General features: G+C 68.2%; 48 protein-coding genes and 1 tRNA gene (2 of these 49 cut by a window edge). 30 read left to right on the forward strand and 19 right to left on the reverse strand.

Annotation, left to right across the window (positions count from 1 at the left end):
- The 4 genes in view from murI to rdgB are tightly spaced (at most 53 nt apart) and all read left to right on the forward strand, a layout consistent with a single transcriptional unit that may run on beyond the window.
- On the forward strand, positions 1–715 hold the 3' portion of the coding sequence (gene murI / locus AC1D1A_RS01005) for a glutamate racemase (RefSeq protein ID WP_476887893.1). It extends 302 nt beyond the left edge of the window; only the last 715 of its 1,017 coding nucleotides appear in the window; its start codon lies off the left edge, out of view; the stop codon is at positions 713–715.
- A complete protein-coding gene (locus AC1D1A_RS01010) occupies positions 712–1,509 on the forward strand; it encodes an MBL fold metallo-hydrolase (protein ID WP_223915988.1) in 798 nt (265 codons plus the stop codon). The genes murI and AC1D1A_RS01010 overlap by 4 nt, the downstream gene beginning before the upstream one ends.
- Before the next feature lie 53 nt (positions 1,510–1,562).
- Positions 1,563–2,321 carry a ribonuclease PH gene (gene rph / locus AC1D1A_RS01015; protein ID WP_028276043.1) on the forward strand — a complete coding sequence of 253 codons (759 nt, stop codon included), beginning with the start codon at positions 1,563–1,565 and terminating at the stop codon, positions 2,319–2,321.
- Entirely contained in the window at positions 2,318–2,995 is a 678-nt protein-coding gene (gene rdgB, locus AC1D1A_RS01020) for an RdgB/HAM1 family non-canonical purine NTP pyrophosphatase (RefSeq protein WP_476946932.1), read from the forward strand. Before rph ends, rdgB begins: the two co-directional genes overlap by 4 nt.
- A gap of 127 nt (positions 2,996–3,122) precedes the next feature.
- Here rdgB and AC1D1A_RS01025 read toward each other — a convergent pair whose 3' ends face one another.
- Positions 3,123–3,890, reverse strand: a complete 768-nt coding sequence (locus tag AC1D1A_RS01025) for a VTT domain-containing protein (RefSeq protein WP_476849009.1) — start codon at positions 3,888–3,890, stop codon at positions 3,123–3,125.
- A gap of 114 nt (positions 3,891–4,004) precedes the next feature.
- Here AC1D1A_RS01025 and AC1D1A_RS01030 point away from each other — a divergent pair, with 114 nt between their 5' ends.
- Entirely contained in the window at positions 4,005–5,021 is a 1,017-nt protein-coding gene (locus AC1D1A_RS01030) for a 3'-5' exonuclease (protein WP_476946933.1), read from the forward strand.
- Positions 5,022–5,207: 186 nt separating this feature from the next.
- Positions 5,208–5,750 (forward strand): DUF4395 domain-containing protein, encoded by a 543-nt coding sequence (locus tag AC1D1A_RS01035; protein WP_223916168.1) that lies wholly within the window; start codon positions 5,208–5,210, stop codon positions 5,748–5,750.
- Positions 5,751–6,184: 434 nt separating this feature from the next.
- On the opposite strand, the gene AC1D1A_RS01040 is transcribed toward AC1D1A_RS01035, so the two are convergent.
- Positions 6,185–7,357, reverse strand: coding sequence for an ADP-ribosylglycohydrolase family protein (locus AC1D1A_RS01040; protein WP_476946934.1), 1,173 nt, complete (start codon positions 7,355–7,357; stop codon positions 6,185–6,187).
- Between the two features lie 184 nt (positions 7,358–7,541).
- On the opposite strand from AC1D1A_RS01040, the gene AC1D1A_RS01045 reads away from it, so the two are divergent.
- From AC1D1A_RS01045 to AC1D1A_RS01070, 6 genes are all read left to right on the forward strand, one after another.
- Positions 7,542–7,898 carry a YidH family protein gene (locus AC1D1A_RS01045; RefSeq protein WP_018775740.1) on the forward strand — a complete coding sequence of 119 codons (357 nt, stop codon included), beginning with the start codon at positions 7,542–7,544 and terminating at the stop codon, positions 7,896–7,898.
- Complete coding sequence (locus AC1D1A_RS01050; protein ID WP_230012221.1) at positions 7,895–8,236, forward strand: DUF202 domain-containing protein; 342 nt, start codon at positions 7,895–7,897, stop codon at positions 8,234–8,236. The genes AC1D1A_RS01045 and AC1D1A_RS01050 overlap by 4 nt, the downstream gene beginning before the upstream one ends.
- 193 nt (positions 8,237–8,429) lie before the next feature.
- A complete protein-coding gene (locus tag AC1D1A_RS01055; protein WP_476946935.1) occupies positions 8,430–9,434 on the forward strand; it encodes an MIP/aquaporin family protein in 1,005 nt (334 codons plus the stop codon).
- 82 nt (positions 9,435–9,516) lie between these two features.
- A complete protein-coding gene (locus tag AC1D1A_RS01060) occupies positions 9,517–10,698 on the forward strand; it encodes an exonuclease SbcCD subunit D (protein WP_476857503.1) in 1,182 nt (393 codons plus the stop codon).
- The gene (locus tag AC1D1A_RS01065; protein WP_476946936.1) at positions 10,695–13,793 is read left to right on the forward strand and encodes an AAA family ATPase; all 3,099 of its coding nucleotides are present in this window, start codon (positions 10,695–10,697) and stop codon (positions 13,791–13,793) included. Before AC1D1A_RS01060 ends, AC1D1A_RS01065 begins: the two co-directional genes overlap by 4 nt.
- Before the next feature lie 166 nt (positions 13,794–13,959).
- Positions 13,960–15,405, forward strand: a complete 1,446-nt coding sequence (locus AC1D1A_RS01070) for an MFS transporter (RefSeq protein ID WP_476946937.1) — start codon at positions 13,960–13,962, stop codon at positions 15,403–15,405.
- Positions 15,406–15,445: 40 nt separating this feature from the next.
- Here AC1D1A_RS01070 and AC1D1A_RS01075 read toward each other — a convergent pair whose 3' ends face one another.
- Complete coding sequence (locus tag AC1D1A_RS01075) at positions 15,446–16,162, reverse strand: IclR family transcriptional regulator (protein WP_476871089.1); 717 nt, start codon at positions 16,160–16,162, stop codon at positions 15,446–15,448.
- Between the two features lie 199 nt (positions 16,163–16,361).
- Between AC1D1A_RS01075 and AC1D1A_RS01080 the strand changes: the two genes are divergently transcribed.
- From AC1D1A_RS01080 to AC1D1A_RS01090, 3 genes are all read left to right on the forward strand, one after another.
- On the forward strand, positions 16,362–16,898 hold the full coding sequence (locus AC1D1A_RS01080; RefSeq protein ID WP_476857500.1) for a flavin reductase family protein: 537 nt from the start codon (positions 16,362–16,364) through the stop codon (positions 16,896–16,898).
- A 51-nt stretch (positions 16,899–16,949) separates the two neighbouring features.
- The gene (gene hpaB / locus AC1D1A_RS01085; protein WP_476946938.1) at positions 16,950–18,404 is read left to right on the forward strand and encodes a 4-hydroxyphenylacetate 3-monooxygenase, oxygenase component; all 1,455 of its coding nucleotides are present in this window, start codon (positions 16,950–16,952) and stop codon (positions 18,402–18,404) included.
- A gap of 159 nt (positions 18,405–18,563) precedes the next feature.
- Positions 18,564–19,919 carry an MFS transporter gene (locus tag AC1D1A_RS01090; protein ID WP_476858811.1) on the forward strand — a complete coding sequence of 452 codons (1,356 nt, stop codon included), beginning with the start codon at positions 18,564–18,566 and terminating at the stop codon, positions 19,917–19,919.
- Between the two features lie 138 nt (positions 19,920–20,057).
- Here the strand turns inward: AC1D1A_RS01090 and AC1D1A_RS01095 are convergent, their stop codons facing one another.
- From AC1D1A_RS01095 to AC1D1A_RS01115, 5 genes are all read right to left on the reverse strand, one after another.
- Positions 20,058–20,885 (reverse strand): alpha/beta fold hydrolase, encoded by an 828-nt coding sequence (locus AC1D1A_RS01095; RefSeq protein ID WP_476848875.1) that lies wholly within the window; start codon positions 20,883–20,885, stop codon positions 20,058–20,060.
- Between the two features lie 4 nt (positions 20,886–20,889).
- A complete protein-coding gene (locus AC1D1A_RS01100) occupies positions 20,890–21,219 on the reverse strand; it encodes a biotin/lipoyl-containing protein (protein WP_018775751.1) in 330 nt (109 codons plus the stop codon).
- Entirely contained in the window at positions 21,212–22,318 is a 1,107-nt protein-coding gene (locus tag AC1D1A_RS01105) for an alpha-ketoacid dehydrogenase subunit beta (RefSeq protein ID WP_476946939.1), read from the reverse strand. The genes AC1D1A_RS01100 and AC1D1A_RS01105 overlap by 8 nt, the downstream gene beginning before the upstream one ends.
- Complete coding sequence (locus AC1D1A_RS01110) at positions 22,311–23,348, reverse strand: thiamine pyrophosphate-dependent enzyme (protein WP_476857496.1); 1,038 nt, start codon at positions 23,346–23,348, stop codon at positions 22,311–22,313. The genes AC1D1A_RS01105 and AC1D1A_RS01110 overlap by 8 nt, the downstream gene beginning before the upstream one ends.
- Before the next feature lie 106 nt (positions 23,349–23,454).
- Positions 23,455–24,885, reverse strand: a complete 1,431-nt coding sequence (locus tag AC1D1A_RS01115; RefSeq protein WP_476848877.1) for an amino acid permease — start codon at positions 24,883–24,885, stop codon at positions 23,455–23,457.
- A gap of 183 nt (positions 24,886–25,068) precedes the next feature.
- Here AC1D1A_RS01115 and AC1D1A_RS01120 point away from each other — a divergent pair, with 183 nt between their 5' ends.
- Positions 25,069–25,545: an Lrp/AsnC family transcriptional regulator gene (locus tag AC1D1A_RS01120; protein ID WP_028277521.1), complete on the forward strand. Its 477-nt coding sequence runs from the start codon at positions 25,069–25,071 to the stop codon at positions 25,543–25,545.
- Here the strand turns inward: AC1D1A_RS01120 and AC1D1A_RS01125 are convergent.
- Positions 25,542–26,171 carry a maleylpyruvate isomerase N-terminal domain-containing protein gene (locus AC1D1A_RS01125; protein ID WP_476858806.1) on the reverse strand — a complete coding sequence of 210 codons (630 nt, stop codon included), beginning with the start codon at positions 26,169–26,171 and terminating at the stop codon, positions 25,542–25,544. The two genes, AC1D1A_RS01120 and AC1D1A_RS01125, sit on opposite strands and share 4 nt — an antisense overlap.
- A gap of 233 nt (positions 26,172–26,404) precedes the next feature.
- On the opposite strand from AC1D1A_RS01125, the gene AC1D1A_RS01130 reads away from it, so the two are divergent.
- From AC1D1A_RS01130 to AC1D1A_RS01150, 5 genes are read left to right on the forward strand one after another with little or no spacing between them, the layout of a single operon-like run.
- A complete protein-coding gene (locus AC1D1A_RS01130) occupies positions 26,405–27,121 on the forward strand; it encodes an NUDIX hydrolase (protein WP_230012031.1) in 717 nt (238 codons plus the stop codon).
- A complete protein-coding gene (nadA, locus tag AC1D1A_RS01135) occupies positions 27,118–28,425 on the forward strand; it encodes a quinolinate synthase NadA (protein WP_476946940.1) in 1,308 nt (435 codons plus the stop codon). The genes AC1D1A_RS01130 and nadA overlap by 4 nt, the downstream gene beginning before the upstream one ends.
- On the forward strand, positions 28,422–30,263 hold the full coding sequence (locus tag AC1D1A_RS01140; protein WP_476946941.1) for an L-aspartate oxidase: 1,842 nt from the start codon (positions 28,422–28,424) through the stop codon (positions 30,261–30,263). The genes nadA and AC1D1A_RS01140 overlap by 4 nt, the downstream gene beginning before the upstream one ends.
- 35 nt (positions 30,264–30,298) lie before the next feature.
- Positions 30,299–31,225 carry a carboxylating nicotinate-nucleotide diphosphorylase gene (gene nadC / locus AC1D1A_RS01145; RefSeq protein ID WP_223916164.1) on the forward strand — a complete coding sequence of 309 codons (927 nt, stop codon included), beginning with the start codon at positions 30,299–30,301 and terminating at the stop codon, positions 31,223–31,225.
- Positions 31,226–31,233: 8 nt separating this feature from the next.
- Positions 31,234–32,388: a cysteine desulfurase family protein gene (locus AC1D1A_RS01150; RefSeq protein WP_476946942.1), complete on the forward strand. Its 1,155-nt coding sequence runs from the start codon at positions 31,234–31,236 to the stop codon at positions 32,386–32,388.
- An 80-nt stretch (positions 32,389–32,468) separates the two neighbouring features.
- Here AC1D1A_RS01150 and AC1D1A_RS01155 read toward each other — a convergent pair whose 3' ends face one another.
- Positions 32,469–32,954 carry a GtrA family protein gene (locus AC1D1A_RS01155; protein WP_476857822.1) on the reverse strand — a complete coding sequence of 162 codons (486 nt, stop codon included), beginning with the start codon at positions 32,952–32,954 and terminating at the stop codon, positions 32,469–32,471.
- Positions 32,955–32,958: 4 nt separating this feature from the next.
- Positions 32,959–33,633 (reverse strand): DUF1684 domain-containing protein, encoded by a 675-nt coding sequence (locus AC1D1A_RS01160; protein WP_028277528.1) that lies wholly within the window; start codon positions 33,631–33,633, stop codon positions 32,959–32,961.
- 126 nt (positions 33,634–33,759) lie between these two features.
- Between AC1D1A_RS01160 and AC1D1A_RS01165 the strand changes: the two genes are divergently transcribed.
- The 3 genes from AC1D1A_RS01165 to AC1D1A_RS01175 all read left to right on the forward strand — a co-directional run bounded on the left by AC1D1A_RS01165 (position 33,760) and on the right by AC1D1A_RS01175 (position 37,000).
- Entirely contained in the window at positions 33,760–35,232 is a 1,473-nt protein-coding gene (locus AC1D1A_RS01165; RefSeq protein ID WP_476946943.1) for a M20/M25/M40 family metallo-hydrolase, read from the forward strand.
- Between the two features lie 30 nt (positions 35,233–35,262).
- Complete coding sequence (locus tag AC1D1A_RS01170) at positions 35,263–36,111, forward strand: hypothetical protein (RefSeq protein WP_476946944.1); 849 nt, start codon at positions 35,263–35,265, stop codon at positions 36,109–36,111.
- 85 nt (positions 36,112–36,196) lie between these two features.
- Positions 36,197–37,000 (forward strand): transglutaminase-like domain-containing protein, encoded by an 804-nt coding sequence (locus AC1D1A_RS01175; protein ID WP_223915942.1) that lies wholly within the window; start codon positions 36,197–36,199, stop codon positions 36,998–37,000.
- A gap of 60 nt (positions 37,001–37,060) precedes the next feature.
- On the opposite strand, the gene AC1D1A_RS01180 is transcribed toward AC1D1A_RS01175, so the two are convergent.
- Positions 37,061–37,522 (reverse strand): MarR family winged helix-turn-helix transcriptional regulator, encoded by a 462-nt coding sequence (locus tag AC1D1A_RS01180; RefSeq protein WP_223916163.1) that lies wholly within the window; start codon positions 37,520–37,522, stop codon positions 37,061–37,063.
- On the reverse strand, positions 37,522–38,646 hold the full coding sequence (locus AC1D1A_RS01185; protein WP_476946945.1) for an LLM class flavin-dependent oxidoreductase: 1,125 nt from the start codon (positions 38,644–38,646) through the stop codon (positions 37,522–37,524). The genes AC1D1A_RS01180 and AC1D1A_RS01185 overlap by 1 nt, the downstream gene beginning before the upstream one ends.
- Before the next feature lie 277 nt (positions 38,647–38,923).
- Between AC1D1A_RS01185 and AC1D1A_RS01190 the strand changes: the two genes are divergently transcribed.
- From AC1D1A_RS01190 to AC1D1A_RS01210, 5 genes are all read left to right on the forward strand, one after another.
- Positions 38,924–40,351, forward strand: coding sequence for an MFS transporter (locus tag AC1D1A_RS01190; RefSeq protein WP_476858798.1), 1,428 nt, complete (start codon positions 38,924–38,926; stop codon positions 40,349–40,351).
- Positions 40,352–40,394: 43 nt separating this feature from the next.
- Complete coding sequence (locus AC1D1A_RS01195) at positions 40,395–41,426, forward strand: M20/M25/M40 family metallo-hydrolase (RefSeq protein WP_476946946.1); 1,032 nt, start codon at positions 40,395–40,397, stop codon at positions 41,424–41,426.
- Positions 41,427–41,899: 473 nt separating this feature from the next.
- Positions 41,900–43,171, forward strand: a complete 1,272-nt coding sequence (gene ectB, locus AC1D1A_RS01200; RefSeq protein WP_476848890.1) for a diaminobutyrate--2-oxoglutarate transaminase — start codon at positions 41,900–41,902, stop codon at positions 43,169–43,171.
- Positions 43,172–43,246: 75 nt separating this feature from the next.
- Positions 43,247–44,698, forward strand: coding sequence for an aspartate kinase (locus AC1D1A_RS01205; protein ID WP_476946947.1), 1,452 nt, complete (start codon positions 43,247–43,249; stop codon positions 44,696–44,698).
- 15 nt (positions 44,699–44,713) lie between these two features.
- Positions 44,714–49,048 (forward strand): Pls/PosA family non-ribosomal peptide synthetase, encoded by a 4,335-nt coding sequence (locus AC1D1A_RS01210; RefSeq protein ID WP_476946948.1) that lies wholly within the window; start codon positions 44,714–44,716, stop codon positions 49,046–49,048.
- Here the strand turns inward: AC1D1A_RS01210 and AC1D1A_RS01215 are convergent.
- From AC1D1A_RS01215 to bcp, 6 genes are all read right to left on the reverse strand, one after another.
- A complete protein-coding gene (locus AC1D1A_RS01215) occupies positions 49,045–52,224 on the reverse strand; it encodes an efflux RND transporter permease subunit (RefSeq protein WP_476946949.1) in 3,180 nt (1,059 codons plus the stop codon). The genes AC1D1A_RS01210 and AC1D1A_RS01215 overlap by 4 nt on opposite strands.
- Before the next feature lie 119 nt (positions 52,225–52,343).
- Positions 52,344–53,846, reverse strand: a complete 1,503-nt coding sequence (locus AC1D1A_RS01220; RefSeq protein ID WP_476857811.1) for a malate:quinone oxidoreductase — start codon at positions 53,844–53,846, stop codon at positions 52,344–52,346.
- A 78-nt stretch (positions 53,847–53,924) separates the two neighbouring features.
- Entirely contained in the window at positions 53,925–55,580 is a 1,656-nt protein-coding gene (locus AC1D1A_RS01225; RefSeq protein WP_476857825.1) for an ABC transporter substrate-binding protein, read from the reverse strand.
- 240 nt (positions 55,581–55,820) lie between these two features.
- Positions 55,821–56,498: a fasciclin domain-containing protein gene (locus AC1D1A_RS01230; RefSeq protein WP_476857810.1), complete on the reverse strand. Its 678-nt coding sequence runs from the start codon at positions 56,496–56,498 to the stop codon at positions 55,821–55,823.
- A gap of 237 nt (positions 56,499–56,735) precedes the next feature.
- Positions 56,736–56,817 (reverse strand) — tRNA-Leu (locus AC1D1A_RS01235).
- Positions 56,818–56,935: 118 nt separating this feature from the next.
- Positions 56,936–57,409, reverse strand: coding sequence for a thioredoxin-dependent thiol peroxidase (gene bcp / locus AC1D1A_RS01240; RefSeq protein ID WP_476857809.1), 474 nt, complete (start codon positions 57,407–57,409; stop codon positions 56,936–56,938).
- A 109-nt stretch (positions 57,410–57,518) separates the two neighbouring features.
- Between bcp and AC1D1A_RS01245 the strand changes: the two genes are divergently transcribed.
- Positions 57,519–57,671, forward strand: partial view of a MarR family winged helix-turn-helix transcriptional regulator gene (locus tag AC1D1A_RS01245; protein ID WP_043433894.1) — the 5' portion only. The gene runs 330 nt beyond the window's last position; only the first 153 of its 483 coding nucleotides appear in the window; it begins with the start codon at positions 57,519–57,521; its stop codon lies beyond the right edge, outside the window.

Genomic DNA, 57,671 nt, shown 5'->3' on the forward strand with positions numbered 1-57,671 from the left:
CGCGTCCGCCGCCGTGCTGCGTGACGCCCGCGAACGGTACACAGCCCGTTACGGGATCCCCGTGATCGAAGTGATCCAGCCGGCCGTGCGGCGTGCCGTCGCGGCGACCCGGACGGGCCGGGTGGGCGTGATCGGGACCTCGGCCACGGTGGGCTCGCGCGCCTACGAGGACACCTTCGCCGCGGCCCCGGACCTGGAGATCACGTCCGTGGCCTGCCCGGCGTTCGTGCCGTACGTGGAGGCCGGGATTACCACCGGACCGGAACTGCTCGCCGTCGCCCGCGACTACCTGGCACCGCTCATTGCCGCCGGGGTAGACACCGTGGTGCTCGGCTGCACCCACTACCCGCTGCTCACCGGCGTGATCTCCTTCGTTATGGGCGAGGACGTCACGCTGGTTTCCAGCGCCGAGGAGACGGCCAAGGACGTCTACCGGGCTTTGGCCTCCCGGGGCCTGGAGCGCACGGACACCGCGGCGCCGGAGCACAATTTCATCGCCACCGGCGACGCCGCCCAGTTTGAGCACCTCGCCCGGCGCTTCCTGGGCCCCGAAGTCCTCAGTGTCCGCCACGTGGACCACGTCGCGGCGCAGTACCCCACCGGCAGCCTCGCCCGGATCACCCCGGAAATGATCGCCGCCGCCCGGGCCGGCACGGGCGGGCCGCGGATCTCCAACTTTGTGGGCGGATCCGCGGGCGGAGGACCACGGCTGTGAAGCTGACCATCGTGGGCTGTACCGGCTCCTTCCCGGGGCCGGGCTCGCCGGCGTCGTGCTATCTGCTGACCGCCAACGACGGCGAGCGGAACTGGAAGATCGTCCTGGACCTCGGCAGCGGGGCGCTCGGCGCCATCCAGCGCTACACGGACCTGGAGGACATTGACGCGATCTTCCTCACCCACCTGCACCCGGACCATTGCATGGACCTGTGCGGGCTCCATGTTGCCGTGCGCTGGAAGCCGGGCGGCTGGGGACGGGGCAGGATTCCGGTGTGGGGGCCTGCCGCGACGGCCGACCGGATGGCCACGGCCTACGGGCTGGACCTGGATCCGGGCATGCACGAGGAATTCGATTTCAGCAACTGGTCCGAGCGCAAGCCAGTCAGCGTCGGCCCGTTCACGGTGACGCCCTACGCGGTGAACCACCCCGTTGAGGAGGCCTACGCCCTCCGCGTGGAGGTCACCGAGCCCGCCAAGGACGGCACGCCCGTGACCCGCGTCCTGAGCTACTCCGGGGACACGGATTCCTGCGCGGGCCTGGAGGACGCCGCTCGCGACGCCGACCTCTTCCTGTGCGAGGCGGCGTTCGAGGAAGGCCGTGACGACGGGATCAAGGACGTGCACCTGACGGGCAAGCGGGCGGGGGAGGCCGCCGTCGCCGCCGGCGCGCGCCGGCTGCTGCTGACGCACATTCCCGTCTGGACGTCGCCGACCACCGTCATGGCCGAGGCCAAGGAGATCTTCGGCAAGGACGTGGCCGTCGCCGTCGCGGGTGTGCACTACACCGTCTAGCGCGCGCTGGCCGCCCGCGCGGGCCGGGGCGGGTGAGTCGATAAGCTAAAGGCATGACTTCCCAAGCTCCCAGTGTCCCCGTCATCCGCGCCGACGGCCGTACCCCCGACCAGCTGCGCCCGATCAGCATCACGCGCGGCTGGTCCAAGCAGGCCGAGGGTTCGGCCCTGATCGAGTTCGGCAACACCCGGGTCCTGTGCACGGCTTCCCTGACCGAAGGCGTGCCGCGCTGGCTCAAGGGCGAGGGCCGCGGCTGGGTCACGGCCGAGTACGCCATGCTGCCCCGGGCCACGAACACCCGGTCCGACCGTGAGTCCGTCAAAGGCAAAATCGGCGGCCGCACCCACGAGATCTCCCGGCTGATCGGCCGCTCGCTGCGCTCCATCATCGACACCAAGGCCCTCGGCGAGATCACGATCGTGCTGGACTGCGATGTCCTGCAGGCTGACGGCGGCACTCGCACCGCGGCGATCACCGGCGCCTACGTGGCACTGGCCGACGCCATCCGGTTCGCCCGCGAGAAGAAGATGATCGCCCGCAACGCCCAGCCCCTGATCGACACGATCGCCGCGGTGTCCGTCGGCATCATCGACGGCGTCCCGATGCTCGACCTGCCCTACGTCGAAGACGTGCGCGCCGAGACCGACATGAACGTCGTGGTGACAGGCTCCGGCAAGTTCGTCGAAGTCCAGGGCACCGCCGAGGGCGCACCGTTCGACCGCGACGAGCTGAACAAGCTGCTGGACCTGGCGCTGCTGGGCACGGAGCAGCTCGCCGCGATCCAGCGCGACACCCTGGCGGAGGCCCCGTGACGGAGACGCCCCTCGCGGACCGGCCGGAAGCCGACGGCCCGGGCCCGCGGCTCGTCCTCGCCACCCACAACAAAGGCAAGCTCCGGGAACTGCGTGAGCTGCTCCGCGGCCAGGTTCCCGGGCTCGACGTCGACACGCAGGTGGTGGACGCCGGCGCCGTCGGTGCCCCCGACGTCGCCGAGACCGGCGTAACCTTCGCTGAAAACTCGCTGCTCAAGGCCCGGGCGGTGGCAGAGGCCACGGGGCTCGTGGCGATCGCCGACGACTCCGGGCTTTCTGTGGACGTCCTCGGCGGCGCGCCCGGGATTTTCTCGGCCCGCTGGTCCGGCCGGCACGGCGACGACGCCGCGAACCTGCAGTTGCTGCTCGCCCAGCTGGCCGACGTGCCGGACGAGTACCGCGGGGCCGCGTTCGTCTGCGCGGCAGCGCTGGCGGTGCCCGGATCCTCGCCCGACGGCGGCAGGGAAGTCGTGGAATACGGGCAGCTGGAAGGGACACTCCTGCGGGAGCCGCGCGGGGAGGCTGGCTTCGGCTATGACCCCGTCCTGCAGCCGAACGGGCTGGACCGCAGCTGCGCCGAGCTCAGTTCCGAGGAGAAGAACGCCATCAGCCACCGGGGCCATGCGTTCAGGGCGCTCCTGCCGGCCATCGTCGAGGCCCTGGCCGGGAAGTAGCCGGCCCGGCCAGGCTCAGGACTAAGGAAGGCGCCCCACTCGGTGGGGCGCCTTCCTTGTTAACTGCTGCGTTCACTGCGGCACTGCATTTACTGAGGCGCTGCGCTACATTTACTGCGGCACTGCGCTACGGGGTCCGGCGTTCTTCTTCCGGCTCGTGCTCTTCGATGAATTCGTCCACGACGTCGGTGCCGTACTTCTCGGCCTGGCGCTTGGCGATCGTGCCGCGGACAACCTCGATGGCGATCGGGATCACGGAGACCAGCACGATGGCGATGAAGATGATGTCCAGGTTGTCCTTGACCCACGGGACCTTGTCCCCGAGCAGGTAACCGAGGAGCGTGACGCCGCCGCCCCACAGCACCGCGCCGATCACGTTGTAGGTGAAGAATTTGCGTTTGCTCATCTGCGCGACGCCCACGATCACCGGGACGAAGGTGCGGATGATCGGAACGAACCGGGCCAGGATCAGGGCCTTGCCGCCGTGCTTTTCGAAGAACGCATGCGCACTATCCACGTTTTCACGCTTGAACAGCTTGGAGTTGGGCCTGTTGAACAGGGCGGGTCCCGCCTTGGACCCAATCAGGTAGCCCACCTGGTTGCCGATGATCGCGGCGACGATGATGAGCGCGGTCAGGACCCAGATGTTGACCTGGATGGTGCCGGTGGCCACGAGCAGCCCGGCCGTGAACAGCATGGAGTCGCCGGGCAGGAAGAATCCGATCAGCAGCCCGGTCTCGGCAAAGATGATGCCGCAGACAAGCAGGACCACCCACGGCGCGAAGGCCGGATTCGCCAGGAAAACCTGCGGGTTGAGCCAGTCCGGCAGGAAGGAGGCCAGGTGCGGCTGGACGGGGCCGGCGCCGCCAAGGGCGGACACGGCGAGGTCGCTCATTGCTAGTACGTTCACCTGTTAAGGGTACTTGACGGCAGACTGCAGGCCCGGGGGCCCAGCCCCGGGGGCCGGTCCGGTGCGGGAGGGTCCGTCCGCGGGCGGTAAAGTTGGGCCGTGACTTTGGACTTTACGGCGATCGACTTTGAGACCGCGAACGGCTTCCGCGGTTCACCGTGCGCTGTTGGCCTGAGCAAGGTCCGCGGCGGCGTCGTCGTAGAGGAAGCCTCCTGGCTCATGCGGCCACCGGAAAACCATGACACATTTGATCCCCATAACGTCCGGATCCACGGCATCCGGCCGGACCAGGTGGCGGGACTGCCCCGGTTCGGGGAGCTGTTCCCGGAGATCGGCGCGTTCATCGGCGGCGACGTGCTCGCGGCCCACAATGCAGGGTTCGATCTCGGTGTGATCCGCTCCGGCCTGGAGGTGTCCGGGCTGTCCGGACCGGCCTACGACTACGTCTGCACGGTGATATTGTCCCGGCGCTGCTACTCCCTGGTGTCCAATTCGCTGCCCTACGCCGCCGAGGAGGCCGGGGTCCCGCTGCTCAACCACCACGATGCCGCCGAGGACGCCCGCGCCTGTGCCGGCATCCTGATCGACATCGCGGCCCGCAACGGGGYAGCAAGCATCGCGGAACTGTACCTGTCCCTCGGCCTGACGGTGTCCCACCAGCCGGCGTTCGACCCCCGGCGCGACCCGCTGTCCAAGGCCACCCTGGCCGCCATGGAGGCGCTCGCGGGGGGAACCGCCGGCTCGCCCCCGGGCCGGCGCTTCGTGGCCGGGTGGCCGGAGGAAGGCCCCAACCCGACACCCAACGCCGCCGCCAGCCCCGACCACCCGCTGTTCGGCCAGACCGTCGTGTTCACCGGCGAACTGGCAATTCCCCGCCCCGTTGCCAAGGTCCGTTCCGCGGAGCTTGGCGCCAGGCCCGAAAGCCGGGTGACAGCCCGTACCACCGTTCTGGTGGTGGGCGACGGGTTTGTGGCCGCGGACCTGCGCTCCGGCCGGTTGACCGGCAAGGCGCGCCGTGTCCTGGAACTGCACGAACGCGGGCAACGGATCGAGGTCCTGTCCGAGGGCGAATTCCTCCAGATGGTCGGCGGACATCTGGCTGCCGCACCTGCCTGACCCGGTCCTGCCTGACCCGGTCCTGCCTGACCCGGTCCTGGCTGACCGGGTCCTGCCTGGCCCGGCAGTCACACGGCGCAACAATCATTCCTCCCACGGCGCGCCCGCTCGTAGCCTTGGCGGATGAGCAAACCCACGGATGCACAGGCCCCCACAGCGCCGGCCAAGTCGGCGCCGTCGGCGTCAATGCCGGCGGACTCGGCGTCGTCGGCGCCCGCGAAGTCAGCACCGGCGACGCGCGGAATTGACTGGCATCGGGTGTTCGCGTTTCCGAACCCGGTGAATGAGTACGCCGCCCGCATCACCGCAGCCCTGGTGGTGGCGCTGTCCGCCGTGACCCTGCTGACCGGTTTCGGCTGGGGGCTCGCCGTCATCGCGGCCGGTTTCTGGCTGCGCGTGCTGTTCGGTCCCCGGATCTCGCCCCTGGCCCAGCTCTCGGTCAAGGTCCTGACGCCCTGGCTTGGGCGGACCCGTCTTGTTCCCGGTCCGCCCAAGCGGTTCGCCCAGGGCATCGGCGCTGCCGTGTCGACGGCGTCGGCGGTGCTGCTGGCCGCCGGCCTCGCGCCGGCGGCGTGGGTGCTGCTCGCCGTGCTGATCGCCGCCGCGTCCCTTGAGGCGTTCGCCGGGTTCTGCCTCGGCTGCACCATTTTCGGCTTCCTGCAGCGCCGCGGGCTCATCCCCGAGGACGTCTGCGAAGCCTGCAACAACATCTCGCTCCGCGGCGCCTAGGACTCGGGGCGCTTAGGTCCGGAGCACCAGGGCTCCGCCGAAGCGGCCATCAGTGACGGACATGTCCTCCGGAGGCGCTGACGGGTGGACAAAGTGGGAATATGTCCAGTCCTAGCCGCCGGAGATGGGCATGTCCTGAGGATGCCGCGGCCGGGGATGGACATGTCCTTCGCAGCGGGGGCGACCGGACATGGCCTCCGGAGGCTCTGACGGGTGGACAAAGTGGGAATATGCCCAGTCCTAGCCGCCAGAAATGGGCATGTCCTGAGGATGCAGCGGCCGGGGATGGACATGTCCATCGCAGCGGGGAGGTACGGGGCATGTCCCGCGGACAGGCCGGGCCGCTGCTTCCAAGCGGAGCCGGCTGCACTGCGCAAATGCCGGAGACTCGACGCCTGGCGTGCAGGGGCCCGGCTGACAGTTGCCCGCCGAAGCTATGAGCCAGTGACGGCGGCCAGCTTCGAGGCCATGCCCCGGATGACCTCCGGCGCCTGAAGGGCCGCCAGCCAGTCTGCCGGCAGGCACCGCTCGCCGTAGAACGCGCCCAGGATGTTCCCGGCGATCGACGCCGTCGAATCGCTGTCCCCGCTGTGGTTCACCGCCACCGCGATCGCGGCACGGAAGTGGGCCTGGGCGGGATCGGCCTCGGCAGCGCCGGCGTCCGCCGTCCCCGTTCCTGTCCCGGTTCCCGGGGCTGTGGCCAGCACGGCGTACAGCGCGACGGCAAGGGCTTCCTCGGCCACCCACCCCTCGCCGAGTTCGCCGACCAGGCCCTCAGGGCTGAGCACGTCTCCGCCGGGCAGGTCTCCGGCCAACCGCAGGGCCGCCTCCAGCCGCGCCACCACCTCCGGATCCGGATTTTCGCCCTTGCGCAGGATGCCGCCGAGCAGCTGCCCGAGGGCCGATTCCGCCGCTTCGCGCAGCCCGTGGCCGGAGGACAGGGCATGGATGAGAAGGCTGAAAACTCCGGCGCTCTGCCGTGCCGCGGGGTGGCCGTGCGTCAGGGACGCGGCATCGGCGCTGAGCTTATAGACCGTTTCCGCTTCGAGGTGGGGGATCAGGCCGAAGGGCGCCGACCGCATCACGGTGCCGCAGCCCTTCGAATCCGGATTGACCGGCCGCTTCACGGTACCCATCTCGCCCGTGGCGAGTCCGCTCAGGCACGCGTTGCCGGGTGAGCGCCGGCTCTTCAGGACATCCTGGGCATCGATCCAGCGCGGCGGCTGGAACGGGGCCGACGCCGGCACGGCGACGCCCTGGGTGCCCAGCCAGCGCAGGTACGCGAGCCACAGGCACGCGTTGATGTCCGCCGCCACGCCGTCGTTGGCCCATTCCAGCGCCTCGAGGAGGCCGTCGGCGGTGTACAGCGTCATTTGCGTGTCGTCCGAAAACGGGCTGCCGGCGTCGAGCGCGGAAAAATCCTGCAGGCCCGAGGGGCCGAACCGGGCCCGGATGGCGGAAATGCTGTCGAACTCGACGGCGTAGCCCAGCGAATCTCCGAGCGCGCCGCCCAGCAGGCAGCCGTGGATGCGCGAGCCGTGGGCAGGGGAGTGCGGCTGGCCGGGTGTTGGGGCGGGTGCGGGGCTGGTCCCGGGCTCGGTGCTCATGCCCTCAAATTTACCCGGCGCTGCACCGCACCCCGCAATGCCGGCGCCCGCCGGGGACTTAGCGCCGCCGCCTGGGGGCCGGGCGGCGGCGGATGCGGAAGGCCGGTAGGGTGCTGGTAGGACCCGTCCAGCGGTCAGACGAGGCAACCGCCGGCGCCGTACCGCCGGGCAGCGGAGGAAACGAATGCGCGAACCAGCGTGGCGGAAGACCGGGACCACCCCCGACTACAGGTTCTCCCTGGCCAACGAGCGGACCTTCCTGGCCTGGATCCGCACGTCCCTGGCCCTGATTGCCGGAGCCCTTGCGATCGACCAGCTGGCCCCGGAGATCGCGCCCGGACCCGTGCGGATCGTGTTGTGCGTCATCCTCGCGTTCCTGGGCGCTGGCCTGGCCGCCCTGTCCTACCACCGGTGGGGTCTCATGGAGGCTGCCATGCGGAACAACAGGGAGCTGCCGTTCTCCGGAGTGATGCTGGTGATGACCATCGGCGTCGCGGCTGCGGCCCTGGTGTTCGCGGTCCTGATCCTGGTGGCGCGGTGAGGCCAGCTGCGGCCAGGGACCCCGGGCTGCAGCCCGAGCGGACCTCCCTGGCCTGGCGCCGGACGTTGCTGGCCCTCATCGTGGCGGACCTGCTGGTCTGGCGCAGCTGGGCGCTCGCAGGATCCCGGGGCGGCGTTGTAGGTCCCGTTGATTTCCTTGGCATCTGCGCGCTGGCCGCCATGGCCGCGACGCTGGTCCTGGGCGTGTGCGTGCTGGTCCGCGGGCGCGAGCTCCGGCGGTCCAACGCTGCGCCGCCGGCGACGCTGCTGCGCTGGGCCGCCGCCGCCGTCGTGGTCCTGGCCGCCAGCGCCGTAGCCGCGGTGGCCCTGGGGCACTGAACTGAGGCACTGAGCCGCGGCCCGGAACGGGCACCCAGCCGGAATCCAGCCAACATCCAGATTGCGCTGGCAGACTGCTGGCGGACCCATTCTCCCAGGCGGCCGAGGCCGCCCCGGACCACGAACCCGGCGGCGGTCCAGCGACGCCGCAACTGCAGCCCCTGGGCGCGCCGCCAGCAAAGGAATCCTGACCATGACCCTGCTTGTGCCAGCCCCAGACTCCGTTGACGTCCAGCCACCGGCCGCCAGCGACGTCCCGCCCCGGCCCGGGCTCGTGGCCCGGCTGTCCGCCGAGGCCCTGGGGACCCTGATCGTCGTGGTTGCGGGCCTGGGCGTGCCGCTCTTCACCATTCCGCAGTCGAGCCCGCTGCCCGCCGCCCTGGCCGCCGGCCTGGCCCTGACGGCGGCGATGCTCGCCGTCGGTTACGTCTCCGGCGGCCACTTCAACCCTGCCCTCACCGTGGGCAACGCCATCGCCGGCCGGATCCGGCTTGCCCACGCCGCCGCCTACATCGGCGCGCAGCTGGTGGGCGCCGTGCTCGGGGCCGTCGCCCTGTACGGCGTCCTGCGCACCGTGCCGACCATCAACGACTCCCAGGGCGCATTCGCCACCGTGGCCGCCGGATTCGGCGAGCACTCGATCATCCAGGTGCCCATGGCAGGCGTCCTGCTCGTGGAGGTCCTCGGCACGGCACTGCTCGTGGCCATCTTCCTTGCCACGACCGCCCGCCGGAATCCGGCCAGGGCGGCTGCGCCCGTCGCGGTCGGCCTGACGACGGCGATGCTCCTGCAGTTGGGCCAGGCCCTCGGCAATGTGCCGTTCAACCCGGCCCGGGCAACGGCGGCGGCCATCTTCAGCGGCCCGGACGCGCTCGGGCAGCTGTGGCTCTTCTGGGTGGCACCGGTGGTCGGTGCGGCCATCGCCGGGCTGGTTTTCCGCGGCTTCGTGCAGTCGGCCCGGACCAGTGGACAGGCCAGTGACGCTGCCACTGCCGCGGTCACCGCCCAGCCCGCCGCCCAGCCCGACGGAAAGCTCACCGCCCAGACCGACGGAAAGCTCACGGAAGCCGATGTGGATGGCGCCGATTTCGATGACGCCGGGCTGGCCGAGGTCACGGCCACCACCGCTTCTGCTTCGGCCGTCCCCGCCGGCAACGACGAGGCCCGCAGCTTCTTCGACCGCAAGGGCGGGAAGTAGCCACTGCTGACCACTTTTAACCTCCGTCACACCTCCGGGGTGGTGGCGCAAGAGTGTCGGTGGCAGCCGATACCGTAGGAATATGCGGTTATTGCACACCTCCGACTGGCACTTGGGCCGGTCCTTCCACGGCATCGGCATGCTGGATGCCCAGCGCGCCTTCATCGACCAGCTCGTGGCGTTTGTCCGGGAAGAGAGCGTCGACGTCGTCCTCATCGCCGGGGACGTCTATGACCGCGCACTGCCGGGCGTCGACGTCGTCGGCCTGCTGGATGACGCCCTGGTGCGCCTCACCGGGGCCGGCGCCGAAGTTGTGTTGACCAGCGGCAACCACGATTCCGCCATCAGGCTGGGGTTCGCGTCGCGGCTGCTCGAGCGCGGGGGAGTGCATTTGCGCACACGGCTGAATGAACTGGACGTTCCCGTGCTCTTTCCGCTCGGGGACGATGCCGGGAATGAGGCAGCGCCGGTGCTCGCCATCTACGGGATCCCCTGGCTGGAGCCCCGGCTCGTCGCCGAGCAGCTGGGCGTAGAGACCGCGAGCCACTTCGAGGTCACCCGCGCCGCCACCGAACGGATCCGTGCCGACGTGCGGCAGCGGAGTCAGACCCGGACCGTCCATTCGGTGGTCCTGGCGCACACCTTCGCCAGCGGCGGCATCAGCTCCGACAGCGAACGGGATCTGAGCATCGGCGGCGTCGGCGCGGTCCCGCTGGATCTCTTCGACGGCTTTGGCTACACCGCACTGGGCCACCTGCACGGCAGGCAGGAGCTCTCGCCGGCAGTGCGCTACTCCGGCTCGCCGCTCGCGTATTCGTTCTCGGAGGCGAAGCACAGGAAGGGCAGCTGGCTCGTGGAGGTCGACGCCGAGGGGATCGGCGGCGTGCGCGAAGTGCTCTGGGACGCGCCCCGGACCCTCGCCGTGCTCCGCGGGAAGCTGGATGACCTACTGGAGTCGGAGGACTTCGCGTGGGCCGAGACCGCCTACTGCCAGATCACGCTGACGGACGAGGCCCGCCCGGCCCAGGCGATGGACCGCCTGCGGGCACGGTTCCCCGACACCCTGGTGCTCGGCTTCGATCCCGATGGTCCCGGCGCGGCGCCCAAAGCCAGCTACAGCAGCCGGCTGGCCGAAGCCGGGGACGACCTCTCCGTCTGCTGCGGATTCCTCGAGCACGTCCGGGGCAGGCCGGCTTCCGACGCCGAAGCCGCAGTCCTCGCCGAGGCGCTCGACGCCGTACGCCTGGAAGGAGTGTCCCTGTGAGGATCCACCGCCTGGAGATTTCCGCGTTTGGCCCGTTTGCCGGCACGGAGCGGATCGACTTCGACCGCCTGAGCGCACACGGGCTCTTCCTGCTGAACGGCGCCACCGGCGCGGGCAAGACCAGCGTCCTGGATGCCATCTGTTTCGCCCTCTACGGATCGGTTCCCGGGGCCCGCCAGGACGGAAAGCGGCTGCGCAGCGACCACGCGGCGGCCGCCGCCGAACCGCGCGTCACCTGCGAATTCTCGGCCAAGGGCCGGCACTTCGAAGTCTCCCGCACGCCCGCGTGGGACAAGCCGAGTGCCCGGGGCCGGAACGGCTTCACGGTCCAGCAGGCCAACACGCTGCTGCGCGAACGCATCGACGGCGCGTGGGTGGAGAAATCGGGCCGGAATGATGAGGCCGGCGCCGAGATCACCGACGTCCTGGGCATGAACCGGGACCAGTTCACGCGCGTGGTCATGTTGCCGCAGGGGGACTTCGCGGCGTTCCTGCGCTCCAAGGCATCCGACCGTCTGGAGCTGCTGCAGAGCCTGTTCGGCACCCAGCGCTTTGAAGCCGTGGAACAGGAACTGTCCCGGCAGGCGCAGACCGCCAAGGCTGAGGTCGCCAACCTCAACGCGAAGCTGGACCTGCTGCTGGCACAGGCGGAGTCCGAAACAGCTGCGCTCGAACTCGACCCCGACGGCGCCCCCGGCCGGGACGAGCCCGATGCCCTGTTGGCCTGGCTCGACGCCGCCGCGGCAGCCGCCGCGGAGGGCCGGCGCAGCGCTGCCGCGGGAGCCGAGAAGCAGGCCGACGATCAGGCGTCCCTGTTGGAGGCGGCGAACGCGCGGGCCAACCGCCACGCCAAACTCGCCGCCGCGGAACAGCGGCGGATCGACGCCGACGCCGCCGCCCCCGTCCTGGCGGGCAAGGCCGTCACACTGGGCCTGCACCGCCAGGCCGAAATGCTCGGCGGCCAGTTGCAGGCGGTCGAAAGCGCCGCGGCAGCCGAGGACCTGGCAGGAACGGCCCTGCTGGAGGCCGCGCGGCAGCTGCGGTCCGCGGCCGCCACGGACCCGGAGCTCGCCGGGCAGGACGTCCTCGACGCCGGCGCCCCCACCGCCGACGACGACGCTGCCGACCCCGTCCGGGCGGGTAAATCCGTCATGTTGGACAGCGCGGCCGTCCGCGGAACCCTCGCCCGGCTGCGGTCCCTGCACGCAGTGCTCACCGAACGTCTGCCCGACGAAGCCCGGTTCCTCGGGCTGACCCAGCGCGGCAGTCGGCTGCGCCTGCAACTGCAGGAGCTGGAAAAAGGACGGCTTGCCGGCACCGCCGCACTGGACACCCTGCGCACTGAGTCGGCGGCCCTGTCCGCCGGCATCCGCCCCCTCGAGGAGCTGGCCGCGGAAGTCCAGTTGCGCACCAAGGAGGCCACGGCAGCGGACGAACTCGTGACCATCGTTGGCCGCTTCCTCGCCGCCGAGGCCGAGTGCGCGGCAATCTCCGGACAGTACGCCGCGGCCCTCAGCACGCACCAGGACCGGAGGCAGCACTGGCTGGACCTCCGTGAGCAACGGCTCACCAACGCCGCCGCCGAGCTCGCCACCCAGCTCCTGGCCGGGGTCCCATGTCCTGTCTGCGGCAGCCCTGAGCACCCGGCACCTGCCCCCGCGGCAGCCTCCGCCCTGGCCGTCGCCGAGGCCGAGAAAGCCGCGCAACTGGCCAGCGACACGGCAGAAGAAGCCGTCGCCGCCCTAGGTCGTGAGCTCGCCGGGGCCCAACAGAACGTCGCCGTCCTGGCCGCGCAGGGCGGCAACACACCTGCCGGGGAAGCCCGTGAGGAGGCAGCCTTGGCCCGGGAACGGGCTGATGACGCCGTCCGCGCTGCCACGGACCTTGCTGCGAGCCGGGCGCGGATGGCAGAACTCGAAGCGGTGATCGCCGACGCAGAGCGGGCGCAGGCCGACGCCGCCTCCGGCATCGTGCAGACGCAATCGACGATCGCCGAAATCGACGAACAGGCACAGGCCCTCGAAGCCACCCTGGACAAGCTGCGCGCCGGCCACGCGACCCTCGAACAGCGGATCGCCGCCCTGACGGCAACCACGGCGGTCCTGGAGCACGCCGACGCCGCACACTCAGCCCACGAACAGGCTGCCGCCCGCACCGCGGAGGCACGCCGGCACCTTGAAGTGGCCCTTCCCGGAGCCGGTTTCAGCACCGAAACCGCGGCGCGGGAAGCGCTGCTGGCAACGCCGGTGGCAACAAGCCTTGAAACGGCCATCCGGGTCGGACAGGACGAGGCCGCCAGGATCCAGGAACTGTTCGCCGGAGAGGACCTGGCCCTGGCGGCAGCCGAGCGGGCCGCCGGGGACATCGTCAGCGACGCCGCCCTCGAGGAGCTCAGGACGGAATCGGCGGCGGCTGAACGCAAAGCCCGGGAAGCCGTGCTTGCGGCCGGGCTGGCGGAAAACTCGCTCCGGATACTCGGGCGCATCGCCGGTGACTACGCGGACCTCGCTGCCGCCGGCAGGGAACCGCGGGACCGGGCCGCGATGCTCACCGCCGTCGCCGACGCGGCCAAGGGCGGCGGAGACAACACCTATCGCATGAGCCTGAACAGCTATGTCCTCGCCGCCCGGCTCGAGCAGGTGGCCGTCGCTGCCTCCGAACGCCTGATCGGTATGAGCGATGGCCGCTACACGCTGCAGCACACCGACGCCAAGGCAGCACGCGGCGCGAAGTCCGGCCTTGGCCTGGAGGTCGTGGACGAGTGGACCGGCCAGCGCCGGGACACCGCCACCCTCTCCGGCGGCGAGTCCTTCATGGCCTCACTGGCGCTGGCCCTTGGGCTGGCGGACGTCGTGCAGCATGAGTCCGGTGGCGTGGACATCGAGACCCTCTTCGTGGACGAGGGCTTCGGCAGCCTCGACGAACAGGCGCTGGAACAAGTCATGGACGCCCTGGAAAGCCTCCGCGACGGCGGCCGGGTGGTGGGGCTCGTGAGCCACGTCGCCGAAATGAAGCAGCGCATCGGCACCCAGCTCCAAGTGGTCAAGGGCCGCAGCGGCTCCACCCTGCACATCAGCGACGACACCCGGGCCTGAGCCGGTCCCAGAGTGGGCCCCGGGACCGGTCCCGAGGCCCACTCTGGTCCCGTCCCGAGGTCTGGTCCCAGGGCCGGCGTCCCGGGATCGGGTATCATTGGTCTGTTACCGGGTCGCGCGCATCGGGAGGAGGGACGATGCGCAGTATTTAGCGAACCCGGAAACCATGAACCCTTCACCGTCTTCTTTGGGGTCTACTCTTGACGCCCCAGTGCCGCAGACCTACGCGCTGCCGGCCACCGCAATTTCGACCGACGCTCTGCCTGCCCCGTCGCCCGCAAAGGGCGGCCGCTACGCGCAGCTGCCGTTGCTCGCCGGCCGCAGCTTCATCCCCCTCGGGCTCTTCGCCCGCCTGCCGCTTGCCATGCTGACAGTCGGCGCCCTGACACTCGTCACCGCCGTCACAGGCTCGTACGCCGTGGGCGGCGCCGCGGCCGGCGCCGTCGGCATCGGTTCAGCACTCGGTGCCCCCGTCCTCGGCGTCCTCGCAGACCGGCTCGGCCAGCGCCGCGTCCTGCTCGTATCCGCCATCGCCAACACCGTGGCCATCGTTGCCCTGATCCTCACGGCCTACCTCATCCCCGGGGTCCACGACCTTGCCGCCGCGGTGCCCGTGCTGGCCGCGGCCTTCGTGGCCGGGGTGAGCTGCCCGCAGGTCGGTCCGCTGGCCCGCGTCCGCTGGATGGCGCTGACCTCCCGGACGTCCGGCTCCGGAACCCGTGCGGCCGGAAACTCCGCGGACCTGGACACCGCCCTTTCCTATGAGAGCACCGCGGACGAGCTCACCTTCGTGCTCGGCCCCGCACTCGTCGGAATCCTCGCGAGCCTGCTCGCGCCGTGGCTGCCGCTGGCCCTCGCTGCAGCACTGACCGTGGTCCTCGTTCCCGCCTTCGCCGTCCACCCCACGCACCTCGCGGTCGTCCGCACAACGAAACGCCGGCCCGCCGGTCCGGCCGCAGGCCMCGCGGCCGGCCCGGCGCCCACGACGGCGGGGGACAACCACGGGGAAACCCGCACGGCAGCCCAGCGGGACAAAACCTTCGCCGCCGTCGCCCTCCCCATGCTGGCGATGGTGTGCATGGGCACGTTCTTCGGCTCCACCCAGACAGCCCTGAGCTCTTTCTCCGCCAGCTTCGCCACCTCCGAACTCGCGGGCCTGCTCTACGCAGTCATGGGACTGAGCTCTGCCGCGGCCGCCCTCTCGGTCGCGTACTGGCCCCGGCGCTTCACGGTGAACGCCCGCTGGATTGCCTGCGCGGCCCTGATGGCCGGCTTCGCATCGCTGCTGTTGCTGCCCTCGACGGCGCTGCCCATGGTCCTTGTACTGCTGGTCCTGGGCCTGCCCGTTGGTCCGCTCATGGTCACTGTCTTCGCGATCGGTGGCCTCGTGGCCCCGGCCGGAAAGCTCGGCACGGTCATGACAGCCCTGGCCAGCGGCATTGTGGCCGGCACCGCGCTCGGATCCTCCATCGCCGGACAGCTGGCGCAGAACTTCGGCTATTCGACGGCCTTCCTGGTTCCGGTGTGCGCCGCCACGGCGCTGTTCCTGCTCGGAACGGCAGCCGCCGTCGTACTCCGGCAAAGCGGGAAGAAGACGGCCGCGGCCGCATAGACCCCGACGGGACAGCGCTGCTGCGGGACGGGGCGCGGGCTTAGCCCAGCTGCGCCTCGATGCGACGCGCCGCGTCGGTCAGGGCCGCTGCGACCTCGTCCGGATCCTGCGCGGCGCGGATATAGACGACGGCGAGGGCGGCCGGACGCCCGCCAGGCACACGCAGCGGCACCGCAATCGAGGACACCCCGGGGATCACCTCGTCATGGCTGGCGGCATAGCCGCGGCGCCGGGCCTCGGCAGCCTCGGACCGGTACGGGATGCCCGGGACCAGGGCCCGCCACTCCTGCTCCGGGAAGGCTGACTGGATCGCAATGCCCGGCGCCCCTGCGCTGATGGGGTGCCGCGACCCCGGGTGCTGCACCACCGCGGCGCCGCTGTGCCGCGGATCCACGGTCACCAGCGTCACGCACTCCTCCCGGTCCCAGACCGCCACGAAGGCGCTCATGGTCAGGGTGTTGGCCAGCTGGGTCAGTTCCGGCAACGCCGCCGACTGCAGGTTCCGGGAGACCCCGCGGGCCAGGACCGCGAGGCCCGGGCCGGGCTGGACGCGGCCGCCATCGTCACGCACCAGCAGCGAGTGGTCCTCGAGCGTGCGCAGGATCCGGTAGGCCACGGAGCGGTGGACGCCCATGGCGTCGGCGAGTTCGGCAATGGTCAGCGGCTGCTGGGCCTCGGCGAGGATCTCCAGCGCCCTGATACCGCGGGACAGCGTCTGGGACGGGGAAGCCTGGGCGGTGCCGGCATTCGGGGTCATGGGGTCCATCCTAGGTGCGGGGTTACTGGACGCCGGGCTCGCCGGGCTACCCTTGTGTTCCGGCTCATGGTCAGCTAGCGTTCTATATGGGAACTGTTTGTTCGATTATAGAACACAATACAGAACTCGACTATAGAACACGGCTGATCCAAAGCACACCCACACCACGGTCGGGAAACGCAACGAACGCAAGGGATGAATGATGATTGCCACGCCGCGCGGCCACGCCGGGGGCGCCCAGGGCCCCCTGTCGGTACCGCGGGCCAACCACTTCCGGGGCAGCCTCGGCAGGTTTGCCACCGGCGTCGCGATCGTGACCTTCGACGGGGCCACGAAACGCCACGGCATCACCGTGAACTCCTTCACCTCGGTCTCGATGGACCCTCCGCTGGTGCTGGTGAGCATCGCCCGCACGGCCAGGGCCCACGACGAGCTCGCCGGCCGGCCCTTCACCGTGAATATCCTTGGCGCCGAGCAGCGGTACCTGGCCATGCACTTCGCCGGCAGGCCCGGCCCCGAGCCGCTGTGGGTGGAGGGGAAGACCGCGCCGCGGCTGTCCAATGTCCTCGCCTATTTCGAATGCAAGCCGTGGGCGGCGTACGACGGCGGCGACCACACCCTTTATATCGGCGAGGTGGTGGACTTCAACTACCGCAACGGCGATGCCTTGGCCTTCGCCAACAGCACCTTTACCACCATCCCCGAAAGCCAGCTGGGCATGGAGGATCTGCTCTAGCGCCACATTCCTTCCCGGCAATTCAGCTCAACGACGACTGGAGGACGACCAATGGGTATCCGTACCGGACGGCAGTACCTGGACAAGCTCAATGCCATGACGCCGCACGTGGTGATCGACGGCGAGGTGGTGAGCGAGAAGATCGCCGAGCACCCGGCCTTCCGCAATGTGGCCCGCTCCTACGCCAGGCTCTTCGACATGCAGCATGATCCGCAGTACCAGGAGGCGCTCACTTACGCCTCACCCAGCACCGGGGACCTGATCAGCGCCTCCTTCCTGGTGCCGAAGACCGTCGAGGACCTCCAGCGGCGGCGCCGCGCCATCTCCACCTGGGCCGAGTCCTCCAACGGCTTCCTTGGCCGCTCCGGGGACTATATGAACTCCGCGCTGACCGCGCTGGGCACGGCGGGGAAGTGGTTCGCGCAGGCGGATCCGAAGTTCGGCGAGAACATCCGCAACTACTACGAGTGGGCCCGGGAAAACGACGTGCTCGCCACCCACACACTCATCCCGCCGCAGGTCAACCGGTCCGTCTCCGGGTCGGAGCAGCTCGGCGGCCAGCTCTCGGCCCGGATCGTGGAGGAGCGCGGGGACGGGATCGTCATCCAGGGCGCGCGCATGCTCGCCACCATCGCCCCGATCGCCGACGAACTGCTCGTGTTTCCGTCCACGGTCCTGCGGGGCACCCCGGAGGACGCCCCCTACTCTTACGCGTTCGCCATCCCCAACGACGCCCCGGGCCTGCGCTACCTCTGCCGCACCTCGCTGTACAACGGCGGCAGCACCCACGACGAGCCGCTGGCCTCCCGCTATGAGGAAATGGACGCCGTCGCGGTTTTTGACCAAGTCTTCGTGCCCAACGAGCGCATCTTCATGCTGGGCCACCCGCAGCTGTGCAACAGTTTCTACACCGAGACCGGGGCCGGCGCGCTCATGACCCACCAGGTGGTCACCCGCACGATCGCCAAGAGCGAGTTCTACCTGGGCCTGGCATCGGAACTGGCCGAATCGATCGGCATCGACGGATTCCAGCACATCCAGGAGGACATCGCAGAGCTGATTATCGACGTCGAAATCGGCAAGGCCCTGGTCCGCGCGTCCGAGGCCGACGCCGGACTCAACGACGCCGGCGTCATGCTGCCGAAGTGGTCCACCCTGAACGCCGCCCGCAACTGGTACCCGAAGATCGCCCAGCGCTTCCCGCAGATCATCCGGAAGTTCTCGGCGTCGGGCCTCATGGCCCTGCCGGGGGAGGCGGACGTCAACAGCGAGGCCCGGGAGGATATCGAGCTGTACCTGCAGGGCAAGACCCTGACCGGCCCCGAGCGGGTCCGGCTGTTCAAACTGGCCTTCGACGCCTCGATCTCCGGGTTCTCCGGGCGCCAGTCGCTCTACGAGTACTTCTTCTTCGGAGACCCCGTCCGCATGGCCGGCGCCCTGGTCAACACCTACGACCGCGAGCCGGTCCGGGCCAGGGTCCGCGAGCTGCTCAACCGCACCGACTGACCCGCGGAAGACACTTTCCGGGAACATGTGTGCCTTATCACATCTTTCGTAGTAGTATTCAGGATACTAACTGACCGTTCGATCAGTAATTCATGAGGCATCAGTTATCCACTTCGCACCCACCCGGGCAGTACCTCTGCCCCCAGCAACGGAGTTCCAATGACCGTAACTTCATCCGTAGATTCCGAGGCGGGTCCCAGCAGCAAACACGAGGAACGCAAGGTCCTCGCCGGGACACTGGTCGGTACCACCATCGAGTGGTACGACTTCTTTATTTTTGCCCAGCTGACAGCAACGCTGCTGTCGCCGCTGTTCCTGGCCCCGCTGAACGCCTCCAACCCTGGCCTGGCGCAGATCCTGTCCTTCGCCCTGATCGGCATCAGCTTCCTCTTCCGCCCGCTCGGCGCGATCGTCGCCGGCCACCTCGGCGACCGCCTCGGCCGCAAGGCCATGCTGGTCTTCACCCTGATCATGATGGGCGCCGCCACGGCCCTGATCGGCATGCTGCCCACCTATGCGCAGATCGGCGTTTGGGCCCCGATCCTCCTGATCCTGCTCCGCGTCATCCAGGGCTTCTCCGCCGGCGGTGAATGGGGCGGCGCTGCCCTGATGGCCGTGGAGCACGCTCCCAAGAGCAGGCGCGGCCTGTTCGGCGCCTACCCGCAGATCGGCGTCCCGGTCGGCATGATCCTCGCGACCGGCCTGCTGTACTTCCTCAACACGTCCATGTCCAAGGAAGACTTCGCATCCTGGGGCTGGCGTGTGCCGTTCCTGCTCTCCATCGTGCTGATCGTCGTCGGCTACCTGATCCGCCGCGCCGTCGCTGAGAGCCCCGTCTTCAAGGAGATGCAGGACCGCAAGGAAGAAAGCAAGGCGCCCCTGGGCGAGCTGCTCCGCAAGCACAAGAAGGCCGTCCTTTACTCGACGATGATCTTCATCGGCAACAACGCCGCCGGCTACCTGCTGATTGCCTTCTTCATCTCCTACGCCACCAAGACGCTGAAGATGCCCACCCCGCAGATCCTGCTCGCCACCACGCTGGCCTCCTTCGGCTGGCTGATCTTCACCCTGGTCGGCGGCTGGCTCTCGGACAAGATCGGCCGGGTCAAGACGTTCCTGATCGGCTACGGCATTGTCTTTGCCTGGATGATCCCGATGTTCGCCCTCATCGACACCAAGAACATCGTGCTCTACGGCGTCGCGCTGTTCGTCCTCACGGTCGGCCTGGGCCTGTCCTACGGCCCCATGTCCGCCATGTACGCCGAGATGTTCCCGCCGGAGGTGCGCTACTCGGGCATCTCGATCGGCTACGCCTTCGGCGCCATCCTCGGCGGCGCGTTCGCGGCCACCATCGCGGAAGTCCTCCTGCAGGGCACCCACTGGACCGGCTCCATCGGCATCTACATCATGATCCTCTGCGTCATCTCCGCCGTCGGCGTCCTGTTGGCCGGGGAAACGAAGGGCCGCCCGCTCGGCGTCGCGCACCACGCGCCGGCCGAAGCCGCAAAGCACTAGCAACCAGGCAAGCACGAGGGGCGCGGACCGCAAGGTCCGTGCCCCTCTGGGTTAAAGAGCAACGCGGGGTCACCTCGCGCCCATCCAGATCATTCGGATGGGCCGTAAGTGACCCCGCGTCGCTTTTGTGAGGCGGGTTTAGACGCCCAGGAAGCTGATGGCGCCTTGCTTGAAGGCGCGGCTGGTGATGGCGTTGGTGTGGTTGCGGCCCGGCAGCACGAGCTGTTCGACCATGCCGCCGGCCTTGGCGCCCAGGGCGGCGAGTTCCGGCATGGTGGCGGCCCGGTCGTCGTTTTCCCCCGCCACGAGGAGCATCGGCATGTGGGGGACCGCTTCGGCGGGGTCATACGGCTCGGTCTTGATTGCCTCGACCAGGGACAGCAGCGCGAAGATGTTGTTGCTGGGCAGCAGCATGGCCATTTTCAGCAGCCCGGCGGTCGACTCGTCCGCGATCGGCGTGCCGTCGGCCAGGTACCGCTGCGCGGCGATCAGGTCGAAGTCCGCCAGGGGGTCGGCGACGTTCGGGCCGCCCAGGACCAGCCGGTGCACCAGCTCGTGCTGCGTGGCCCCGAACTCCCAGGCGAGCCGGGACCCCAGCGAATAGCCGATCACGTCGAGCCCGCTGGACGGGTCCCCGTCGCGCAGCGGCCGCGCGCCGGCGTCGAAGACTATCTGCAGCAGGTCCGCACGGATCCGGCTGGGGGAGTAGGAGTCCATGTCCTCCGGGGCGCCGCTGCGGCCGTGGCCGGGCAGGTCCACGGTGATGACGCGCCGGCCGGCTTCCAGGAGCGCGGTGAGCCAGCCGCTGTCTTCCCAGTTGAGCTTGGAGGAGGAGGAGAAGCCGTGCAGCAGCAGGACGGGACGGAACCCGGCGTCGTTCTGGGGCTCATGCACCTGCACGTACAGCTGGGGGTCGGTGCCCTCAACGGTGTGCGAATGCTGCTCGCCGGTGTGTCTGCCGCTCATGCTCTCAGTCCTCATCAAGTACGGCGCTCAGGCGGACCCGGCGCTTAGGTGCCTCTTCCTTCGGGACCGTGCCCACGATGCCGGCGGTGTTGTCCGGCACCTCAAACACAATCAGGGGCTCGCCGACATTGATCTTGTCGCCGGGCCCGCCGTAGATACGCACTACCTTACCTGCCTGCGGGCTGGGCAATTCAACGGCCGACTTGGTGGTTTCGACCTCCACGAGCGGCTGGTTGCGCTCCACCTGCTCGCCCGGGGAAACCAGCCATTCCAGCACGGTGGCCTCGATCAGGCCCTCGCCGAGATCCGGGAGCGGGAAGGAAATTTCAGCCACGTTTGTACTCCAATACTCGCTGGATGCCGAAGAGGATCCGGTCAATGTTCGGGATGTATTCATCTTCCAGGTCGCCCGAGGGGTACGGGACATCGAAGCCGGTGATGCGCTCCACCGGCGCCCTGAGGGTGTCGAAGCAGCTTTGCGTGATCAGCTGCGCCACTTCGGCGCCGAGGCCGGAGGTCAGCGGCGCCTCGTGGACGACGACGGCGCGGCGCGTCTTGCGCACGGAGGCGGCGAGGGCCTCGGCGTCGATCGGCTTGAGCCAGCGCAGGTCCAGGACCTCGATGTCGATCCCGTCCTCGGCCGCGAGCTCCGCCACCTGCAGGCAGCGGGCCACCATGGCGCCCCAGGCGACCAGCGTGAGGTGGCGGCCTTCGCGCATCACCTTGGCGCCGGTGGGGGAGCCGCCGTCTGCATCGTCGTCCGCATCGCAGTGCGCAAGGTCCACCTCACCCTTCTGCCAGTACCTCGACTTGGGCTCCATGAAGATCACCGGGTCCGGCCGCGTGGCGGCGTACTTGAGCAGGTGGTAGGCCTCATGCGGGTTCGACGGCGAGACCACCTTCAGGCCCGGTACGTGGGCGAAGAGCGCCTCCAGGCTTTCGCCGTGGTGTTCGGGGGCGCGGATGCCGCCGAAGCTGGGCACCCGCAGGGTGATGGGCATCGGCATGGTGCCCCGGCTGCGGTAGTTCATCCGGGCGATCTGGCAGACGATCTGGTTGATGGCAGGGTAGGCGAAGCCGTCGAACTGGACCTCGGGAATGGGGTGGAACCCGGCCATCGCCAGGCCCACGGACATGCCCAGGATGCCGGATTCCGCCAGCGGGGTGTCAAAGACGCGCTGCGCGCCGTGCCTGGCCTGCAGCCCGTCGGTGATGCGGAAGACGCCGCCGAGCCGGCCGCAGTCCTCGCCGAAGATGACGGCTTTGGGGTTGTCCGCGAGGACCTCGTCGAGGGCGCGGTTGAGTGCTTGCTGCATCGACATCACCGTGGTGGCGGGCTCGCTTCCTGCCGGGTTGGTGACAGTGTCGTCGCCGGTGTTGTCGGCAGTGTTGTCGCCTGCGGCGTCTACGTTTTCGAGAATCGAGTTAGACATGTTCGGACTCCTCGCGCCAGTTGGCGGCCTGGGCCTGCAGGGCAGGGGTGGTTTCCTGGAAGACCAGGTCAAACATTTCGGTGCCGGGCCGGGAGCCCAGGGCCTGGATGCCGGTACGGATCTGCTCCTCTTCGGCCTTGGCCGCGGCCAGCGCTTCGGCGAAGAACGCCTCGTCGGCGATACCATCGGCCAGCAGCCGCTGCCGCAGCCGCTCGAGCGGGTCGGTGCCGGCGCTGTCGCGCTCCTCGTCGAGGGAGCGGTAGCGGCCCGGATCATCGGACGTGGAGTGCGGGCCGCGGCGGTACGTCATGGCCTCGATGAGCACGGGGCCGTTGCCGGCGCGGGCGTGGGCGAAGGCGCGGCGGGTCGCCTCGAGGACCGCGACGACGTCGTCGCCGTCGATCTTCAGCGCGGGCATGCCGTAACCCGCGGCGCGGGCCGCGACGGAGCCGCCGGCCACCTGGCGCTCGGTGGGGACCGAGATGGCCCAGCCGTTGTTCTGGACGAAGAACACGACGGGCGCCTTCATCACGGCGGCGAAGTTCATCGCCTCGTGCACGTCGCCCTGGGAGGAGGCGCCGTCGCCGAAGTACGTCATTGCGACGCCGTCCTTTTTGTCCAGCGTCTGGCCGTGGGCCCAGCCGACGGCGTGCAGGACGGATCCGGCAACTACCGCCTGGATCGGGGCCAGCCGGGATTCCAGCGGGTTGTACAAGCCGCCGTGCCACGTGGCCTTGTGGGTGGACATGTAGGCCACCATGTCCACCCCCATGGTCCGGGCAACGCCCATTTCGCGGTAGGTGGGGAAGACGAAGTCCCGGGTGGTGTCCACGGCGTAGCCGCTGCCCACCTGGGCCGCTTCCTGGCCGAGTTCGGGGGCGTAGCCGGGGATGATGCCCTGCCGCTGCCAGGCGATGGCCGAGGTGTCGAGGTGCCGGACGGCCACCATGAGCGAATAGAGCTCGCGGAGTTCATCGGCTGTGAGCGGCCCGGCAGCGCTGCCGGAAGCCACGGGGAGAATTGTGTCCATGCCTGTGACCCTAGTCACCGGCGGCGGGGTGGGCAATCAGCCTAGGCTGGGGTGCCCAGACTGCACACTTATGCCGCCCCGCGCGCCGGTGAGCTTGGCAATTTGTCTAGCGGCTGGGCTGTTCCGCCTGGTCGGCTTTTGCGCCGGCGGCGGCGGCGTTGCGGTTCCGGGTGATCCGGGCGCCGGTCCAGCACGCCACGGCGATGCCGGCCACCAGTACCAGGGTGCTGACCAGCTGCTTGCTGCTCTCCGGGCTGCTGAAGCCGACGGCGAAGATCAGTGCCAGGAGCACGAGCCCGAAGATCGTCAGCCCGGGGAAGCCCTTCATCCGCAGCGGCAGCGCCGTGCCGTCGCGGTCTGCCCGGCGGCGCAGGATCAGCTGGGACACCAGGGCCGAGCCCCACACAACGAGGCAGGTGGAACCGACCAGCTGGAACAGCGCCGGCAGGATCTGGTCGGGGAAGAGCAGTTCCAGGACGGCGGCCAGGAAGCCGAAGGCCACGGAGACGCTCACCGCCACGACCGGGACCCGGGCCGTGTTGAGCCTGGAGAGGAACTTGGGGGCTTCGCCGCGCTCAGAGAGCGAGTACACCATGCGGGACGCGCCGTAGAGGTTGGCGTTCAGGGCGGACAGCAGCGCGATAACGGCGACCAGGGTGATCGCGGCGCCGGCGCCGGGGATCCGGGCGACGTCGAGGACGCCGGCGAAGGGGGACTTCAGGGCCGCGGAGGTTGAGGGAAGGACGGCCGCGATGACGAATACCGAGCCGATGTAGAACACGAGGATCCGCCAGACGACGGTGCGGATCGCCTGGGCGACGCTGCGTTCCGGGTTTTCCGTCTCGGCCGCGGCCACGCTGACAATCTCGGTGCCGCCGAAGGCGAAGATGACGACGAAGAGTGCCGTTGCGATGCCGCCCAGGCCAGCCGGGGCGAAGCCGGATGTGAAGTTGCCGAGGCCAGGAGACGGGACGTCCGGCAGCAAGCCCAGCAGCAGGGCCCCGCCGATGGCCAGGAATATCACGATGGCAGCCACCTTGAGGATGGCGAACCAGAATTCGAACTCGCCGAAGTTCTTCACGCCCGCCAGGTTGATGGCGGTGAACAGGGCCATGAAGATCAGGGACAGTGCCCAGACGGGGATCACCGGCCACACAGTGAACAGGAGCCCGGCCGCGCCGAGAGCCTCGGCGGCGATGACCACCACGAGCTGCAGCCACCAGAGCCAGCCGACGGTGGCGCCCGCGGTCTTGCCCATGGCCTTTTGCGTGTACACGGAGAAGGCGCCGCTGTTGGGATTGGCCGCGGCCATCTCTCCGAGCGCCCACATCACCAGGATGATCAGGGTTCCGGCGACGAGGTAGGAGATCAGCACGGCCGGTCCCGCCGCCTGGATTCCTGCCCCCGAGCCGAGGAACAGGCCGGCGCCGATCGCGCTGCCCAGTCCCATCATGGTCAGCTGGCGTGGTTTCATGCTGTGCCCCAGGCTCGGGGCGGGAACCGCGGTGGGTAGCGTCGCGGTGGACTTCATCGTCATGGCGAACCTTCGTGTGGTTTGGATCTTTGCGTCCTTATGGGACCTATTGAATTTACCGGATTTGGGCCCGGCCCCAGGCCGCCGGGGCGCCTCCGCCGTGAGAGCATGGTGGCAGTTTGCTAACTGAATCGGGGCATCGTTGGCTGTTTGTCCGGCCCGGTCCCGCTTGGGAAGGAAGAATCAGTGGACGTTGATCCGCTTGATGCAAAGATTGTCCGATTTTTCACGGATTCCCCCCGGGCCTCGGTCCTGGAGGCCTCCCGGGTGCTGAAGGTTGCCCGCGCCACGGTGCAGTCGCGCCTGGACCGGATGCAGGACGCCGGCGTGATTGGCTCATGGGTGCCCCAGCCCGATCCGGCGCACTTCGGCTACCCCGTGGTGGCTTTCTGCTCCCTCACGATCAACCAGGACCTCGGGCACGACGCCGTCGTGGAGGCCCTGGCGCGGATCCCCGAGCTGATTGAGATCCATACCGTCTCCGGGAGCTCGGACCTCATGGCCCGGATAGCCGCCCGCTCCAATTCGGACCTCCAGCGCGTCCTCGATGCCATGATCGCCACCAGATCGGTCCTGCGCTCGTCCTCCGTGATCGTGCTCAATACGCACTTCCAGGGCCGCACCCTGCCGCTGCTGGAAGCCGCGGCCGCCGGCACGGGCTAGAGGACACTCAGGTTTTCGGGCAGGCTGGTCCGGCCGGTGAGCAAGAGCAGCAAATCACCGGCGGACGGCAACCGGGAGCCGATGGCTCCGGCGAGCTCCAGGGAGGCCGCGACCGCCGGGGCCAAGGCGGCGGGCGGCGGCAGGCCCAGGGCGCGCGCCAGATCCAGGGTGTGCACGGCCAGCTCGAAGGTCCGGGTCGGCAGGTAGTCGATGAGCGTCATTACTCCGGCCGGGGTGGCCACCAGGGCATCGTCGGGCGTGTTCCTGACGAGGGCCGTGACGCGTTGGACAAGCTCCCGCACGGCAGCGGCAGGGTCCTCGCCCAGCGCCTCCCCGGTTTCCCTGCCCCGCTGCGCAATCGCGGCGGGCGAGGTGGCGCCCCGGACGCCCAGGAAGTATTCCACCGGACCCGGCACCCGCGCCCCGGCGGCCGGGGTGGCGAGGTAGGCTTCCACGGTTGTCAGGGCCCGGCTCGTGTGGCCGGTCAGCGCCCGGACATCCCATTCTCCCAGTGCCGGCCGCGACCACGCCTGGTGCGGTACCTGCCCGGCGAGCTCCATGAATGCCTGGGCCGCTCCCGCGTATCGGGCCCTGACCGCCTCTGCGTCCGTACCCTCTGCGTCCATGACTTCTCCGTCCATAGCCTCGATTAATACCGTTGCCGGCACCCGCGGACAAGCCCGGTCCGTGCGCCGGCGGCATCCCGGTCCGGCCCATGTGACCTGAAACATTTTGCGCCCGGGCGGCGCGGCCGTATCATTAGTTCTAGTCAATGTGACTATAACTAATCCGGCGGTCGGGCCGGATCTAGCCGGGCAGTCCATCGCGGGACCCGCCCGGGACCTCAGAGGGCGGGTAGATCACCGTTTACACCACAGCAGCCAACGTCTCGGAGCGCCAGACCGCGCCGCCGTCGCTGGCCATCTCCACGGTGATCTTTGCGCTGCGTCCCAGCGAACGCTCCGGGCGGCCCACGCTGTGGATCCCGCTGGTGCGCCGGATCCGCGAACCGTTCAAGGGCCTCTGGGCCCTGCCGGGCGGCCCGCTCACGCACTCCGAGTCACTCCAGGACGCCGCCTCGCGGAACCTGCGCGAGACCACCGGGCTGGCCCCGAACTACCTCGAACAGCTCTACGCCTTTGGCGGGCTGCACCGCTCGCCCACCCAGCGCGTCGTCTCGATCGTGTACTGGGCACTCGTCCAGCCCACGGAGGCCGCGCTGGCCGACGAATCGGAGAACGTGCGCTGGTTCCGCGCCGACAGGCTGGACGGGCTGGCCTTCGACCACAACTCGATCGTCGACTACGCGCTGTGGCGGCTGCGCAACAAGATGGCCTACGGATCCATCGCCTACCACCTGCTGGGCGAGTACTTCACCCTCGCCCAGGTCCGGGAGGTCTACGAGGCCGTCCTGGACCGCGAACTCGATCCCGCCAACTTCCGCCGGCAGGTCAAGGCCACGCCGGAAATCGAAGAAACCGACCATTATCTGCAGGGCGGCAAGCACCGCCCGCCCCGCCTCTACCGCTTCACCGGCCGCCCAGGCCTCGACCCAGACAACAGGAGCACACCATGAGCAGCGTCAACACGGCAATCCAGCTGATCACGCGCGAGCAGGCCACCACTCTGGCACAAGGCGCGGCCGCCTCCACCTGCAGCCCCGCGCTGGCCCGCGGGCCCTGGGACTACGACCTCGCCGAGGCCCTCGCCGGCGTGCCCGCCTACGGGCCGGGTGCCTCCTCCACCGACGTCGCACCGGCCTCCACTCCCCGGCAGGGCCAGCTCCCGGAAGAATACAAGCTCGCTTCCGACGCCGAACTCGACGCCCGGATCCGCGCCGCCAAAGCGGCACTGGGGGACCGCGCCGTCGTGCTGGGGCACTTCTACCAGCGCGACGAAGTGATCGAATACGCCGACTTCGTGGGAGATTCGTTCCAGCTCGCCAACGCCGCCCTGACCCGGCCCGACGCGGAGGCCATCGTCTTCTGCGGCGTGCACTTCATGGCCGAGACGGCGGCCATCCTGTCCCGCCCCGACCAGGCCGTGATCCTGCCCAACCTGGCCGCCGGCTGCTCCATGGCCGACATGGCGGACATCGACTCGGTCACCGAGTGCTGGGAACAGCTTGAGGAGGTCTTCGGCACCGAGCCCGACGCCGAGGGCCGGGTCCCTGTCATCCCGGTCACCTACATGAACTCCTCCGCCGCCCTCAAGGGCTTCTGCGGCGAGCGCGGCGGGATCGTCTGCACCTCCTCGAACGCCGCGACCGTGCTGGAATGGGCGTTTGAACGCGGCCAGCGCGTGCTGTTCTTCCCCGACCAGCACCTGGGCCGCAACACCGCGAAGGCCATGGGGGTGCCGCTGGAGCAGATGCCGATGTGGAACCCGCGCAAGGACCTCGGCGGCAACGACGAACAGGCCCTGCTCGACTCCCGGGTAATCCTCTGGCACGGCTTCTGTTCGGTCCACAAGCGCTTCAACGTGGGCCAGATCGAAAAGGCCCGCGCCGAGTTCCCCGGCGTGCAGGTGATCGTGCACCCGGAATGCCCCATGGAGGTGGTGGATGCCGCCGATTCCGCCGGGTCCACCGACTTCATCAAGAAGGCCATCGCCGCGGCCACGGAGCCCACCACGTTTGCGATCGGCACCGAGATCAACATGGTGAACCGGCTCGCTGCGGAATACCCGCAGCACACCATCTTCTGCCTCGACCCGGTGATCTGCCCCTGCTCCACGATGTACCGCATCCACCCCGGATACCTCGCCTGGGTCCTGGAAGCGCTCGTCCGCGGCGAGGTGCTGAACCGCATCACCGTGGACGAGGACGTGGCCGCCCCGGCCAGGGTGGCCCTGGAACGCATGCTGGCGGCGCGGCCGTGACCAGGCGGCTCGTGATCGTCGGCAGCGGGATTGCTGGGCTCTACGCCGCGCTGCTCGCCACCGACGACGCCGCCACCGGCGGCCGTGACATCGAAGTGGTCCTCCTGAGCAAGGGGACGCTGGAGCAAAGCAACACCTTCTACGCCCAGGGCGGCATCTCGGCCGTGCTGGCCCCGGAGGATGCTGCCCCCGGGGACTCCGTGGCAGCGCACATCGCGGACACGCTCGCCGCCGGTGCCGGGCTCAACGACCCCGAAGCAGTCCGGATCCTGTGCACGGAGGCTGTCCGGGACATCGCCGGCCTGGGCCGCTACGGCGTGCACTTCGACGCAGCTCCCGACGGCGGACCGGCCCTGGGCCTGGAAGCGGCACACTCGGCCCCGCGCATCCTGCACGCCGGCGGGGACGCGACGGGCGCCTGCATCGCCCGCGGGCTCGTCGCCGCCGTCCTCGAACGCGCCGTCCTGGACCGCGCCGGCCACGGCCGGCTCCGGGTGGAGACCAGCGCGTTCGTCACCGGGCTCCTGACCGAACCTGGTGTCCGCCCGGAAACTCCGTCACCCCCCGGCAGCGCACCCCCGACGCCGGCCCGGGTCACCGGCGTGGCCTACCAGGCTGGCGGACGGCCCCAGGAGCTGGCCGCCGACGCCGTCCTGCTCACCACCGGCGGTGCGGGCCGGCTCTTTGCCCGCACCAGCAACCCCGCCGTCGCCACCGCCGACGGACTGGCCCTGGCCTGGCGTGCCGGCGCCGCGGTGCGGGACCTCGAGTTCTTCCAGTTCCACCCCACCACCCTGGCCGCCGGGGAGATTCCGGGCGGCCCGCCGGCCCTGCTCATCTCCGAAGCGGTCCGCGGCGAGGGCGCGGTGCTGCTGGATGCCGCGGGATACCGCTTCATGCCCGACTACCACCCCGACGCCGAACTGGCCCCCCGCGACGTCGTCTCCCGCAGCATCGCCCTGCACCTGGCCGCCACCGGGGCCGCGCCGGACAGCCCGGTCTACCTGGACGCCCGCGGCATCGAAGCAGAGCGGGGCGCGGGCTTCCTGGCCCGGCGGTTCCCGACCATCACGGCGGCCACCCTCGCCGCAGGGTACGACTGGACCACAGAGACCGTACCCGTGTCCCCGGCAGCCCACTACTGGATGGGTGGCGTGTGCACCGACCTGTGGGGCCGCACGTCGGTACCCGGCCTGTATGCCGCCGGCGAGGTGGCCCGCACGGGCGCCCAAGGGGCCAACCGGCTGGCGAGCAACTCGCTGCTGGAGGGCCTGGTGTTCGGCCGCCGGGCGGTCGAGGACTTCCTGCACGCCGACCCGTCGCACGACACCACTGCTCCGTGTGCTCCCCACGATCCCCCTAGCCTCGCAAGCTCGGCCAGGGAACCCGGATCGTGTGGGCCCACGGCCGCGGGCGGCCTACCCTTGACGCACGCTTCCGCAGCGCCGTCGCACGACTTCACGTCAGGGGAGGACACTTTAGCGAGCGTGTCCGAAGATTTTGTGAAGTCGGTATCCGCGTACGGGGTTTTCTCGCGCGACGCTCTTCGGCGGTTGATGACGGCGGACGCCGGGGTAATGCGCAGCGGGGAGCAACTGCGGGAGGCGGAGACCGTGCTTGCGGCCTGGGACGCCGTTGTCCATTCTGAGACCGCTCCCGATGCCGGCCACAGTGACTGGCTCTGCCAGGATGCCCATGAGGACCGGAACCTGCTCCTCGCGGCCCGCCTGCTTGTGGCGGCTGCCCTGAACCGCACGCAGTCCGTCGGAGCCCACTACCGGGCGGACACGGACGACGCCTCAGCCCTCACCCATTCCATGCAAAGGATTTCCTCGTGACCACCACTGCCCACGCAACCGCTGCCCCGGAAACCCTGCCCTCCCGCACCGCGGCGCTCGCCGGGAGCCTGCCCGAGGCTGCCGTCCTGGCCGTCCTCCGCGCGGCGCTGCAGGAGGACGCCCCGTACGGGGACGTCACTTCCCAGACGCTCATCCCGGCGCAGGCGCGGGCCACCGCGGTGCTCAACGCCCGCGTTCCCGGGGTGCTGAGCGGCGGGGAGGTCTTCGCCGCGGCGATGCGGCTGACCGACCCGGGCGCCGTCGTCGAACTGCTGGTCCACGACGGCGAGGCCTTCGCCGCCGGAACCGCCCTGGCCCGCGTGACCGGGAACGCCCGCGCCGTGCTGCTGGCCGAACGCGTCGCACTGAACCTGGTCCAGCGGATGAGCGCCATCGCCACCAAAACGGCCGAGTTCGTGGCGCTCGTGGCCGGCACCCGGGCCCGGATCACCGATACCCGCAAGACCACGCCGGGGCTGCGGGTGCTCGAACGCTACGCCGTCCGCTGCGGCGGTGGCGCCAACCACCGCTTCAGCCTCTCCGACGCCGTCCTGGCCAAGGACAACCACCTGGCCGTCCTCACCGGCGGCGATCCGGCGAAGCTGACCGCAGTGCTCCGCGGCGCCAAGGCCCAGCTCGGCCACACAACACACTTCGAAGTGGAGGTGGACACCATGGAGCAGATCGAGCCCGTCCTGGCCGCCGGGGTGGACACCATCATGCTGGACAACTTCTCCCTGGCCGAGCTCGCGGCCGGCGTCGGGCTGGTGGGCGGCCGGGCCCGTGTCGAGGCCAGCGGCAACGTCAACCTCGCTACCGTGGCGGACATCGCGGCCACCGGGGTGGACGTCATCTCGATCGGCGCCCTGACGCACAGTGTCACGGCCCTGGACCTCGGCCTGGACATTGAGCTTGACGTCGAGCCGGCCGTCGACTCCGGCGCCGGTCCGGCGGCCGGCTGAGGCGCGCCATGATCTTCCTCGACGCCTCGGCCACCACCCCGGTCCGCCGCGAGGTGCTGGAGGCCATGTGGCCGTACCTCACGGTCGAATTCGGCAACCCGTCAAGCCATCACTCCCTGGGTGAGGCGGCTGCCGCGGCGCTCGCAGGGGCCCGCGCCGCAACCGCCAGGGCCCTCGGCTGCCGCCCCGGGGAAGTCGTCTTCACCTCCGGCGGCACGGAAGCGGACAACCTCGCCGTCAAAGGCATCGCCCTGGCCCGGCGCGCCGCCGATCCGCGCCTGGACCGGGTGGCGATCAGCGCCGTCGAGCATCCCGCGGTGGAAGAATCCGCCAGGTACCTTGAACGGGTCCACGGGTTCGCCGTCGACGTGATCCCCGTGGACCGCTTCGGGCAGGTAAGCGACGAGGCCCTCGCCGCCGTGCTGCAGCCCGGCACGGCCCTGGTCAGCATCATGTACGCCAACAACGAGGTCGGCACGGTCCAGTCCATCGCCCGGCTCGCGGCGCTGGCCCATGCCCACGGGGTCCCGTTCCACACCGACGCCGTCCAGGCCGCCGGCTGGCTGCCGCTGGACACCGGCGCACTGGGTGTGGACGCGCTGAGTATTTCCGGCCACAAGCTGGGCGCGCCCAAAGGCAGCGGCGCGTTGTTTGTGCGCGGCCGGGTCCGGCTTGAACCGCTGGTCCACGGCGGCGGGCAGGAACGGGGCCGCCGGTCGGGCACGGAGAACGTCGCCGGGGCCGTGGCGCTGGCGACGGCACTGGCGCTGCCGCGGGAACCGGCCGGGCACGTCGCTGCCCTCCGCGACGGGTTTATTGACGCCGTGCTGGCCGGTGTTCCCGGCGCACTGCTCACCGGCCACCCCACCGAGCGGCTGCCCTCGGTGGCATCCTTCTGCTTCCCGGGCACCAGCGGCGAGTCCGTGCTGCTGGAGCTCGAACGCCAGGGCATCATCTGCTCCAGCGGTTCCGCGTGCGCCGCCGGCTCGGATGCGCCCTCGCCGGTGCTGCTGGCCCTGGGCATCGAGCCCGAGATCGCCCAGACGGCGGTGCGGTTCAGCTTTGACTCGACCGTGACGGCAGCGCAGTTGCAGGAGGCGGCGGCCGCGGTCCGCACCGCCGTCGCCGGCGTCCGCTCCCTCGGGACCCCCTCCACCGGTTGAGCTGTCACTAAATGTCTTTATCGGGCCTCCATAGCGGCTTGAACTGATAGCTCAACCCGGGGTGAGGGCCCCGGGCGACGTCAGCGGTGGCGGGCGCGGCGGAAGATCCAGTGCCGCAGCATCGTGAACCGCACGGCGGTGGCGGCGAAACCGGAGAGGGTGGTGGTCCACAGCTCCTCGGCCACGGTGGCGTCCGGGTTGACCCAGTGCAGGACGGCGAGGCTGCCGCCGGTGATCAGCAGCGCGACGACGATCACGATCAGGCCGTTGAGGTGGTCGCGCTTCATCCGGCGGCGTTCGGTGATCTTGAACGTCAGGCGCCGGTTGAGGGCGGTATTCATGAACGACGTCAGGATCAGGGCCGCCGCGTTGGCCGGTTGGGCCCCAAGCCAGGGCCGGGAGAGTGCGTACAGGGCCAGGGAGGTCAGGGTGCAGACAATGCCGACGCCGGTGAACCGGATGAGCTGCCGGACCACGGGGTACCGGAGGACTCCACGGTACCGGCGGGTCTTCGGCCCGAGGACGACGGCGGGGGCAGGGTCAAGCTGTTCGAGCTGGGACTCCATCCGCTCAGTACAGCTCGCCCACGGGGATGTCCACGGCCAGCCGGTTTGCCGGGCCCGCCAGCGGACATGCCCAGGCCTCGTTGTAGGCGCACGAGGGGTTGTAGGCGAAATTGAAGTCCAGGATGAATTCGGCCTGGGGCCCGGAGCCCCGCACGCCGTGGAAAGCTCCCTTGATGGTGTCCAGGAGGTAGCGTCCAGCGCCGTAACTGCCGCCGGGCTGGCCTGCGGTGGCGTCACGGAACGGCACGAAGATGCCCCCGCCGTAGCCCCTGAGCTTCCAGACCGCGAGCTGTCCCATCTCGGGCAGGTCGAAGGTGCCCAGCCGCACGAACCGGACCAGGCCGTCGGTCCCGGTCTCTACGTTCATCTCCCGCCCGGCGCCCTCGGGGGTCAGCGGGACGTGGAAACGGTAGATCGGATCGTAGTCCGCCGTCTTCAGGCCGCCGAAAGTGGCTTTGGCCTCGGCCGTCAGCGCGGAGGCCGGGTGGGTGCCGAACATGCGGTCCCGCTCCTGGCGCCAGTAGGAATGCGCCTCGGCCGGGCTGTCCGCGGCAATCTTTCGCGTGGTGGCGTAGAGGGCAAAGGTCCGCAGCCGCCAGTCCGCGATATCGAGGGCCGACATGCCTGCCACGTCGCCCAGATCCCCAAAGTGCGTTCCGTCAATGCTCTGTTCGGCCATGCCCCCAGCGTATCCGCTTTCGCGGGGCCGAAATTTGTGCGCCGAAATTGTGCCCCGGATTCCGGGGCCGGACCCGCGCGCCGAATGGCCCGTTCCGGCGGACCCTCCGGCCGTAGACTTTCGCGCATGCGCAACCCCCTGCAGGACGCGGCCGCCGGCAATACCCTCAAGAGCCCCGGCGGAACACCGGGCGGCCCCGGGCACCCGCCGGGCGCCGGGCGCGCGGCGGCGTCGCTGGCGGAGCTCGTGACGTACCGGACCGTGCCCATCCGGGCCGCGGGGTCCTCCCATGCCGGGTCCTCCCGGTCCGGGTCCTCCCATGCCGGGGCCGGGGTGGAAACAGCGGAGTTCGAGGCCTTCATCGCGGCGCTGCCCCGGTTGTATCCGGCGGTCCATGCTGCCCTGGAACTGGAGCGGGTCAACGGCCACGCACTCCTGTACCGCTGGCCCGGCGCCGCACCAGCGGAGGACCCAGCGGCCGTGCACCGGGCGTCGGTGCTGATGGCGCACTACGACGTCGTCCCGGCAGACGACCCGGGGGAGTGGACACACCCGCCGTTCTCCGGCCACAACGACGGCACGTTCCTCTGGGGCCGCGGGACGCTTGATGACAAGGGCCAGCTCGTGGCCATCCTGGAAGCGGCCGAGAGCCTGCTGCTGGCGGGGTATGCGCCCGCGCACGACCTCTACTTCTCGTTCGGCAACAACGAGGAGACGGCCGGCAACAGCGCGGCGGCCGCCGCGGACCTGCTGGCCGGCCGTGGCGTGGTGCCCTGGCTCGTGCTGGACGAGGGCGGTGCCGTCGCGGGCGGCGCCTTCCCGGGGGTGAGCCGGCCGGCCGCCGTCGTCGGCGTGGCCGAAAAGGGAATCCTGGACGTGGAGCTGCTGACCCGGGACCCGGGCGGACACGCCTCCACGCCGCCGCGGATGGGGGCGACGGCGCGGCTGGCCCGTGCCATCACCCGGATCGAGCGCAGCCCGTTCCCGCAGTCGCTGCCGGAGGTGACCGCCGAGATGCTGCGCCGCTTCGGCCCGCACACCCCGCCACCGCTGCGGGCCGTGTTCGCGAACGTGGCACTGCTCCGGGCGCCGATCACCTGGCTCTTCGGCCGGCTCGGCAGCGAGACCAACGCCATGACCCGAACCACCGTCGCCATCACCACGCTCGAAGGCAGCTCCGGGGCCAACGTCCTCGCCGCCACGGCGAAGGCCAACGCCAACATCAGGGTGGCGGTGGGGGAGACGGTCGAGGGCACCATGGCACTGCTGCGGAAAATCATCCGCGACCCGAAAGTCGAACTGCGCGTCGTGGAGGGCAACGACCCGTCTCCGGTGTCGCCGTCCTCGGGGGCCCAGTGGGACCTGCTGGCGGACTGCATCGGGCAGGTCTTCCCCGAGGCGATCATCACCCCCTACATCATGATGGGCGGCACCGACTCGCGCCGTTTCACCGGGATCTGCGGTGCCGTGTACCGCTTCGCGCCCTTCTTCATGGACGTCCGGGCCCGCGGCTCTATCCACGCCGTTGACGAAAAGATCGGGCTGGAGACGCTGGAGCAGGGGGTCCGGTTCTACGAAACACTGATGCGGGAGCTCTGAGTCATGCGGCGTCCCGGCTACGCTGGCACCATGACAGGGACGGCCCCTTCTTCAGCAGGCACCGCTTCTTCAGCAGGCACTGCAGGAATCCGGTGCGCTGTGCTGCGCACCGGCGCGGTGCTCGCGGTCGCGGCGGCAGCCCTTTCGGGCTGCAGCAGCGACGGCAAGGGGACGCCGGTCTGGACCGCGGGCAGCAGCGCGGCGGACAGTGCGGGTCCCGGTGCGAGTGAGAGTGCGACGCCGTCTGCCACCACTGGTGCCGCCGCCTCGGCCGGCGCTTCCCCCAGCGCGGGTTCGAGCGCAGCGGCCTGGAAGGTCTTTACCGACCCGGCAAAGTCCGTCAGTTTTGAGGTGCCGCAGGACTGGATTGTCCAGTCCGTAGCTCCCGACGCCGGTGCGCTGCCCGGGGCGCTGAAGATCACCGTCAAGGACGCCGGCGGTGCTTACCTGGCCACCTTGCAGACCGGCCTGCCCCCGCAGCCGGCCGCGGCCTGCCCGGACGACGCCGCCCGCAACTACGTCGTGGTCAGCAGCGTGCCGGTTGACCTGCCGCGCGCCGGCGGCGGGGGAACCATTGACCCGCACGTGGTGTTCCGGGTGATCCAGGGCTACAAGTACTTCGGTTCCTACGGCATCACCAACGTGGTGGGCGGCGCCGGCGGCAGGAGCTGCGCGTTGCAGAACGTGGTCCGTGGCCCGGCCGGCAAGGGGGACTATTCGTTCGGGGACCTGACAGTGCTCAAGGCGTTGGCGCCGGACCAGAAGGTTGCCCCCGCCAAGGCCTTCGACACTCTCGACCAGGCGGCCAAGTACGTCAATGAGGGGTCCGAATTCGCGAACGTCCAGCGGATGCTAATGTCTCTGAAGATCAAAAACTAGTCCCGCCCGCCCCGCACATCCCCGGGCCGTTGACGGCGGCTTCCCCTGCACCCACCTCAATCCCACATCCCGGAGACAGAGATACATGGAACGCGCCGTAGCCGCCCGCCTGGCCTTCAAGACCGTTGCCGAAACCAAGGTGGCTCTCGCCGTGGCGGTGGCCCGGAACGCCGGCTACGACTCGATTGAAGAATCGCTCAGGGTGACCGCGGGAGGCGGGGACGTGCCGCTGACCGAGCTCTCGGACCATCACGGCGGCCGCTTCCACTACATGGAATTCGCCGAACCCACCGAAGTCCTGGTTGAGTATTCGGCCACCGTCACCGGCTTCGCGCTGCCCGAGGAACCCGGGCTCATGGAACTGATCCGCTATGTCCGGCCCAGCCGCTACGCGGAATCGGACCGGCTGTTGCCCACCGCCTATGCCGAATTCGGCGGGCTCCAGGGCGAGGAGCTGCTCCACGCCGTCCGGGACTGGGTTTTCAACGAGCTGCGCTACGTCAGCGGATCCTCGCGGGGGACCGACGGCGCGGTCGAAACACTGCTGCACCGCCGCGGCGTCTGCCGGGACTTTGCCCACCTCGCCATTGCCCTGCTGCGTTCCAAGAACGTCCCGGCCCGGCTGGCAGCCGTCTACGCCCCTGGACTAACCCCGATGGACTTCCATGCCGTGGCCGAGGCGCACATCAACGGCGCCTGGCACGTCATCGACCCCACGGGGCTGGCGCCACGGGAGAGCATGCTGCGGATCACGGCAGGACGCGATTCCTCGGACACCGCCTTCCTGTCCACCGTGGGCGGCAGCCTGTCCCTGAAGGAACTCAGCGTCACCGCCGTCGTCGATGACCTGCCGCAGGAAGACCCGGCGCAGCTCGTCGCGATCCACTAGGCAGCGCACGTCCTCAGGGCACGGTCTTAGCGCACGGCCGGGCGGCCTCAGGGCACGGTCTTAGCGCACGGAGACAGCGGCACGGAGCTTCTCGGTCAGCCGCAGCAGCTCCTGCTGTTCGGCGGCGGAGAGGGCCGGGCCCACGAGCGCGGCGATGTCGCGCACGTGTTCCCGGCCGATCTGCTTCTGCAGGTCCCGTCCGGCATCGGTGAGCCGGATGAGGATCCCGCGTCCGTCCTCCGGGGCTGGAGTCCGTTCAACGAGCCCGCGCTTTCCGAGCCGCTCCACCAGCCGGCTCAGGCTGGACTGGCTCAGCAGCACGTTGTCGTTGAGTTCGTTCAGGCGCAGCCACCCGGAGGGGCAGCGGGAGAGCGTAAACAGGACGTCGTACTCATTGAGCGCCAGGGCTTTGAATGCCGGCGCCGCCTGCAGCTTGCGCATCACCGCCACCTGGGCCCGGAACAGGGACTCCCAGGTTTCCGCGGCCAGGCGTACCGGCGATTCGGTAGTCTTGGCGGGCATCATGAGCCCTGAACGGTGGTCTCTGCCGCGGGGGCGTCGACGGTGCCCGCTGCCAGCGCGGCGGCCACCCGGACGGCGTGCGTCGGCGGTTCGGGAACGTGTGCCGGCTTGAGCGCGGCATATTCCTTGCGCAGCACCGGCAGTACTTCCTCGCCGAACAGGTCCAGCTGTTCCAGGACGGTCTTCAGCGGCAGGCCGGCGTGGTCGATCAGGAAGAGCTGGCGCTGGTAGTCGCCGAAGTACTCCCTGAACGTCAGGGTCTTTTCGATCACTTCCTGCGGGCTGCCGACGGTCAACGGGGTCTGGGACGTGAAGTCCTCCAGCGAGGGGCCGTGGCCGTAGACCGGGGCGTTGTCGAAGTAGGGGCGGAACTCCTTGACGGCGTCCTGGGAGTTCTTCCGCATGAAGAACTGGCCGCCGAGGCCCACAATCGCCTGGTCCGCCTTGCCGTGGCCGTAGTGCTCATAGCGTTCGCGGTAGAGGCCGATCAGCTGCTGGTAGTGCTCCTTGGGCCAGAAGATGTTGTTGGCGAAGAAGCCGTCACCGTAGTACGCCGCCACTTCGGCGATCTGCGGCGTGCGGATCGAGCCGTGCCACACGAAGGGGGCGACGCCGTCGAGCGGGCGGGGGGTGGAGGTGAAGTTCTGCAACGGGGTGCGGTGCTTGCCGGACCAGTTGACGGTGTCCTCGTCCCAGAGGCGGCGCAGCAGGGAGTAGTTCTCGATCGCGAGTTCGATCCCGTCCTGGATGTTCTTGCCGAACCAGGGGTAGACGGGGGCGGTGTTGCCGCGGCCCAGGACCAGGTCCACGCGTCCGTCCGCGAGGTGCTGGAGCATCGCGAAGTCCTCTGCGATCTTCACGGGGTCGTTCGTGGTGATCAGGGTCGTGGCCGTGGACAGGATGATGCGCTCGGTCTGGGCCGCGATGTAAGCCAGCGTGGTGGTGGGGGAGGACGAGAAGAACGGCCGGTTATGGTGCTCGCCGATGGCGTACACATCCATGCCGATCTCTTCGACCTTCTTGGCGATCGCCACGGACGCCTTGATGCGCTCGTGCTCAGTCGGGGTGCGGCCCGTGGTGGGGTCGGTAGTGATGTCGCTGACGCTGAATACGCCGATCTGCATGGTGTGCCTTTCCGTGGCCGGGGTGGATCCGGGATCTGTTTCTACTATAGCCGATTTAGATGCGTTTGCATCTATCGACCGGTATAACGCCCGGCGTGGACGAATATTCCCGCGCCGTTCCGGCCGGGTTTGCCGCCCCGTCTTCCCGGCCGCGTTGCCGGCCGCGTTCCCGCCTTCGGCGACGGCGCGGGCCTAGGATGCAATCAATCGGCTGGCCGCGAGGTGCCCGCCCTCCCGGAAGGCCGCCATGCGCCGTGTTGTAGCTTTTCTGTGTCTGGTGGAGCTCACCAGTGGAGTCCTGCAGGGCTATTACACGCCCATCCTCACCGATATCGCCCGGCACCTGGGAATCCACGACGCCGACGTCAACTGGTTCGAGGCCGCGCAGCTCATGGTCAGCGCCCTCGCCGTCCCGGTGCTGGCCAAGCTGGGGGACATGTACGGGCACAAGAGGATCCTGCTGGTTTCCACGCTGGTCACCGCCACCGCCTCCTGGGGCGTCGCGCTCGCCCCGGACTTCTGGACCTTCCTGGCCGCGTGGTCGTTCCAGGGTTTCTACGTGGTCTGGCTGCCCCTGGAAATTGCCCTGATCTTCAGCCGCGTCCATCAGTTGCCCGACGGCGCCGCCCGCACGCGGCGCGCGGCCGGCGTCCTCGTCGGGGCGCTGGAAGCCGGTGTCATCGCCGGGGCGCTCGCCGCCGGTGCGCTCGTGGAAGTGTTCGCGGGCCAGCTGCAGCTGGTGCTCCTGGTCCCCGCGGTGGCCGTCTCCGCATGCTGGTTCGCCGTCAGGTTTGGCGTGCCGGAGTCGCGGGAGCGCAGCGGCGGACGCGTGGACACCCGCGGCTTCACGCTCCTCGCCCTCGGGCTGCTGCTTATCACGTCCGGTCTGACCTTCATGCGCCTCAACGGGGCCGGCGCGTGGTGGCCGTGGGCGCTGGTGGGAGCCGGAATTCTGGTGTTCGTTCCGTTTGCGCGGTTCGAGCTGCGCGCGGCCGATCCGCTCGTCGACATCCGAATGCTGCGGGGTAAGTCCATGTGGCCCGTCCAGCTGACCGCCGGGCTCTTTGGCGTCTCGGTGCTCGGCGCGCAGGCCCCGCTGTCCACCTTCGCCCGGACGGATCCCGCGCTGCACGGCTACGGCCTCGGGCTGCGCGCCGGGCAGGTCTCCATCATCATCGGGGTCTACGTGCTGGCGCTGCTGGTGGGCGCGCTGCTGTACCCGGTGGTGACCCGCCGGCTCACCCCGCGCTGGACCCTCGTGGGCGCCGCCACGCTCGTGGGCCTGGGCTACCTGCTGTTCCTGCCGTTCCACGGCAGTCTCGCCCAAGCGCTGGCCAACATGGCGATCGCCGGTGTCGGCTCCGGGGCCCTCGTGGCGGCGCTGCCTTCGGCGGCCGCCGCGGCCGCGCCCCTCAACCGGACCGCGATGGCCACGGGTTTGACCAACACCACCAAGACCATCGGCGGAGCCTTCGCGTCCGCGGTGTTCGGCATCGCCCTGGTCAGCCACGTCCTGGCCGAGGCCGGGGCCGGCGCGGGGGACGCCGGTCAGACCGCGGCGCCGCTCGCTGGCTACCTCACGGTATGGACCATCTGCGGAGTCACCGGGCTTGCCGCCGCTGCCGCGCTGGTGGTGGTGCCCCGTCTGGCCTTCTCCGACCCGGCGGCCGTGGCCGCCGCACCGCTTAGGGCCGGCTCGCACTAGGGGTGGCCTTCCTCCCCGGCGACTGAGGCAGTATGTTCTTAGCGTGACGGGTACGCGGAGGTACGAGCGGGGGCGCGCGGCGGCCGCGGCTGTCCTGGTGGCAATCAGCCTTTTGGTTTCGGGATGTTCGGCACCCACCGTGCTGGCCCCGGCGAGCACGGTGGACGCGCGCGCGGTGCTGGCGGCGTTCGAGTCCCGGGACGTGGTGGGGCACCTGCAGGCGCTGCAGCGGGTTGCCGATGCCAACGGCGGGAACCGGGCCTCGGGCACCTCGGGGTATGAGGAGTCGGCCCGATACGTCGAGGAACAGCTGCGCGCGGCCGGGTACTCGCCGGTGCGGCAGAGCTTCACGTTCAAAGAGGACGGCCGGCGCGGCAAGACGGTGGAGTCCTTCAACATCCTCGCCGACACGGGTGGCGATGCCGGGCACACCGTGGTGGTGGGTGCGCATCTGGACTCCGTGCAGGAGGGCCCGGGCATCAACGACAACGCCAGCGGGGTCGCGGCCGTCCTGGAGACCGCGCGGTGGATGAAGGAGGCCGGAATCACCCCGGCCAACCGGGTCCGGTTCGCGTTCTGGGGCGGCGAGGAGGACGGGCTGTACGGGTCCCAGCACTACGTCGACGAACTCAGTGCGGCCGAGATCGGCCAGACCGCGGCGAACCTGAACGTGGACATGGCGGCCTCGCCCAACGGTGTGCGGTCCGTGCATGACGGGGACGGATCGGATTTCGGCGACGGCGGCCCGGCCGGGTCCAAGGCGATCGAGGACATCCTGTTCCGGTACTTCCAGGAGAACGCGCTGCCGGCAGAGACCACGCCCTTTGACGGCGGCTCGGACTACGACGCCTTCCTCTCGGCCGGCATTCCCGGCGGCGGGCTGTTCACCGGGGATGAGAAGAGGAAGACCCAGGCCCAGGCGCAGGCCTATGGCGGGGTGGCGGGCAAGGACCTCGATCCCTGCTACCACGAGGCCTGCGACACCATCGCCAACACCAACCCGCAACTGCTCACCGAAATGTCCGGCGCCCTGGCCTACGGCACCGTGGCCTACGCGATGGCCAAGACCGGCTAAACACCAGCTTCGCCTTTCAAACGACTCTCAAAACGGTGTCCCATCCCTCGCCGCGTTCGCCGGCCCCGTTGGGAGAGGAAGTCGGATGTCCATGGCGCCGGCGCCCATGTCCCCCGGATGCCCGGCAGCCGGCATTTTTCCGAGTAGCCCGGGGCCTTCAAAGGTGAGAAACCCTGCCGAATCGGGTAGTTAATCAGCCGTTTGAGGGGAAAAGACAGGTACCCGCTACTCAGGTGCTGTGAGTTTCCTGAGTTTACGATAAGAAACGGAAAAGCATTTGGGCAGGCGTCTAGGATCTGCCCAGTTCCCGCCTAGAGCACCTCTATGCGGGAGTAAATACGGGCCCCGTGAAGCAAAGGTCAGTGCGCCACAGGCGCTGCGCTGTCCCCTTCCCCGCGCCCGTCATCCGGGAACCCGGGTTGTGTTTGCGCTCGGGCAACTTCGCTAGTCGGAAGTACGGGGGACATCGACAGATGGATATCTTCGAAAGCTTGGAGTCTGAGGTCCGCAGCTACTGCCGCAGTTGGGACACCGTGTTTGAACGTGCGTCCGGCAGCAGCCTCTACAGTGAAGACGGCAGAGAATATTTGGACTTCTTTTCCGGTGCCGGAGCACTGAACTACGGGCACAACAACCCGGTGCTGCTGCAGCCGCTGGTGGACTATCTTCTCTCCGGCGCAATCGTTCATTCACTCGATATGAAAACACCGGCCAAGCGGCGCTTCCTGGAAACCTTCCGGGAGTTGATCCTCGAGCCCAGGAATTTGGACTACAAAGTCATGTTCCCCGGACCGACGGGAACAAACTCAGTGGAGGCAGCCCTGAAGCTTGCCCGGAAGGTTACCGGCAGGCAGCATGTCCTGAGCTTCACCAACGCGTTTCACGGGATGACCCTGGGATCGTTGTCGGTCACGGGCAATTCAATGAAACGGCAGGGAGCCGGCGTCCCGCTGACGAACACATCGAGCATGCCCTATGACGGGTTCTTCAATGGTCAGATGCCGGACTTTCTGTGGCTCCGGCAAGCCTTGGAGGACAGGGGATCGGGCATCGATAAGCCCGCAGCGGTGATCGTGGAAACCGTCCAGGGCGAGGGTGGGCTCAGGGCCGCCCGGGTGTCCTGGCTGCGAGGCCTTGCCGAGCTGTGCCGGCAACACGACATCCTGCTCATCGTGGATGATGTCCAGGCCGGCTGCGGACGGACCGGGACCTTCTTCAGCTTCGAGGAGGCGGGGATCACTCCGGATATCGTCTGCCTGTCGAAGTCCATCTCGGGCTTTGGACTGCCTTTGGCACTGACACTGTTCAAACCCGGACTGGATATTTGGAAGCCTGGCGAGCACAACGGAACTTTCCGGGGGCACAACCCGGCATTCGTCACCGGCGCCGCTGCCCTGGAGCACTACTGGCGGGACGGCAGCTTCCAGTCAAGCGTCGCGGGGCTCATTTCCCAGCTCCACGAGGGGCTTACCCAGATCGCAGCGGGCGTCGAAGGCGCCACGGTCCGTGGCCGGGGACTGCTCGCGGGTGTTTACTACCCCAACCCCGAGACTGCGGAGAGGATTGCGGCTGAATCCTTTGCCCGGGGTCTGCTCGTGGAAACGTCCGGACCCGAAGGGGAAGTGGTCAAGACGATGCCCGCGCTGACTATCAGCCCCGAGGATCTTCAGAAGGGACTCGATATTCTCGCTGCGGCCGCAGTGACTGTGACCGGGGAGCCGGTGGCCTTGGGATCAACCATTTGAGCATCCGATCAGGGCGAAACGGCTCGAAGGGGCCAGTGCCCCTTGCAAGAATCGAAGTAGATTTCGGGGAGCAAAATGGGTACCCGCAAGGCAACAGCTTTCAACGACAGTGATCTAGCGGAAACCGACCGGGCGATTCCCCCGGGTAGTGTCATTGTTCAAAAGTTTGGCGGTTCGTCCCTGGCGGATGCCGCGGGTATCCTCCGGGCAGCCGAGCGGATCGCCAAAACACGGACCAACGGCTATCGGGTCGTGGCGGTGGTGTCCGCCATGGGGGACACCACCGATGAACTCTGCGATCTTGCCGCGGAAGTTTCCGCCCGGCCCTTGCCTGTGGACCTTGACGCCCTGCTGAGCATCGGCGAGCTTGTGTCCTCGGCCCTTTTGGCGATTGCCCTGGCGGATCTCGGCCAGCTGCCCCGCACATTTACGGGCAGTGCGGCCGGCCTCATTACCGACAACATCCACGGCAAGGCACACATCACCGATGTCAGGCCGGACCGCGTCCGCAGTAGTCTGGCCCGTAGCGAGGTCCCCATCGTCGCAGGATTCCAGGGCAGGACGCAGAAACGGAACAGGGTGACCACGCTCGGCCGTGGCGGCTCGGATCTCACCGCGGTCGCCCTGGCCGCTGCGCTCGAAGCCGATATTTGCGAGATATACACGGACGTCGACGGCGTCTACACCGCGGACCCCCGGGTTGTCCCGACGGCGCGGAAGATCGAGATCCTCTCGAGCGAGGAAATGCTTGAGTTCGCCGCCTCCGGCTGCAAGGTATTGCACCTGCGGTGTGTTGAATACGCCCGCCGGTTCGGTATTCCGATCCATGTGAGGTCCTCCTTCGTGCCGGAGCCCGGGACGTTGATCCTGCCCGGCCTTGACCGTCATCCACTGCTCCAGCCCGCCAGGGAACAACCCGAGGTGACCGCTGTAGCCGGGGTCAACTCGGCGTCGAAAATCACAGTCGTGGGAATTCCGGACCAGCCGGAGAGCATGGCGCGCATCTTGCATGTCCTCTCTCGGTCCGGGGCGCATGTCCAGGCAATTGTCCAAAATACGGCCGGCCCCGGCCCGAGGCGTTCCGATGTTGCACTGATCGTGCCTGCTGCCCATGCAGGTAACGCCCTTGCTGTGCTGGATGCCGAAAAGGGAAGCATTGGATTTGAAGGTTTGCAGCACGACGACCGGGTGGGCCGGGTGTCCATTACTGGACTGGGCATGCGGTCGTCCCCGCAAATCTTCTGCACCTTCCTCAAGGCCCTGTCCGACGCCGACGTGGAGCTCGATCTCGTCGACATCTCCGAGACGTCCGTGGGGGCTGTCACGCACGCCGACCGGCTCGCGGATGCCGAGCGCGCTGTCCGGCGGGCCTTCGGCATGACCCCGGCGGACGAGGCAACGGCGGCCGGTCATGAAGGCCATCTCACACCCGCTGTTGGCCCCCCGCTCCAGACGTGGGTCCCGATTTCCGGCCAGGATATGACCCCTGTTCCGGCGGGCGACAGAACTGTGGCACGTCACTTCTAGCGAAGGAGCTAAAGGATGGGCAAGACCGCGAGGACCGGAAACGGCCTCACCAGACCTCCCGAGTTGCGGGGAATCATGTCGATGATCGGCGGCTCGGAAGGCGGAACTGTCCTGACGTCGGCTGCGCCCGATCAGGCCGCCCGCTGGCGGCGGGGCGAGCGGTTGGACCGGCTGTTTGAGGATAGTTGCGACCGCTTGCGGGAACAGGGGCGCGGCGACCAGGTTGCCGTCGATGCGGGGGACGTTGTCCTGACGTACACGGAGCTGGATGAACGGGCGAACCAGCTGGCGCGGCATCTCTTGGTGTGCGGTGCCCGGCCGGGTGACCGCATCGCCCTGCTGTTTGACCAGCCATGGCGGGCCTACGTGGCGATGCTGGCCGTTCTGAAGATCCACGCGGCCTATGTTCCCCTGGACCCGGGTTTCCCCCCTGACCGTCTTCAGTACATTGTCGAGGACGCCAACGTGGCCATGGTCCTGTCTCTGTCCCATCTGAGGGATCTGCTGCCTGAGGTGGCCGCTGTCACGGTGTGCGTCGATGATGTGCAGGCCCAGATCGACGCCAAGGATTCCTCCCGTTTGGGAAGCGCGGACCATGGCGGAACCAAGGATGAGCTGGCCTACATTATCTACACCTCCGGCTCGACCGGCCGGCCCAAGGGCGTGGCAGTGGAGCAGGCCAGCATCTGCAATTTTGTCCGGGTGGCCTCTGACATCTACGGGATTGAGTCCACGGACCGCGTGTACCAAGGTATGACGATCGCCTTCGATTTCTCGGTGGAGGAAATCTGGGTTGCCTGGATGGTCGGAGCCACGCTGGTGCCCAAGCCGGGCCGGTCCAGCATGCTGGGTGCCGAACTCGCGGAGTACCTGCAGGAAAAACGGATCACCGCCCTTTGCTGCGTTCCAACGCTGCTGGCGACGCTTGACGAGGACCTGCCCGATTTGCGGTTCCTGCTGGTCTCCGGAGAGGCGTGCCCGAAGGATCTCGTGATGCGCTGGCACCGCCCCGGCCGGCGCTTCCTGAACGTCTACGGCCCCACCGAAGCGACCGTGACTGCCACCTGGTCGGTCCTGGACCCGGACCTGCCCGTGTCCCTCGGAGTGCCCTTGCCCACCTACACCGCGGTCATTGTGGATCCCGCCGAGCTTCGGGCCCTGCCGCGCGGTGAAATGGGAGAAATCGGCCTCGCAGGGGTGGGGCTGGCGCGCGGGTACGTGAACCGTCAGGACCTGACGGAGCGGGCCTTTGTCCCGGATTTCCTCGGAATCGAGAACAACCCGTCCGGCCGGATTTATCGCACAGGGGACCTCGGACGGGTGAACGACGACGGGCAGCTCGAATATTTCGGCCGGATCGATACCCAAGTCAAAATACGTGGCTACCGCATCGAACTGAGCGAAATAGAATCCGTCCTCCTGCAGCTCCCCGGCATTGCACAGGCAGTCGTACAGACGTATGAGCCGGAACAAGGAACCGTGGAGCTGGCCGCCTACTACACCCTGCGCCAGGACGTGGAGGGCGTGGATGCTCATGACCTCCACCGGATGCTGCGCACCAGGCTCCCCGGATACATGGTTCCTGCCTATTTTGAACAGCTGGACTCCATTCCCATGATGGCCAGTGACAAAGTGGACAGGAAGCGGCTACCCCGTCCCGAGCACAGGATCAGCCGGGCGGCCGCGGGGTCCTTTACCGCCCCCACAACTGCCGCCGAAGAGGCCCTGGCCGCGCAGCTTGGCACCGTCCTGAGCCTTGAGAAGGTTTCCACCGATGCCCACTTCTTCAACGACCTTGGCGCCGACTCGCTGTTGATGGCCCGCTATTGCGCCCGCATCAGGAAAGAAACCGCCCTGCCCGCAGCCGCGATGCAGGATATCTATGAGAACCCGACGGTCCGGCAGCTCGCCGCCTGCCTCGAAGCCCGGCACAGTGAATCCGTCCTCAGCGCGGCCGTAGCAGAGACCGACGCTGTACCCCCGGTTCCGATGCCACCACCCAGCACCTTCCAGTTCGTCATGTGCGGGGCAATTCAGTTGCTGATTTTCCTGGGTTACACTTCGTACGCTGCTTCCCTGCTGATTATCGGCTTCCAGTGGACATCCGGGGGCAGCAATCCATTTGACATGTGGCTGCGGTCCATTGGTTTCGGCGCCGCCATGTTCCTGATCCTTTCCGCGACCCCGATCCTCGCCAAGTGGATTCTGGTTGGGCGGTGGAAGCCGGGCAACATCCGAATATGGAGTCTGGCTTATCTCCGTTTTTGGGCAGTCAAGACACTTACCAGGGCAAATCCACTGGTCTTGTTCGCCGGCTCTCCGCTGTATGTGGTGTACCTGCGGCTCCTGGGCGCAAAGATCGGCAAGGGGGTGGTGATCTTCTCCCGGAAGGTGCCCGCGTGCCCGGACCTGCTCACCGTCGGTGACAACACAGTCATCCACAAGAACTCCTCGTTCCAATGCTATCGGGCACGCTCGGGCATGATTGAAACCGGTCCCGTGATGCTGGGCAGAAATGTCCTTGTGTCGGAGAAAACCACGTTGGACATCGCTACGTCGATGGGAGACGACACTCAGCTGGGACATGCTTCATCGTTGCAGACCGGGCAGGTTGTACCTGGTGGACAAATCTGGCACGGTTCGCCTGCTGCGCGCACCAACACCAATTACCTGCGTGTCCCGCCCACTAATTGCGGCACGCGACGCAGGGTCATTTTCAGCCTTCTCCAGTTGTTCAACCGTTTGGTCCTGGTGGTTCCGGCGGGCCTTCTCGGGCTGGCCGTGCTCCTGCCCCCCTACCTGAGCACGGGACACCTGCAGCCGGGCTCCCCAAACTTTTTCATAGACGTACTCGCCGTAACACTGGTTCTGTTCGTTGTCGGGCTGATCACCGGCCTGATCATCATCTTCAGCATCCCGCGTTTGCTCAATCGCTTCATCAAGCCGGAAAAGGTCTATCCGCTGTACGGCGTGCACTTCACCATCCAGCGCATGATCGCCCGCGTGTCCAACGTCAAACTGTACAAAGACGTCTTCGGCGACAGTTCGTACATAGTGCACTATCTGAAGGCCTTGGGTTATAACCTCGGCAGGGTGGAGCAAACCGGGTCAAACTTCGGCCCCACACTGGCCCACGAGTCGCCGTTCCTGAGCTCAGTGGGAACAGGAACTATGGTCGCGGACGGCCTCAACATGATGAATGCCGACTTCTCAAGCACGTCGTTCCGTCTCTCGCGGGTCCACCTGGCTGGCCACAACTTTCTCGGTAATGCCATCAGTGTTCCGATCGGATCCAGGGTCGGGGAGAACTGTCTCTTGGCCACGAAGGTGATGATTCCGATCGACGGTCCGATCCGTGCGGATGTGGGCCTGCTGGGGTCACCGCCGTTCGAGATTCCCCGGTCTGTTCAGCGTGACGCCCAGTTTGACGAACAGACGATTGCAGAGGCGCGGAACAGCGCTCTCCCGGCAAAGAACCGGCACAACATCCTGAGCATGGTGCTGTTCCTGGCCGTGCGCTGGTTCCTGTTGTTTGTTGCCACGTTTAGCGCCGCCATTGCCGTGTCGGCATTCAGCTTCCTCGGTGTGCTGGCGATCGCAGCCATGATGCTCACCTTGCTGCTGTTCCGCGTACTGATTGCCGTGCTTGTTGAGCGCTCGGTCATGGGCTTCCGCCACCTGAAGCCGCAATACTGCTCCATCTACGACCCCTACTTCTGGCGGCACGAACGTCTATGGAAGCTGCTGGCCATGCCGGGCTTCAACGGAACCCCGTTCAAGCCCGTGATCTGGCGAATGCTCGGCGTCAAGGTCGGCAAGCGGCTCTACGATGCCGGCGCCAACATACCGGAGAAAACTCTTGTGGCTATCGGTGATGATTGTGCGTTCAATGAAGGAGCCACCATTCAGGGCCACTCCATGGAAGACGGGGCCTTCAAATCCGACTACATCGTTCTCGGCAACCGTTGCTCCCTTGGCGTGGATTCGTGGGTCAACTACGGGGTGACGATGCAGGATGGTTCGTCACTCGGTGCCGACGCCCTCTTGATGAAGGGCGAAGACGTCCCGGAAGATTCAACCTATACCGGCAACCCGGCGCGGGAGGTGACAAGCCCCGTCGCCCCCAAACCGCTCGCGGCCGTGGTTTCTGGGAGCCCTCGCTACGGCGTTCCGCGCCACGGTGGCCCCCGCCACCGGGAAGCCGTCGCAGTACCCGCTGGACTCGTCAGACTCTCGAAGGGAACCTACGCAACTCACGGGACGCACAGGGCTCCCAAGGCAGCGCGGACCCTCGTCAAGCCTAACGTCGAGGCCGAGGACAAGGCAGGGACGCCCGGTTCTGGTTCCTAGTGCGAACTGGTTGGCAGGGGAGCGTCTTCCGGGAAGTCGTCGGGGAAGTCCTCGGTCACGGCCGGCCCGGAATGGCGTCCGCGGCGCAGCGACTTCTGCAGTGTCCTGCGCTCGCGCCGGCCTTCCACGAGCCGGTACAGCACCGGGACCAGGATGAGTGTGAGGGCGGTGGAGGAGATCAGGCCGCCGATCACCACGATCGCCAGGGGCTGGGAGATGAATCCGCCGCCGCCGGTCAGTCCCAGCGCCATCGGTGTCAGGGCGAACACCGTGGCGAGCGCCGTCATGAGGATGGGGCGGAGGCGCTGGCGGGCGCCGTGCATGATCGCGTCCGCCACGTTCATCCCGGGTTCGCCGTTGCGCGGCTGGCGGTACTGGTTGATGAGGTCGATCAGCACAATCGCGTTGGTCACCACGATGCCCACGAGCATCAACATGCCGATCAGCGACGGCAGGCCCAACGGCACACCGGTCACCACGAGCAGGGCGATTGCGCCTGTCGCGGCGAACGGGACGGAGACCAGCAGGATCAGCGGCTGCACGAGCGATTTGAACGCAGCCACCATGATCACGTAGACGATCGCGATGGCGGCGAGCAGCGCGAGCCCGAGCTGGCGGAACGAATCGGCCTGCTGCGTCGTGGCACCGCCGATCGTGGCGGTCACCCCGGGCGGCAGCTGGACTGACTTGAGCCGGTTCTGCACCTCGGTGCTGACCGCGCCGAGGTTGGAGCCCGACGGCGTCACCGAGACCCGCGCGGTGCGCTGGCCGTTGCTGGCGGTGATGGAGACGGGGACGTCCACCTGCTCTACCGAGGCGATGCTGCCCAGCGCAACGGCGCCGGCCGCCGTCGGGAGCGGCATGTCCCGGACGGCCTCGATGCTCGTGAAGCGGGTGCCCTCGCCAATCCGGACCGGGAAGTCGTTGGTGTCGATGCGGATCGTCCCGGCCGGAATCGGGCTGATCGTGGCGGCCAGGACCCCGGCCACGCGCTCCTCGTTCAGGCCGGCCGCGACGGCCTTGGCGCGGTCCACCTTGACCTGGACCACCGGCTGGCTGGCGGCCAGGTTGGTGGCCACTTCGCTGCTGCCCGGGACACCGTCCATGGCCTTGACCATCGCGTCACTGGCCGTCTGGAGATCGGCGGTGGTGGCGGCCTTGAGGGTGATGTCCACGGTTGACGAAGTGCCGAAGCCGCCCTGCTGGGAACCAACCGTGATCTTTCCGGCGTCGCCGAGCTTGGAGAGTTCGCTGCGGACGGTCTCCTGGAGCCTGCCCTGGTTGGCTTTCTCGTCCGTCACCACGGTGAACGTCGAATTGGACGCGCCGGAGGAGAGCAGGGCCGAGAAGCCGGTCTGGGCGTTGCCGGTGGTGGCCTGGACGTCCTTGATTCCGTCGATGCCCCGCAGGGTGTCCTCGACGCGAATCGCCGAAGCGCTGGCCTCGTCAAGGCTGGTCCCTGCCGGCAGGGCCTGCTTGACGGTCATGCTGTTCTCGCCGGAGCGGCCCAGGAGGTCGGTGGCGAGCAGCGGGGACATCGCAACGGTGCCGGCAAGCACCAGGGCCGCGGCCACCAGGGTGAGGACCGGGTGCCGCTGCGTGCCGGACAGGACAGGCAGGTAGCCGCGCTGCAGGAGCGTGCTCTGCTCGGCCTCGTGCGCCTTGGCGGCAATGCCAGCGGCAGAAGCCGGAGAGCCGGTGACGGCGGGTGTGCGCAGGAACCAGTAGGCCAGCACCGGCACGATGGTCAGCGAGACCAGCAGCGAGGAGAGCAGGGCGATGGTCACTGTCAGGGCGAACGGACGGAACAGCGCACCGGCCAGGTCGCCGACGAAGGCGATGGGCAGGAAGACGGCCACGGTGGTCAGGGTGGACGCCGTGATGGCGCCGGCAACTTCGCGGATGGCGGTTCCGATCGCGGTGATCTTGTCCTCGCCGTAGCTCAGGTGCCGTTTGATGTTTTCGATGACCACGATCGAGTCGTCCACGACGCGGCCGATGGCGATGGTGAGCGCGCCAAGGGTGAGGATGTTGAGTGAGTAGCCGGTGCCAGCGAGGCCGATGAACGTGATCAGCAGGGACAGTGGGATGGACACGGCCGTCACCAGGGTGGCGCGCACTGACATCAGGAACACCAGGATCACCAGGACGGCGAAGCCCAGTCCCAGCAGGCCCTCGGTGGTGAGGTCCTTGATGGACTTCTCGATGAACGGCGCCTGGTCGAAGACCGGGGTGAATTTGGCGTTGGAGCCAAGCTCGGCCTCAAGTTGCGGGATGGCGTCCTTGACCGCGTGGGAGATCGCGACGGTGTCGCCCTCGGGCTTCTTGGTCACGGACAGGGCGAGGGTTTCCTTGCCGTTGGTCCGCGTGATTGACGTGCGGGCGTCCTCGACCAGGCTGACATCCGCCACGCTGCCGATCGTCGCCGCATCGCGGGCCGCGCCCAGCGGGAGGGCCTTGATGGCGTCGAGGGAGTCCACCGGGCTGCCGATCTGCAGCGAGAGGGTTTTGCCCTGTTCCTCGATGGTGCCGGCCGGGACCAATGCACCGTTGTTCTTCAGCGCGTCGCTGATGGCCTGGAGGCTCGTGCCCGATGCCGCCAGGTCCCGGGGCCGCGGCAGGATCTGGATGTGCTGCGTGGCGCCGCCGGTCACGTCGGCGCCGCGCACGCCGTCGAGCTTCTGCAGCACAGGGACGCTGAGCCGGGCGAGATCGGCGTTGAGTTCACTGAGCGGTTTGTCCGAGGACACGGCCAGGAAGACGATCGGGAAGTCGCTGATGCTCCCGGCGATCGCCTGCGGCTGGACGTCCTTCGGCAGGGCCTGCTTGGCGTTGGAGATGGCGCGGTCGATCTGGTTCCGGGCCCGGTCCAGGTTGGAGCCGTAGGTGAACGCCAGGGAAATCTGCGAGACGCCGTTCCGGGACGTTGACGACGTCGATTCCAGCCCCTCGACGCTGTTCAGCGCCTTTTCCAACGGGGCACTGATCTGCTTGTCCACGACTTCCGGCGACGCACCGGGCATCGAGGAGATCACGGTGATCTGCGGGAACTCGATGGAGGGGATGAGCTCCTGTTTCAGCGAGGACATCGTGATCACGCCGAAAACGCAAGCGAACACCGTGATCAGCGCGATCAGGGCCCGGTTGGCGAGAGACAGCTTTGCGAGCCGGAACATCTCATGGTCTCCTGGTGGGTCGGGGGCGTCCTGCACAACGGGACATCAAAAAACGGGGACGTCACGGGTTGCAGCGGTCCCAAACCAGCAGTGTAAACCAGCCGCGGCCGGGCGCCGGCCTAGTTGCTGGCGGTGACCTGTTCGAGTTGCAGCGCCTTGGCCGTCTCGGCCTCCAGCGTGGCGGCGAGCTCAGGGTTGTCGTTGAGCTTGACGCCGTAGCCGGGCATCATGTCCTTGAGCTTGGACTGCCAGCCCTTGAAGTTCTTCGGGAAGGACTTCTGGAGCAGCTCGATCATGATCGGCACGGCGGTGGACGCGCCCGGGGATGCGCCAAGCAGGGCGCCGATGGTGCCGTCGCGTCCGGCGATGACCTCGGTGCCGAACTGCAGCACGCCGCCCTTCTTCGGGTCCTTCTTGATGATCTGGACCCGCTGGCCGGCGGTGATGAGCTCCCAGTCGCCGTCCTTGGCCTCGGGGTAGTACTCCCGCAGGGCCTCGACCTTGTCGCCGTGACGCTTGGCGACTTCCTTGATCAGGTAGGCGGTGAGGTCCATGTTGTCCTTGGCCACGGCCAGCATCGGGATGATGTTGGAGGGGCGGATGGACAGCGGCAGGTCCAGGTAAGAGCCGCTCTTGAGGAAGTTCGTGGAGAAGCCGGCGTACGGGCCGAACAGCAGGGAGCGCTTGCCGTTGACGTAGCGGGTGTCCAGGTGCGGCACGGACATGGGCGGGGCGCCGACAGACGCCTGGCCGTAGACCTTCGCGCTGTGCCGGGCGGCGATGCCCTCGTCGGTGCAGCGGAAGAACTGGCCGGAGACCGGGAAACCGCCAAACCCCTTGCCTTCCGGGATACCGGAGGCCTGCAGCAGGTGCAGGGCCCCGCCGCCGGCTCCGACAAACACGAACTTCGCGTGGATGGAGCCGTGCTCGCCGCTCCTGGCGTGCTTCAGCGACAGGTCCCAGCCGCCGCCGGACGCGCGCTTGATGTCGCTGACGTTGTGGCCGTAGTTGATCTCCACGCCGTTGTTGCCCAGGTAGGTGGTCAGCTCGCGGGTCAGGGCGCCGAAGTCGACGTCGGTGCCCTCGGCGGCGCGGGTTGCCGCGACGCGCTGCTTGGGGTCGCGGCCCTTGACGATCAGCGGGGCCCACTTGGCGATCTGCGCGTGGTCCTCGGAATACTCCATCGAACGGAACAGCGGGTTCGGCTTGAGTGCCTCGTAGCGGGTGCGGAGGAACTTGGTGTGGTCCTCGCCGATCACGAAGCTCATGTGCGGAACGGTGTTGATGAAGCCCTTGGGGGAGCCGATCAGCGAGTTCGAGACGAGGTGGGACCAGAACTGGCGGGACAGCTGGAACTGCTCGTTGATGTTCAGGGCCTTGCCGGGGTCCACCGAGCCGTCTTTGGCTGCGGGGGAGTAATTAAGCTCACACAGGGCAGCGTGTCCGGTGCCGGCGTTGTTCCACGGGTCGGAGCTTTCCAGTCCGGGCTCGTCCAGACGCTCAAAGAGCGAGATGGTCCAGTTCGGCTCAAGCTGCTTGATGAAGGCGCCGAGCGTGGCGCTCATGATGCCGCCGCCAATCAGGACGACGTCGGCGTGTTGGGTCTTGGAAATGAAAGTCACAATCAGTCTCCGATAGCAGCGGCTCTGGCTGTCACAGAATATCCCGCACCGCCCACTAACTGAAATTGGCCCCGGGCGTCAAGGCCTTAGCTCGACCTTTGTGAAAACTTCGTTCAGCACCGGCGACGCCGGGTACTTCAGCACCCGGTCCGAGAGCGCCAGGGCCGAGATCGGGAAGGCAATGGGAACCGCAGGCACCGTGGCCGCGATCTGCCCGTTGATGGTCTGGTACTCCTCGGTGCGGTCCTTGCCGTCCGGCAGGCCCCGGGCCCGGGCGATCTTGGAGAAGACCTGGGGATCCTGGTAACCGAATTCGCCGGTGTTCTCGCCGAAGAGCGGGCCCACGAAATTGTCGGGGTCCGAATACGAGCCGTTCCAGCCCAGCAGGTGCAGAGCGTGGTCGCCCGGGGACGTGACCTTCTGCAGGTAGCCGTCAGCCCAGTCCACCGGTACGGGCTTGACGTTGAGCCCGACGGCGGTCAGTTGCCGGCTGATCTCGGCGTACACCTTTTCCGGCGTCGGCAGGTAGGGCCGGGTGACGTTGAGCGGATAGTAGAACTTCAGCTCCTCGCCCTTGTAGCCGGCCTCGGCCAGGAGTTCCTTGGCCTTGCCCGGGTTGTAGCCGAGCGCCGCGGCATTGTTGTTGAAGCCGCTGAGCTTGGGCGGAACAAACTGGGATGCCTGGGCCGTGTTGTCGATGAAGAACCGGCGGATCAGAGTGTCCTTGTCCAGCGCCATTTCGATCGCCTGGCGGACCTTGAGGTTCTGCAGGATGGGGACCTGCTGGTTCATGCCCAGGTACATCACGGAGAACGGGTCCCGCTGGATGATCTGCTTTCCGCTCTTGACCAGTTGGTCAAAGTTTCCCACGGTGACGGCGTCGTAGGCGTCGATCTTGCCGTCCAGGAGCGCCTGCATCCGGGTCTGCGGGTGATCGTAGGTCACGAACTTGATGGTGCCGATCTGCCCTTTGTCACCCCAGTAGTCCTTGTTGCTGGCCAGGGAGACGCTGCCCGAGTCCCAGGAGCCGAAAACGTACGGCCCTGTGCCTACCGGGTGGAGGCCGTAGGCGGATACCGGCTGCCCGCCCCGGCGCTGGTTCAGGACGTCAGCGTTCTCCGCGGCGAGGGCCTTGGGCGAAGAGATCGCGAAGGCCGGCAGGGTGAGGGCCTGGAGAAAACCCGTGAAGGGCTGGGTGAGGCCGATCCGCACATTGTCCGGCGCGACGGCGGTGCAGTTCTTGTATATGGACAGCGACGCCTGGTCCGCATGGGCCTTGAAGACGCCCTTGAAGGTGGTACCGGTGGCCTGTTCGCGGAGGGCCGGTGAGAAGTTGAACCAGCGGTTGAAGTTGGTGCAGACCGCGGCGGCGTCGAACGGTGTCCCGTCCTGGAATTTAACGTTCCCGCGCAGCTTGAACTCGTAAGTCCGGCCTTCATCGCTCTGGGACCATTCGGTGGCCAGCAGCGGCGTGGGCTGGCCGGTGGTCTGGTCTACGCCCACGAGGCCTTCCAGTACCTGCCGGGAGACGCGGTATGACTCGACGTCGGAGACCAGGGCAGGATCGAGCCCGAGCGGCTCCGAGCCGGTGCCGAAGGTGAAAAGCGCGGTAGGTGCCGCGCTGGCGGTGGCAGAGGCGGTGGGGGAGCTGGGTGCCGGGCCGAGGCTGCCCGTGCAGGACGCGAGCGGCAGGACAAGGAGGGCGGCCCCGATGCTGGCGGCAATCCGCCGCACTGTCCTGCTGGGCACTGTACTGCTGGGCACTCGAGAATCACCTCTGGGAACTGGATGGTCCGCCGGCTGCGGACCAGCCCCAGTCTAGTTGACGGCCGGGTCCGCCAGCTCTTGTGGCACACCGCCGCAAGGCGCACGGCAACGCAAAAAGCGGAGGCCCGCACCTGGTGGTGCGGGCCTCCGCTTCTCCTAGTGGTCCAGGGAGTCAGGCTGGAGCCGGGCAGGAGTGCAAAGGGCTGACTACTTGGGCATCAGGACTGAGTCGACCATGTAGACAGTGGCGTTGGCGGTCTGGACGCCGCCGCAGACAACGTTGGCGCCGTCAACCTTGAGGGCATCCTTGGTGCCGGTGACCGTCACCGAACCGCCTTCAACCGTCTTGTGGGTGCCGACGATCTGGTCCGGGGTGATCTTGCCGGGGACAACGTGGTAGGTCAGGATCTTGCTCAGCGTGGCGTCGTCCGTCTTCAGGGCCTCGATCGTGGCCGGATCGATCTTCTTGAAGGCGTCATCCGTCGGGGCGAAGACGGTGAATTCGCTGCCGTTGAGCGTGTCCACCAGGTTGACCTTGGGGTTGAGCTTGCCGGACACGGCGGCGGTCAGGGTGGTGAGGATCGGGTTGTTGGACGCCGCGGTGGCTACCGGGTCAAGCGCCATGCCGGAGACGGAGCCGGCACCGCTGGGAACCTGGGCGGCGTAGGCGGCGCAGCCGGAGCCGACGAGGTTGGCGGCCGGATCCATGGCCGCGGCGGAGGCGCTCGTGGAGGGGGAGGCCATGCTGGATTCCGCCGGTGCGGAGGACGGGGCCGAGGAGGCGGGGGCCGACGAGGCGCTGGATCCGCCACAGGCAGTGAGGCTGAGCATGGCGGCAGCTGCGATACCTGCAACGGCGAACGTGGTGCGCTTGATGTTCTGCATTTCGGTTTCTCCTTTGTTGTGCCGATGTTTGCCGGCGGCGAATTTTTGCCGCTGCGGCCCTTTCCCGACTGTTGGGCACCGACCCTTGGTTGGTGTCTCAATGGGTATTCGGCTGCTCGGAGGAAACGGATGGGTGCGGATGTGAAATTCTTTTTGGCGGGGTCAAAACTCCTGAAAAATCCCGGAACAGCGCCGGAAACCACAAGAACCCCGGTCCGAAGACCGGGGTTCTCTCTGTGCGCAAGGGGGGACTTGAACCCCCACGCCCGAAGGCACAGGAACCTAAATCCTGCGTGTCTGCCAATTTCACCACTCGCGCGCGGCGCCGTCGTCGTCCCGGGAAAGAACCCCGGCGGCGGACGCCAGGCTCCATTGTACCYATTGCCGGTTTGCTGGTTGCAACGGCTGCCGCGGGCGGACGGACCGGAGACCGGGGACTAGGCGTCGAGTTTCAGGTCCCGGCGAAGTTTGGCGACATGCCCGGTGGCCCGGACGTTGTACTGTGCGACGGCAACCCGGCCGTCGGCGTCGACGACGATGGTCGAGCGGATCAGGCCCTGGTAGGTCTTGCCGTAGTTTTTCTTTTCGCCCCAGGCCGCGTAGGCCTCGGCGACGGAGTGGTCCTCGTCGGAGAGCAGCGGGAAGTTCAGCCCTTCGGCGGCCGCGAACGCGGCAAGCTTCCCGACGGGGTCGGGGGAGATGCCCACGACGTCATAACCTGCGGCCTGAAGCGCGCCGAGGGAATCCCGGAAATCGCAGGCCTCCTTGGTGCATCCCGGCGTGGCGGCTGCCGGGTAGAAGTAGAGCACGGTCTTCCGGCCCCGGAAATCACGCAGGCTGACGTCCTGTCCTTCGGCGTTCTTGAGGGTGAAATCCGGTGCTGTGGCACCGGCGGTGAGTCGCTCGGACACGGGTGTCTCCTTGGTGAGGTTGGTCATGAAGCGGGGTGATAATCCAGCGTAGTGACGCGACCGGCGCCGGACGAATCCGCTGCTCGCTATACTCTTGGGTATGCCTGATATGGATCGCTGGCCCACGGGCCGCCTATTGTCCACGGCAGCACGTCTTGTAGAACACTCCTGGAACGAAAAATTGGGGGCCATTGGCCTGACCCATGCCGGGGTGATCGCCATGGAGGTGCTCTCGGCGAATGGGCCGATGACGCAAGCCCAA

The sequence above is a fragment of the Arthrobacter sp. P1_B9 genome (assembly GCF_056406495.1).

What these genes read in the sequence shown, in the direction of transcription:
- AC1D1A_RS01175 (WP_223915942.1), top strand. Translation starts at nt 36,197, where the DNA reads ATGGAACGCGCCGTAGCCGCCCGCCTGGCCTTCAAGACCGTTGCCGAA.
- AC1D1A_RS01080 (WP_476857500.1), top strand. Translation starts at nt 16,362, where the DNA reads ATGATGATTGCCACGCCGCGCGGCCACGCCGGGGGCGCCCAGGGCCCC.
- AC1D1A_RS01115 (WP_476848877.1), bottom strand. Translation starts at nt 24,885, where the DNA reads ATGACGATGAAGTCCACCGCGACGCTACCCACCGCGGTTCCCGCCCCG.
- AC1D1A_RS01040 (WP_476946934.1), bottom strand. Translation starts at nt 7,357, where the DNA reads ATGAGCACCGAGCCCGGGACCAGCCCCGCACCCGCCCCAACACCCGGC.
- AC1D1A_RS01180 (WP_223916163.1), bottom strand. Translation starts at nt 37,522, where the DNA reads ATGCCCGCCAAGACTACCGAATCGCCGGTACGCCTGGCCGCGGAAACC.
- AC1D1A_RS01165 (WP_476946943.1), top strand. Translation starts at nt 33,760, where the DNA reads ATGCGCAACCCCCTGCAGGACGCGGCCGCCGGCAATACCCTCAAGAGC.
- AC1D1A_RS01105 (WP_476946939.1), bottom strand. Translation starts at nt 22,318, where the DNA reads ATGTCTAACTCGATTCTCGAAAACGTAGACGCCGCAGGCGACAACACT.
- AC1D1A_RS01205 (WP_476946947.1), top strand. Translation starts at nt 43,247, where the DNA reads ATGGGTACCCGCAAGGCAACAGCTTTCAACGACAGTGATCTAGCGGAA.
- AC1D1A_RS01060 (WP_476857503.1), top strand. Translation starts at nt 9,517, where the DNA reads ATGCGGTTATTGCACACCTCCGACTGGCACTTGGGCCGGTCCTTCCAC.
- AC1D1A_RS01090 (WP_476858811.1), top strand. Translation starts at nt 18,564, where the DNA reads ATGACCGTAACTTCATCCGTAGATTCCGAGGCGGGTCCCAGCAGCAAA.
- AC1D1A_RS01160 (WP_028277528.1), bottom strand. Translation starts at nt 33,633, where the DNA reads ATGGCCGAACAGAGCATTGACGGAACGCACTTTGGGGATCTGGGCGAC.
- AC1D1A_RS01035 (WP_223916168.1), top strand. Translation starts at nt 5,208, where the DNA reads ATGCCGGCGGACTCGGCGTCGTCGGCGCCCGCGAAGTCAGCACCGGCG.
- nadA (WP_476946940.1), top strand. Translation starts at nt 27,118, where the DNA reads ATGAGCAGCGTCAACACGGCAATCCAGCTGATCACGCGCGAGCAGGCC.
- AC1D1A_RS01125 (WP_476858806.1), bottom strand. Translation starts at nt 26,171, where the DNA reads ATGGACGCAGAGGGTACGGACGCAGAGGCGGTCAGGGCCCGATACGCG.
- AC1D1A_RS01110 (WP_476857496.1), bottom strand. Translation starts at nt 23,348, where the DNA reads ATGGACACAATTCTCCCCGTGGCTTCCGGCAGCGCTGCCGGGCCGCTC.
- AC1D1A_RS01055 (WP_476946935.1), top strand. Translation starts at nt 8,430, where the DNA reads ATGACCCTGCTTGTGCCAGCCCCAGACTCCGTTGACGTCCAGCCACCG.
- AC1D1A_RS01155 (WP_476857822.1), bottom strand. Translation starts at nt 32,954, where the DNA reads ATGGAGTCCCAGCTCGAACAGCTTGACCCTGCCCCCGCCGTCGTCCTC.
- AC1D1A_RS01045 (WP_018775740.1), top strand. Translation starts at nt 7,542, where the DNA reads ATGCGCGAACCAGCGTGGCGGAAGACCGGGACCACCCCCGACTACAGG.
- AC1D1A_RS01095 (WP_476848875.1), bottom strand. Translation starts at nt 20,885, where the DNA reads ATGAGCGGCAGACACACCGGCGAGCAGCATTCGCACACCGTTGAGGGC.
- AC1D1A_RS01185 (WP_476946945.1), bottom strand. Translation starts at nt 38,646, where the DNA reads ATGCAGATCGGCGTATTCAGCGTCAGCGACATCACTACCGACCCCACC.
- AC1D1A_RS01170 (WP_476946944.1), top strand. Translation starts at nt 35,263, where the DNA reads ATGACAGGGACGGCCCCTTCTTCAGCAGGCACCGCTTCTTCAGCAGGC.
- AC1D1A_RS01210 (WP_476946948.1), top strand. Translation starts at nt 44,714, where the DNA reads ATGGGCAAGACCGCGAGGACCGGAAACGGCCTCACCAGACCTCCCGAG.
- AC1D1A_RS01150 (WP_476946942.1), top strand. Translation starts at nt 31,234, where the DNA reads ATGATCTTCCTCGACGCCTCGGCCACCACCCCGGTCCGCCGCGAGGTG.
- AC1D1A_RS01025 (WP_476849009.1), bottom strand. Translation starts at nt 3,890, where the DNA reads ATGAGCGACCTCGCCGTGTCCGCCCTTGGCGGCGCCGGCCCCGTCCAG.
- hpaB (WP_476946938.1), top strand. Translation starts at nt 16,950, where the DNA reads ATGGGTATCCGTACCGGACGGCAGTACCTGGACAAGCTCAATGCCATG.
- ectB (WP_476848890.1), top strand. Translation starts at nt 41,900, where the DNA reads ATGGATATCTTCGAAAGCTTGGAGTCTGAGGTCCGCAGCTACTGCCGC.
- AC1D1A_RS01230 (WP_476857810.1), bottom strand. Translation starts at nt 56,498, where the DNA reads ATGCAGAACATCAAGCGCACCACGTTCGCCGTTGCAGGTATCGCAGCT.
- AC1D1A_RS01075 (WP_476871089.1), bottom strand. Translation starts at nt 16,162, where the DNA reads ATGACCCCGAATGCCGGCACCGCCCAGGCTTCCCCGTCCCAGACGCTG.
- AC1D1A_RS01215 (WP_476946949.1), bottom strand. Translation starts at nt 52,224, where the DNA reads ATGTTCCGGCTCGCAAAGCTGTCTCTCGCCAACCGGGCCCTGATCGCG.
- rph (WP_028276043.1), top strand. Translation starts at nt 1,563, where the DNA reads ATGACTTCCCAAGCTCCCAGTGTCCCCGTCATCCGCGCCGACGGCCGT.